The following is a 57,671-nucleotide window of genomic DNA, read 5'->3' on the forward strand; positions in this document are numbered from 1 at the left end:
TACTGGCTGCCGATAAGAACATTGTACGCAATCCTAAAAGCTATAATTCACAAATTGGCGTACCGTTATCGGTATGGCAAATAAACAGCCGGAACGACCTTGGTATTTTTGAGGCCGGTATCTCAACTATTAACGAAATGGACAAGCTGCAGGCCATTATAAAGCCGCAGATAGGTGTATTAACACATATTGGCCCGGCACATGATGAAGGCTTTGCCAACCGCAGGCAAAAAATATTAGAGAAACTGCAGCTGTTTAAAAACGCCAAACAGCTTATTGGTCATTACGATGAGCTCATTGATTACCAAAAAGATATTCCTGTTAAGGAAACATTTACCTGGAGCCGTAAATTTAAAGTGGCCGATCTGTACGTTTTCAGCGAAACGGTTATTTCGAAAAAATACTATCTGCGGGCATATTATCAACAGAAAGAGATTGAATGCCTGATCCCTTTTTCTGACCTGGCCTCTGTTGAGAACGCCATTACCTGCTGGGCCACTATGCTGGCGTTGGGTTATAGCCCGGCTGAAACCGATAAACGTATTGAACGCCTTGCGCAGGTAAGTATGCGGCTCGAGCTGAAGAACGGGGTAAACAACTGCTCAGTTATTGATGATTCTTACAACTCAGATCTGCAATCGCTGGAGATAGCGCTTAACTTCCTGGGGCAACAAAACCAGCATCAGAAAAAAACGCTTATCCTGTCAGATATCCTGCAATCGGGTTTGGAGCAGGATGTTTTATACTGCCAGGTGGCAACCCTCATCGGCACACAAAAAATAGACAGGTTTATTGGGGTTGGTAACGCGCTGATGGGCAATCAGGCATGTTTTAACCTGCCCGAACAGTATTTTTTTAAGGATACGGCGGCTTTACTGCAGCAATTAAAAGCACTCAGTTTTAAAGACGAAACTATTCTTATCAAAGGCTCCCGAAGTTTTGAATTTGAGCGCATTAGCAGGGCGCTGGCGCAAAAGGCGCATGAAACCATCATGGAGATCAACCTCAATTCACTGCTCAATAACCTTAACTTTTACCGGTCAAAATTAAAGCCGGGCGTAAAGGTAATGGCTATGGTAAAGGCTTTTTCATACGGAAGCGGCACTTTTGAGGTGGCCAATATGCTGCAATATAATAAAGTTGATTACCTGGCAGTTGCCTATGTTGACGAAGGCGTTGCCCTGCGCCAAACCGGTATTAATTTACCGATTATGGTGCTTAACCCCGAGGCATCGGCGTTTGATAAACTGACTGAATATAAACTGGAGCCTGTTATTTACAGCTTTAGCCTGTTTGATGATTTTATTGTTTACACGCAGGACAGGAATATATTAAACTATCCCATCCACCTTAAAATTGATACCGGGATGCACCGCCTGGGGTTTGAAAACCTGGATATTGAAAGCCTGTGCGATATGCTGGAGCAAAACCGGTACATACGTGTTCAATCGGTGTTTTCGCACCTGGCGGCAAGCGAAGCGGTACAGCATGACGAGTTTACCAAAAAGCAGATCAAGCGTTTTGAAAAAGCTTTTAAGGAGATTGAAAAGACACTGGGTTACAAGGTGATCAGGCATTTATGCAATACCGCGGGCATTATCCGCTGGCCATCGGCACATTATGATATGGTGCGGCTTGGAATTGGCCTGTACGGCGTTGATTCATCTGTGCCGCAATCTGAAAATGCTTTAAAACCCATTGCCACGTTAAAAACAAGCGTTGCGCAGGTTAAAAAGATAGCCGCCGGCGATACCATAAGTTACGGCCGCAGTGGCAGCTTATTAAAGGACGGTAAAATTGCCACCGTGCGTATTGGTTATGCCGATGGTTACCTGCGCGCCTTTGGCAACGGTGTTGGCAAAATGCTGGTAAAGGGACAACTGGTGCCCACGGTGGGGAATATTACTATGGACATGTGTATGCTTGATGTTACCGGCATTGACGTATCAGAAGGCGATGAGGTGATCATTTTTGATGAGCAGCAGCATATTGAGGAACTGGCCAGGCAAATTGGCACTATCCCGTACGAAATTTTAACTAATGTTTCGCAGCGGGTAAAAAGAGTGTACTTTTATGAATGAATTAGTATCAAGTGGTTAGTATCAGGTTTTAGTAGCGGGCTTGTTATGTTTAAACTTCTTTATCAAAAAATATTGATACTAACTACTTGATACTATAAAGCAAAAGGAGATATGAACAGGTTAGCGGGAGTCTTATTCAGGTATTTTGTAAAAGGACTTTTGGTGGTGGTGCCATTAGGCGCGGCATTTTTTTTGATTTACTGGGCGGTATCGTCTATTGACAAAGCCTTAAACCTGAGCGATATATTGTGGGTTGATAAAAACGGCAAGCCTACTTACATTCCGGGCCTGGGTATTTTAAACGTAGTGGTGGTTATCATGATAGCCGGTATATTGGTAACCAACGTGGTTACTGATCCTATTAAGCGCTGGTTTAACCGCTGGCTTAACCGTTTGCCATTAATCAAATTCCTTTACTCGTCAATAAAAGACCTTACCGAGGCCATTGTAGGGGAGGAGAAGAAATTTAATGAACCTGTGATAGTAGAGGTAAATGAAGTTGGCTTAAAAAAGATAGGCTTTGTTGTTCAAAAAGATCTTGCCACGCTAAACCTGCCCGGCGAGGTTGCCGTATATTTTCCTTATTCCTATTCTTTTGCCGGCCAGGTTGTTATTATCCCAGCCGATAAGGTGAAGCCAATTGACAAAAGCGCTGCTGATATGATGAAATTTGTAATATCAGGAGGGGTAAGCGGGCTGGATCATAAGCAGGTTTAGGCCATAAAAGCCCGGAAAAGCTTTTAAGCTTTCTGCATTTAGCCCTGAGCTTTCTTAAAACTTCTTATCGCCAGTAATATACTGATGAGCATTAATACGGCGCCCATCAGGTATGGCGCACCGGGAAAATAGATTTCTGTTCCTTTTCTGGTAAAGTGATGAAAAAGGTAAGTCATGAGCAATGGGCCTATAATAGTGGTTACACTTACCAGGCTGGTTAATGCGCCCTGAAGCGCGCCCTGTTCATTGCGGGCAACTTTTTCGGTAATAAACCCTTGCAGGGCCGGGCCTGATATGCCACCCAAACAATAAGGGATCATATACACATACATCATCCAGCCAATATTATTGAAAGCGATCAACGCCAGGCCTATGGCATAAAAAGACATGCCCCCTATAACACTTCGCTTAAGGCCAAACCTGGGTATCACCAGGCGTATCAAACCACCCTGTATGCCCACCAGTAAAATACCAATGAATATACCGAGGCCGCTTATGCTGCTCAGCGTCCACTGGTATTTTTCTATCAGGTAAAAGGGCAGGGTGCTTTCTATCGCCTTTTGCCCTACATATACTATGGTAAACGCGGTGATGAGCGTACTTATGGCAATATCATATTTTCTTAAACTGATAAGCGAACCAACGGGATTGGCGCGCTTCCACTCAAACTTGCGCCGGTTTTCAACGGCCAATGATTCTGGCAGTACAAAAAAACCATACAGCGCGTTAAAAAGCGCCAGCCCGGCTGCCACAATAAAAGGCACTTTTACGCTGATGGCGCCTAAAAAGCCCCCCATACCAATGCCCAGGATAAAACCCAGGCCCGATGCCGCGCCAACCAGGCCAAAGTTTGAAGCCCGTTTATCGCCCGTGCTTACGTCGGCAATATAAGCGGTGGCCGTTGTATTGCTGGCGCCGGTTACGCCGGCTATTACCCGGCCAACAAATAACCAGAATATATTGGGGGCAAACGCCATGAACAAGTAATCAATGCCAAAGCCAAGCAATGAGCCCAAAAGTACGGGCCGGCGACCAAAGCGATCGCTCAGGTTGCCCAGTACCGGCGAAAACACAAACTGCATGGAAGCATAGGTAAAGGTTAAATAACCGCTGTAAAGGGTGGCGGTGCTCAGGTCAACATGGGCCAATTGTTCAAGTAATTTGGGTAGTATGGGTATAATGATGCCTAAACCCAGAACATCAATAAACAAAGTAACAAATATGAACCCTAAAGCAGCTTTACCTTTATTATTGGCCGGTTGATCCATAAATTTTTAAATATAAAGCCGTTATGACAGGTTTAAATATTTGAATAACTGTTTACGCTTACAAATTGTTTAATTTCTTTTAAAACTCCTTACCGCCAGCAATGCACTCATGAGCATTAATATGCTACCGATAACAAATGGCGCACCCGGAAACTGCATTGAAGCGCCGGGCCTGGTGAAATGATAAAACGAACAGGTCATTAACAGCGGGCCAAAAATGGAGCTCAGGCTCATTAAGCTGGTGAGGCCGCCCTGCAGTTCGCCCTGCTCATTATCGGGCACAGCAGTGCTCATATACCCCTGCAGCGCGGGGCCGGCAATGCCGCCCAGGCAATAGGGAACCAGGTAAGCGAACATCATCCACCCATGCGATGCAAAAGCAAACAACAACAGCCCCAGGCTATAAATGAGCAACCCTATCCATATGCTTCGCTGCTCGCCCAGTTTAGGTATAATAAACCTGATCAGGCCACCCTGTACCGCGGCAACCATAAGGCCCACAAAACCCAGCGAGTAGCCTACCATGGCTTCGTTCCAGGCAAATTTTTTAATGGTATAAAATGTCCATACGCTTTGTACCGACTGCACTGCAAAATACACCAGGAACAATGATGCCGCCAGCCCTATAACCTCTTTGTATTTGCTTAGTTGCAGGAGTGAACCAACCGGGTTTGCCCTTTTCCAGTCAAAGTCCCTGCGTTTTTCTTTGGGTAATGATTCCGGTAAAATAAAATAGCCATATACTGCATTTAAAAAGGCCAGGGCCGCGGCTGCCATAAAGGGATATTGCACATTGTACTTGCCTAAAATGCCGCCTATAACGGGCCCTATAATAAAACCCAGACCAAATGCCACACCAACAAGGCCAAAGTTTTGGGCGCGCTTTTCGGGCGCGCTTATATCGGCTATATAGGCCGAGGCGGTTGTAAAACTGGCTCCCGTTACCCCGGCAATAATGCGGCCCACAAACAGCCACGCTATGGTTGGTGCAAACGCCAGGAACATGTAATCAATACTAAAACCAAGTAAAGAACATAGCAGTACCGGCCGACGGCCAAACTTATCGCTCAGGTTACCTATCATGGGCGAAAACAGGAACTGCATGCTGGCATAAACCGCCGTAAGCCAGCCCGAGTAACTGGATGCCTCGCTTATGTCGCCATGTATCAGGTGCTCAATTAATTTGGGAATAACCGGAATGATGATGGCCAATCCCATCACGTCAATTAATAAGGTAGCAAAAATAAACCCTAACGCGGCCTGTGGCTTAGGTTTTCCCAATTTACTCATAAGCCGCAAAATAATAAATTAGTATTAAATAGCGCCTGATTAAAAATTGGGTTTCAGCACATATTTGTTATAGAAACGGGTAATATGTTCAACCGCCTCCTGGGCGGTATCAACTACCCGGTACAGGTTAAGGTCATCGGGGTTAATGTTGTGCTGATCGGCAAGCATTTTCTCCTCGATCCAGGTAAATAAACCTTTCCAGTATTCCACACCAACAAATATGATAGGGAAGCGTGCAATTTTGCCGGTTTGTATCAGCGTAATGGCCTCAAATGATTCGTCCATAGTGCCAAAACCGCCGGGCAAAATAATAAAGCCCTGCGAGTATTTCATGAACATAACCTTGCGGATAAAGAAGTAATCAAACTCCATGATCTTATCCCTGTCGATATACTTATTATGGAACTGTTCAAAAGGCAGTTCGATATTCAGGCCTACCGATTTACCGCCGGCCTCATAAGCGCCTTTGTTGGCCGCTTCCATAATACCTGGCCCGCCGCCTGATATTACGCCGTAACCATGTTCTGTTAACAGGCGCGCGGTTTCTTCCGACAGCTTGTAGTACTTGTTATCATTATGTGTGCGGGCCGAACCAAATATGGATACGCAGGGGCCTATTTTTGCCAGTTTTTCAAAACCATCAACAAATTCGGCCATTATTTTAAATATCTGCCAGGAATCGGTCACCTTAATTTCCTGCCAGTTCTTGTTTTCAAAAGCTTGTCTTATTTTATCTTCGCCAGTCATATCTTTTCTGAAGTATAGGTAACTATAGGGTTGCTATTTTTGTTTTTGATGTTGAAGTTAGCCAAAGGCCAACAAAGGTAATTAATCCGTTTACGATGATAAGCTCATTGCTGAAAACATATCCGCCCAAAATTTTTGCCGACTCGTTACTTAAAAAATAACAAACTGCAGGCGATATTAAACAAATAAAGGGCACCAGCTTATCACGTACCTGCCTGTTGCTCATAAACAGTCCAAAGGAGTACAGGCCCAGCAGGGGGCCGTAGGTATAAGAAGCCACCGCGAATATAGCGCTTACCACGGCATCGTTATTAATGGCGTTAAAAATTACGATGGTTAAAAACATTAACCCCGAAAAGGCGATATGTACCGCGTGCCGTGTGCTTACCATTTTTTTGCTGTTGAGATCGCCTTTTTTGTTAAAATTTAAAAAATCAACACAAAATGAGGTGGTAAGCGCGGTAAGGGCCGAGTCGGTAGTGGCAAATGTAGCGGCCGTTAAACCCAGCATAAAAACCATTGCAGGTACTATCCCCAGGTATTTTAAAGCGATGGTAGGATACAGGTAATCGGTTTTATCAACATGGATACCGTATTTGGTTGCATATATCCAAAGCAGCGCGCCCACACTTAAAAAAAATATATTGATCACCACGAACACCCCGGTAAAGCTGAACATGTTTTTTTGTGCTTCCTTTATATTTTTCAGACTCAGGTTTTTCTGCATCAGGTCCTGGTCAAGTCCGGTCATACCTACTGTAATGAACAGTCCGCCCAGGAAAGCTTTGGTGAAATGCAGCTTGCTGCTTACAAAATCGTTAAAAAAGAATATTTTGGAGTAGCTGCTGTTCTTAATGGCATCGGCAGCTTCAAAAATGTTCATGTGCAGGCTCTGGCAAATAAAATATATTGACAGGAATACCGACAGTACCAGGAAAAATGTTTGCAGGCTATCGGTAATAATAATGGTTTTTAAGCCGCCTTTAAAGGTATATGACCATATAAGGAGCAAACAAATGAGCACCGTTACCGCAAACGGGACATGATAGCTATCGAAGATAAACTTTTGTAATACAATAACCACCAGGTAAAGCCGGAACGCCGAGCCTATAACCCTGCTGATAAGAAATATTCCAGCCGCTGTTTTATAGCTCCAGGTGCCCAGGGCTCCCTCAATATAACTGTAAATGGAAGTGAGCTTTAAGCGGTAATAAAGCGGCAGCAGCACCGTGGCTATAATGATAAAGCCCGCGGCATTGCCCAGCACGAACTGGAAATAGGAAAACTCGTCGCCGGAGGGGGCGCCAACCTTGCCCGGCACCGATATAAAGGTGACCCCGCTAAGCGCGGTGCCTATCATCCCGAAGGCAACCAGGTACCATTTGGAGTTGCGGTTGGCAACAAAAAAGGTGTCGTTATCTGATGATTTTTTTGAGGTAAGCCATGATATGATCAATAATACCAAGAAATAGCCGATGATAAATGATAATAGTATTCCGGGCGACATGGGCGTGTTTTATGTTTTCTTAGAAGCTGTTTAAATTTTATTCATACGTTATATGTTCCTGAACACATATCCACGCGTCATTGCTTCGTACCTCGCATGGAGGCCTGTTTTTTATTTTAAACAGCTTCTAAAGTCGGAAACTTTTTTTACAAAAGGTAATTTATTGAGTATGGTTTATTTGTTTTATTATTTGACCAGCAGCAATAATATTTGTTTTATACAGCAAATAGCTTTTAAATGACGGTTAATAAGGGGGTTAATAAGCGGGTTAACGATTTTTTTATCGGGTTTAATTTCAATTAATGTATTTCTTCGCCTTATAATTGTCATACAATAAACCTATAGTTAAACCTTAATGCCTAAATTTATGAGCATACAAAAATTTTTCGTTTTTGTTATTTTGGGGTCGTGCATCGCTTTGCTGAGCTGCAGTAAAGCAAAGTATACGCCGCCAACAACTGCAAATACCGCTGGTAATATACCATTAGCGTTAAAAACTTCCTCTCCATCCAACAATGATCTTGCCGAGCTGGCTTATTCGTCCTTTAACGCGGCATGTTTAAATCCAAATACTAATTTATACTACAGCACTACCAACAAGGATGGTATAGCTGCTATATGGACGCAGGCTATTTACTGGGACATGGCTATGGATGCTTATAACCGCACAAAACAACCGGCGCAGCTTGCTTTTGTAAACGCCATGTACCAGGGTGGCTTTAACCAGTACGATGGTTATAACTGGAACAATACCACCACCTGGTTTATTTATGACGATATGATGTGGTGGATTATGGCGTTGGCCCGTGCCAACCAACTTACCGGCAACGCCGCCTACCTGCAAAAAGCCCAGGCCGGATTTGATCATGTTTGGGCCGGCTCTTACGACCCGGTTGATGGTGGTATGTTTTGGGATTTTAACCATAGCGGTAAAAATTCATGTATAAACTTCCCTACTGTTATAGCGGCTATGCGCTTATATAAAATAACCGGCGATCAAACGTATTTAACTAAAGCACAATCTATTTATGCCTGGTCAAAAGCCAACCTCACCAATACTGCTACAGGGCAGGTTTATGATAATAAAATTGGGAGCAACCCGCCGGGCGGCCAGGCCTACACTTATAACGCCGGTACCGCTATCGGAGCGGCTTATGCACTCTACAAGCAATCAAACAATAGCGCGTATCTGGAAGACGCCAAAAGATATGCTGATTATGTAAAAAATAATTTATGTACCGATGGTATATTGCCTGCAGAGGGCGACTTTAATGAGCAAGGCGTAATGAAAGCCATCTTTGCCGATTATATGATGCAACTGATCAACGAGGGAGGGCAAACACAATATTTAAGCTGGATTAAGGGTAACATTACCACCGGCTGGCTAAACCGCGACAGGGCCCGAAACCTTACTTATCGTAATTATGCCGTAAGCTGCCCAACTGGGTACATCCAATCATACGAGGCCAGCAGCCTGGTAACTTTTATGCAGTTATTTCCTGAAAATGTTCCTTTGTTCCCGCCGGGAGTAACTTTTTATGCCAATACTTTATACGGGGGCGCAAGTACCAAACCCATACCCAAAGGGAGCTACACTTTAGCGCAGTTACAAAAATTTGGCTTTGCTGATGACTGGGCTTCTTCGGCGAGCGTACCCGTAGGATGGAAGGTAACCATGTATAGCGAGGATAAATTTCAGGGTACATCATGGCAGCTAAATGCCGATACTCCGCATTTTCCCAATCTTTCGCCCACAGCCAACGATGTTGTTTCATCCGTTAAGATAGAATGATCTTTCAACAAGCCCCCGCTGCACCGGGGGCTTGTTGGTTAAACCGCCCCGGCATATATCCAAACTTTCCGTACTATTCATTAACTTCGTGCTATGAATTTTTCGTCCAAATTGCTGGAGAATGCTGTGATGGAGTTTGCCAAACTGCCGGGTGTAGGACAAAAAACCGCCCTGCGCCTGGTGCTGCATTTACTGAACCAGGACAAGCAGGAAGTTGACCGCTTTAGCGGCGCCATAAGCAAGCTGCGTAACGAGATCAGGTTTTGTGAAGTTTGCCATAACATAGCCGATCAGCAGGTTTGTGAAATATGCACTTCGCACAAGCGCGACCGCAGTACCATCTGTGTAGTTGAAGACACCCGCGACGTAATGGCCATTGAAAATACTAACCAGTACAACGGCGTATACCATGTGCTGGGCGGCCTCATATCGCCAATGGATGGCATAGGCCCCTCTGATCTGCAGGTGGATACTTTAGTGGAAAGATTGAAGGCCAACGAAACCAAAGAGCTTATTTTTGCCCTCAGTGCCACTATGGAAGGTGACACCACGCTGTTCTATCTTCATAAAAGAGTAAAAAACTTTAACATTACCATATCAACCATTGCTCGTGGCATAGCTTTTGGAGGTGAATTGGAGTACGTAGATGAGATCACCTTAGGACGGTCTATCGCTACACGTGTTCCGTATGAAAACTCACTGACTAAGTAAATATGAAGTTATCGGTCGTTATTATTAATTACAATACTTGTGATATGCTCAGGTTAGCGCTCAACTCTGTTGTAAGGGCCGCCCAGGATATCAATAGCGAGATTTTTGTGGTTGATAACGGGTCGGCCGACAGATCGCTGACTATGCTTAAGGATGAGTTTCCGGATGTGAACGTAATAGCCAATACCCGTAACAATGGCATTGCCAAAGCATATAACCAGGCCATGAGCCATGTTACCGGAGAGTATGTTTTAATGGTCAGTGCGGATACTATTACAGGCAAAAAGACGATTGAGAAGGCCCTGGAGTTTATGGACATGCATACCGATGCCGGTGGGCTGGGCGTACGCATGATAACACCCGAGGGACGGTTTTTGAAAGAGTCAAAACACGGTTTTACAAGGCCCTGGGCAATATTCTTTAAGCTGACTGGTATGGCGAAGTACTTTTCAAAGTCGCGGTTAACCGATATGCAGCGTAAAGACTGGGTAGAGGAGTTTCAAACCTCTGAAACCGATGTGCTGAATGGCGCCTTTATGCTGTTCAGAAAAGAAGCCCTTAACCGTACCGGCGCGCTTGATGAGCGTTTCCATGTTTATGGGTATGATATTGATCTTTCTTATCGCATCAGGCTGTCCGGGTTTAAAAACTACTATTTCCCCAAAACTTATATCATCAACTTTAATACAAAGGGCAGGGCTAAATTTAGCTTTACTTATATCAGGGAATTTTATGGCGCTATGATTATCTTCGCCACTAAATACTTATTTAAGATGCCCGAAATAAAAATGGAGGGCATACCGCAGCTATACCCTTCATCGTATGAAGTTAAATAACAAGATCATTATTATTACGGGCGCGTCATCAGGCATTGGCAGGTCACTTGCCATTGAATGTGCCAAACGCGGGGCCCATGTTGTTTTGGCTGCCCGCCAGTATGTTACTCTTTGCGAGTTGGCGCGGGATCTTGAAAAACACTATAACATCAGGGCGCTGGCTGTGCAATGCGATGTTGCCGTTGAAGCAGATTGTGAGCACCTGATTAAACAAACACTTACCACTTTTGGCAAAATTCACGTGCTGATCAACAACGCGGGTCTGTCTATGCGGGCGCTGTTCAATGATGTTGATTTAAAAGTGCTGAAAAACCTGATGGATGTTAACTTTTGGGGCACCGTATACTGTACCAAATACGCCCTGCCCGAAATTATAAAAACCAAAGGCAGCATTGTGGGGGTCTCGTCCATAGCCGGATATAAAGGCTTGCCCGGTCGCACGGGCTATTCAGCGTCAAAATTCGCGATGAATGGTTTTTTGGATTCATTACGGGTTGAAAACTTGAAAACCGGCGTGCATGTATTAACAGCCTGCCCGGGTTTTACGGCGTCAAACATACGCAACACCGCATTGGCAAAGGACGGCAGCCAGCAAGGCGAAAGCTCAATGGACGAAGCTAAAATGATGACCAGCGATGAAGTAGCTCAAATTATAGCCGATGGCATTGAAAACCGTTCACGCACCCTCATTATGACAGGACAGGGCAAACTCACCGTAGCCCTTAGTAAGTTTTTACCTGCGTTTCTGGATAAAATGGTTTATAAGGTTTTTGCAAAGGAAAAAGATCCTTTGCTGAAATAGTTTTATTAGCTGTTAGGAGGGATGGGTAGTTGAAGAAGATGCTTCACTCCGTTCAGCATGACAAAGCGTGCGTTGTAAAATATAAAAGCTTGTCATCCTGAGCGATAGCGAAGGATCTTCTTCGCCCTGCTGGGCTCAGCTTTTGAAATAAAAAAGCCTGCCCGGTAACCGGAGCAGGCTCAACCAATTATAATTATGAACAAAAAAGATTATTTCGCTGTTGGTACTACTACTTTTAAAGGAACAAGGCTGTTTAAATAAACCTCAATATTGCTGTACCCGCCGCTATTGGCGGCAATTTTAGGCGAATCAGCAGCACTATGCGGATCAAGTCCATGCCTGGTTTCATAAGCATCAGGGATGCCGTCGTTGTCGCTGTCTTTATAAGGGGTGCCGCTGTATTCAGGATAACCGCCTACCTGGCTAATATCGCTGATGATGCCCTGTTTGTATGAATCGGGAAGCCGTTCCTTAACGTATTGAGCGCCCAGGTGTAATTTCCCACCTTCGGTATATTTGATCTTGCCGGTGCGCACATCTTCTACAATACGCTCATCAACCGGGTCGCGTTTGGGTAATGAACAACCTACATTGGCTAATACATAATTATAAGCTTCTTTTGTGGGTATAATGGTTACCTTGTTTTTGATAGGGAAGGGTTTATCTGACCTTATGCTGTCGGTATAGCGGCCGGCATCGGGCATATCTCCAATCTGTACGCCGCCATCCCAATTGTTTTTAGTTACCTTTTCGTTGCCCTCCATAATGTTGCCACTTACATACACTTTGCCATAATAGCCTTTGTGGGCAGGGTCGCGGCCGGCTTCCGGTTTCAGGAAACGGTGACCGATAGGCTGGTTCATTGGCGTAATAGGACCTGGTTTGTAATAGTTATTAATAAAGTTGAAAAACGAGGTGTTGTCGCCGCCGTCGGCACTGCGGTTCCACCAGTTAAATACAACGTTGTTAAAGAAACCAAAGTCCTCGTTCATTCCCACTGATGGGTTACGGGCAATATTATTTGCCCACAGGTTACGCATAAAAGTACTGTTATGCCCGCCAATGGTGCTGCCAAAAGCATGGTTATAGGTGTCAAGCGCTTCAGAGAAAATAGAATTCTGAATGGTGATGTTCACGGTAGCCATTTTTTCCTGTTTTGCGCCTTTACGGTCATACACGTGCCGGTATATAGACATGTTTTCATCTAATCCCCAGCTTGCCGAAACATGATCAATAATGATATTGCCAACAGGGTTGCCGCCCAGGGCATCGTCACGACGGGCCACATCGGTAGCGCCGCGGCGGAAGCGCACAAAACGGATCACCACGTCGTGTGTATCAATCCAAACCGATTCGCCGGCTACGCAAATGCCATTGCCCGGCGCCGATTGCCCTTCAATAGTAATATAAGGGGCACGGATGCTGATAGGTTCGGTCAACTTTATAATACCCGATACATTGAATACGATAATACGCGCGCCGCCCTGTTCGCAGGCCTCGCGCAGGGTACCCGGGCCATGATCGGCCAGGCTGGTCACTACAAACACCCTGCCCCCGCGACCGCCCGAAGTGTACATACCGCCGCCTTCGGCACCGGGAAACGCGGGAATTTTGGCCTGTGGCAGATCTGAAGGTTTATTTGCCCAGGGCACATAGGGTTTGCCGTTCTTTTCGTCGCGTTCAATAATGGGCAGGGCTTTTTGCCAGGCTATATCAGAACGTTTCTTGGCCTCGTCAAGCGCCGAATCGGATTTGGCCTGTACCGCGGGAGGGATGCGCGGGTATTGTGCCCGGGCTACGTTAACCGCGGTGAGCGATAAGGCTATTACAGCGGCGCTTGCTAAATACTTATTCATTGGGTTATAATGGTATGATAAAAAAATATAAAAACTGTACATAGCATAAATCAACTGAATACATCAGCAATACTCATAAAAATAGCTTGGAGGCCATTTTTGTATCATTTTTAATGGAATATTCCAGTTGTCAGGCTTATATAAAGTCAAATATCCATGCTAATTCGGTTGGTTTCATATAATATTTTCTCCACGTATTATACAATGTTAGCATGGTACGTATCAATTATGCTACAGAAGGGAAGGAGCACGAAGGAGAACCAATATTATAAGAGATTACCGGCCTACGGCTGGTTAATGGCCCCCGTACCGAGCTGTAAAATATGTTTTGAAACACCGGCCTCCTGCGCTTTTGATCCGGAGCGAAATAGGAAAAGAAAAACTGAAAAAGTGATAATTAAAAGTGGAGGTTTTTATCAGTGACAGGTTTATGTTATATTTTTTTATATAACGATGATTTGCAATTTAAAAGCAAAAATCGAGGCGTTTTTGAAACTATTTTATGAAAATTTAACTTTTTTTGAGCCCTAAAGTGTTAAATTTTGCGTGTTTTCCTCTAAAAACTCCTGTAGCTTTTGCTGCAGCACCCGAAATTGTCCGATTATTTTTAAACCATGTTCGGTTACTATAGCATTGCCACCTCCCTTACCCCCGCGCTGGGAAATTACCAAGGGCTGGCCAAAATGATCATTCATATGGTTTACAAGGTCCCATGCCTGTTTATATGACATTTTCATTTGCAAAGCAGCCTGCCTGATGGAGCCTGACGCCTGTATACGTTCAAGCAGTTCAACCCGCCCATGGCCAAGTATTTTTTGGCCACCGGTTTCTATCCAAACCCTGCCGTTTAATTTAAATATAGAATTGCTCATTAATAGTAATGAAAGTAATGCTATTTTAATTAAAAGCAAACTACTTTGCAAAAACTGAACCCTGGTTATGACATTACAGGGCTGCCGCTTTGAGGTTCAGCTATATCATTATTATCGCTTTTTAAAGATGTGCCGTTTTGCTGCAATTCTTCAAAATATTTCTTTTTTACTACGGTGGTCATCTTATGGTCGCCGGTATGGCTCCATCCCGGAGGCATTACTAAATACAGGAATTTATTTTTTAAACCGGGTGCTTTGTATACATCCTTCGCCAGGGCTACTATCTCACCAAAATAAGCGTCCACAAAACTATTTTTTATCATAGGGCGGCTAATGCCATATTCAATTGGAATAGTTCGGTCTTCGGGCTGATAGGTGCCAAATACTTTGTCCCAGATATTAAGCAGGTTACAAAAATTAGTATCCATATAAAGCGGATTTTTGGCATGGTGCACCCTGTGGTGCGATGGCGTAAGTATAATATTGTTTAAAAAGCCAAGCCTGCCGTCATGAACCAGGTTTTCGCCAATATGGATCATGCCGCCCCAAAAGCCGTCAATAAACATAATTACAAATAACATGGCCGGAGGGACGCCTAACAGGATACAAACCGTAGTGCGGATGAAATCGGCATAGGGGCCTTCTAAAAAGAAATGCGCGTAGCTTACCGAAAGGTTCATACTTTCCGGCGCGTGATGGGTAGAGTGCAGGCACCAGAATAGCCTTACCTTATGACCCAGATAGTGATATATAAAGTGGCCAAACTCCCAAACAATATAACCATAAATAAACCAGTACCAGGTAAAGGAAAGTTTAAAAATGGCATATTTTTCAAATAAACCAATACAAATGCCAACCATGGCGATGGCAATTACCCGGCCTATAAAAGCATTTAAAACATAGGAAAAGAAAGGTAGCTTATAGTGGATAACCTTAAACCGTTTATAAAACGCGGCACGAATAATTTCAATCACTAATAAAAAAGGCATGATTGGAATAAGCACAGCAGTAAAGCCCTGATAAGTAAGCAGCTTATCATAGTCGCCTGATTTAATGATCTCCATTAAATGACCAAAGCCAAAAAAGCCTGTAAACTGTTTAAATATGGCATCTAAAAAATCCATTCGTGTTAAATTTTACTTGGTTTATACTTGTTTTATTGATCTAACGAATTTACTATGTATTTATGTATGTACATAGTAATATTTTATAAATGTCGGGAAAAGTAATTAAACAATCAAGTTAAATTGATTTAGGACCGGCTTCTAGGTTAAAGCCAGTCCTAAATCTCATTGTGGCATGGTGATTATACCAACTACAGGCTGAGTAAATATTTTTATTTGCTTTTAGCGTTTTGAGAATCACTGAGAGCTCCTGCTGCACCTACAACGGTAGCTGCACCTACAATAGCCATCGTTTTTCCGTAGCCAGTTGTTTTAGAGTTTATAAAATAATCGCCACGGTGCTGATTAAATTCTTTTAGATGCTTAGGGTTATTACCGGTATTTAGCGTACGCGAAACAAAAAATTTATGTTCATATGCGGCCGGTGTCATTTTATTATCTGTCAGTGTATAAGTAGTAATATAGCTTTTGAAAGCGAGTGGTGAATTCTCTGCTGTAAAAATTGCTGTTTTAACTTTGGTCAACGCCACTGTATCCCGGGAATACACTATCATGTGTGTTTTATGGAAAGTACTATCAGGCACGTTTAAGAACCCGTTGGTAAGGTGCACACTGTTATTGGTGCTTTGGGTATGCGGCGGTAAAAATGTAGTGGTCTTTGGTAAATTAGCGGTCGCGTTAATATTGCCATTGGTATACGTGGGATTGATTATACTATTGGTGTTATTATTGCCTGAGTAAGTATAGGAATCCGCAGAAATATTTCCATTCAGTTTTATATTGTCAGGTACATAACTAACAGCTCTGTCACCTATCACCAGGGCTGATTTTTGCCAGTCGATATATAATGGCTCATTGAGTTTATTGAATATTTGTACCGTAACGGGCGCATCTGGACCATAAAAAGAATAGGAGAACCGAACAGAATCGTTCTCAAATTCATAATTGCCCGTTTCCTGGTTTGGGGCCTTACCAGTTGTACTGCTGATAACATTAAGCTGGTACTTGCTGCAAGAATTTAAAATTAAGCAACAAGCCGCTGTGATGATTAGTGGTAGTCTCATGATAGTTTGGGTTGTAGTTAGGCAATTATGACTTAAATTTTTATCACAGGTTTAATAATATGTAAAAATTAAGCCTGTGGTCGGCGTTATTACCACACCGGCTAACCCAAAGCCCACGAATTCTAAAATAGCTTCGTTAAATAATTTTTTACCTCTCAGTAATGACGCATTGTATGGGTCACTTCTATTGCCGGCTTTCCCTGGCTGTCAGGGTTTCCAGATATTATTACTCTTATCCACATCCGGATCATAAGTGGTGCCCAGTATCATTTGTTTTACCGGTTTAGTGGCGTTAAAACCAATGGTAGTGGTTTTGTTGCCTTTTGCCCAGCAGGAAATGCTTTGATGAACCAGTTGTTTGCTGCCGTCATGATAGTATACTGTTAAATTTAAAGGAACCGGCTTGGTGCCAATGCTGGTAATTGTAACCGTATATTTTTGCTGTTGATTGACCACTTTGCTGATAGCCAGATCGGGCACGCCATCATCAAAAAACCATTTTTTCCAAAACCAGTTGAGGTTAATGCCCGAACCGGTATTTATGCAGTTAAAAAAATCATACGGCATGGGGTGTTTGCCATGCCATTGGCCAATGTAATAGTGTAATGCTTTGGTAAACAATTCATCGCCCAGCATATCTTTTATATATAGATAGGCCAGGGCCGGTTTGGGGTAACTATCGGTAAATTTGGCTACGCCGGTGAGTTGCGGAGTAAGCGTCATGATAGGGGCATCCTGTTCAATGCCCGCGCTGTTTTCTGTAGGGCCCACACCGTAAGTGTCAATAATTTTTGAGTCGATAACCGGGCTGATAAGCCATTCGCCAATAGTGGCCCAGCCTTCGTCCATCCAGCCATATTTGGTTTCATTAGTGCCCATATAAAAAGGGAACATGGTATGGAATATTTCATGATCGGTAAGTTCAATGGCTTCTGCGGTATTTTCAAGCGGATTGTCATTTACCATCATGGGGTATTCCATTTGGTCAAGACCATCAAACACGGTTTCATGCGGGTAGGGGTACGGCCATTTCGGGAACCGGTAACTCATGGTTTCTACCGTTTTTCGTGCATAATTTACCACTTCAAAGTAGTCTTTATGTATTGGATTAAAAACCGCGTCAACACGGGTACGCCGGTGGGTTTTAGGATCTACCACTAAACTTGATGCCTTCCAGATGTAGTGGTTACTGAGAGCAAAAGCAAGATCGGTAACGCTGTCGGCTTCAAACTTCCAAGTATTTGCCGAGCTGTTACGAGTGATGTTGCCTGTCTTTAAATCGGCTTCGGTAATAATGTCGGTCACTTTATCATTAATACCGGCCTGATCTATCAGTTTAGTGTATTTGGGTTGATACACCTCATCAATATTTTTGAGGTTTCCGGTTGCCCAAACCTGGTAATTGCCAGGAACGGTGATCTCGGCATTAAAATGACAAAAGTCATTGTAAAACTCCTGCGAGCCCAAATAAGGATATTCATTCCAGCCATCAATATCATCATAAACAGCTATCCGCGGAAAAAAGTAAGCAATAAAGAATGCGCCCGAATCAATTTGCCCGGTGCGTATATGCGATGTTTTATTAAGCGTGTACGCATAAGTAATATCAAAATGAATTTTTTGTTTTGGCAATACAGGTTGCACATACACCGTCATATTTGTGCCGTCAATTTTGCGTTTGGAACTGTCCTGTAACTGGTTATTAATACTCATTGATTGAATGAGTACGCCATCCGTAAGGTCTTTTGCTGATACCGGCATATCGCGGATCACGCCTTTTTTATATAAGTTGGGGTATAGTTTAAACTGTATCCTGTTAAGTGTATCAGGACTATTGTTGGTATAATCAATAGATACCGTTCCGGTAAGGTTCAGGGTTTGGGGGTTAAAATCTACTTTAATATGGTAATCAGCAGTGTTTTGCCAGTAATTTTTGCCGGGAGCCCCGCCTGGGGTCCTGGTTTTTTTTAAATAAGTATTTTGCAGATTAACAGCAATGGGCAAACTAACCTGGCAATATGATTTGCCACCAGCAAATAATAATGTTATTGCAAGTAATTTTTTAAGGTTAAGCATTAATATGAGTTATATTTGAGGTAAATATAATAAACAAGACAGGCAGGAGAGCAAACTGGCTAAATAAGTGAGTTTAACATATAAAGTTAAACCGCCTGCCCTAAAAACCTTGCACGATTATTTACTAACGAAATTAAACCAATGACTGCAGAAAGAATGATCATGATAACAGGCAAACAATACCTGGAATTAAAACAGCGCCTGGAAAGTGATAGTGGCCTGATTTATAACATAGGTACTGATAAACACCCTGAGCCTGTTAAGATAATTAATATGTATATGGATACCGATGCTGATTTTACGCGTAACCCCAGGCAGTTTGCTAAAATGAACGAGGACCTGCATATACAGGTAAAACTGGAATATGTAGTTGAGTAAGATCTTAAGAATAAGATTGCTCAACTACCAACCGCCTCTAAAGCCTTCGGTTAAGGCATTCTGGTAATTTTCCAGATCAAAGGAATATAAGTAAGGGGCTTTATGAGCGCCGCCTTTGCGTGGTTGTTCTGCCCGGTTCAATATGCCAAAACCCAATATACGGCGTTGAAAGTTACGCCGGTCGAGTTTTTTACCTAATATGGCTTCGTACAGCTTTTGCAGCTCAGGCATAGTAAACTCCCGCGGCATCAGGTTATAACCAATTGGCTGATGGTTTAACTGCAACCTGAGGGCATCCAACGCGGTTTTAAATATCTGTTCATGATCAAGCAGTAGTTCGGGCATATCATCCAGATCGCGCCAGGTGCACGTTTCAGAGAACTGATCAGGTTGTGGAACAACCCCGAAAAAATCAACCAGCGCATAATAGCCTATTGATAAAAAACGGTTTGAAAACCAGTTTTCATGATCGGGCAACGTATCTTTATACAAATCGCTGTGAAATTTGGCACGGTCGGGATCGCCAAAAACATAAAATTGCTGTAAAAATATTTTATCAAGCCCGGTACGTTCTTTTAATATGCGGTTGGCCGCTTGTTCAATGGGTTCGCGTTTCATTACAAAACCACCCGGGAGTAACCATTTTTTTTCGTCGTGAGGTTGTAACAGCAACACCTTCATCTGGCCCTCATGAAACCCAAAAACCACACAATCAATAGAAATATGATCGAGATAGTTTTTGCGGGCCTCATCACTAAATTCAATAAGTTGTTTTTTTGTTAACATTTGTGCTATTGTACAAAAATACTTTGATTATTTAATTATAATAATTACAATTGTGTACTTTATACACAAAGATTTGTTGTTTATTTTAGCCAATTACAAGCAGTGAATTTTCATAAAATAAGTGGGTAACGTACAGTTGCTTAGCTTTTATTATGTCCATAGTTGTTTATCCATTTCCAATATATCTAAATTAAAAAAATGAAAAAGTATTTTTCGCGCCGGATTATTAACAAGGTTATCCCGCTGTGTTTTGTTGCGTTGCTGCCTTTTAATAAGATAGCGGCCCAAACCAAAACTGAGGATACCAAAATGAACGCTTTTGTTAATGGCCTGATGAGTAAGATGACCATTGACGAAAAAATAGGACAGCTTAACCTGGTAACTATAGGCGCGGCAACAACAGGGTCGGTGGTAAATAAGGGGGTTGAAGATAAAATTAAAAAAGGCGCTATAGGCGGCGTGTTTGGTATTTGGGGGGCCGATCATGTAAAAGAGGTACAGGACCTGGCTGTAAAAAGTACAAGACTGCATATACCGCTTATTTTTGGGCTTGATGTAATACACGGGCACCGTACCATTTTCCCTATTCCGTTGGGATTATCCGCCTCCTGGGATATGGGGCTGATCAGGCGTTCAGCACAAATTGCGGCAAAAGAGGCAACTGCCGAGGGGCTTAACTGGGTATACTCGCCAATGGTTGATATTGCGCGTGATGCCCGCTGGGGACGCATATCAGAAGGATCGGGCGAGGATCCCTGGTATGGCGGTCAGGTGGCCAGGGCAATGATTGAGGGCTACCAGGGCAGCAGCATGAAAAACGCCGATGCGGTAATGGCCTGCGTAAAGCACTTTGCCTTATATGGTGGTGCCGAAGCCGGCAGGGAATACAATACCGTTGATATGAGCCGCATTAAAATGTACCAGGATTATCTGCCGCCTTATAAAGCTGCTGTTGACGCCGGTGCAGGCAGTTTCATGAGCTCCTTTAATACTATTGATGGAGTACCAGCTACGGGCAATCAATGGTTACTAACCGACGTATTGCGTAAACAATGGGGCTTTAAAGGCTTCGTGGTGTCTGATTATACTGCAGTTAACGAAATGGAGGCTCATGGACTTGGCGATCTGCAAACGGTATCGGCACTGGCCTTAAAAGCCGGACTGGATATGGATATGGTGGGCGAAGGCTTTTTAACCACGCTAAAAAAATCCCTTGCAGAAGGCAAGGTAACCAAACAGGAAATTGATCAGGCTTGTCGTCGCGTACTGGAGGCTAAATACAAGCTGGGCCTTTTTGCGAATCCTTATAAATCAATAGATGCAACGCGTGAATCAAAGGATGTGCTAACGCCGGAAAATCGCAGCGAAGCAAGAAATATCAGTAAACATTCTTTTGTGCTGTTGAAAAATAGCGCGCAAACATTGCCGCTTAAAAAAACCGGTTCTATAGCGTTGGTTGGGCCGCTGGCCAACAATCAGCGCGATATGCTTGGCACATGGGTGGTAGCCGGTGAATGGGAAAAATCAATCAGTGTAATGCAGGGTATTAAAAACGTGGCCGGCAGTGGTGTTACAATTAACTATGCCAAAGGCGCCAACATTACCGAAGATAGCTCGTTTATAAACAGACTAAACTTTTTTGGCCAGCAAATGGTAACTGTTGATCCCAAACCTGCTGACGAGTTATTGAAAGAAGCGGTTGATGCCGCAAAAAAATCAGATGTGATCGTAGCTGTGGTGGGCGAATCGCAAAGCATGTCTGGCGAGTCATCAAGCCGGTCGGATATTGACATTCCTGAAAGTCAGAAAAATATGTTGAAAGAGCTGGCCAAATTGGGTAAACCGCTGGTTATTGTGCTGTTCAATGGCAGGCCGTTGACATTAACCTGGGAAGATGAGCACGCGAATGCTATATTAGACGTTTGGGCACCCGGTACTGAAGCAGGTAACGCCATAGCCGACGTTCTGTTTGGCGATTATAATCCTGCCGGGAAAATTACCGCTACCTTTCCGCGCAGCGTAGGGCAAATACCAATTTATTATAACCATAAAAACACCGGCAGGCCATATGATGGTAAAGGGCCGTCAAAATTTAAATCAAATTATCTTGATATTTCAAATGATCCGCTTTATCCGTTTGGCTATGGGTTGAGTTATACCACTTTTAGTTACAGCGATGTTAAGCTTAACAAGACAAAGCTAAAAGGTAATGAAACCCTCACTGCTACGGTTACCGTATCAAACACGGGTAAATACGCAGGCGAAGAGGTGGTACAGCTGTACATCAGCGATCCGGTAGCCAGCATTAGCCGGTCGGTTAAGGAACTAAAAAGCTTTAAAAAAATAAGCCTGCAGCCCGGCGAACAAAAGGAGGTATCGTTTAACATTACCCCGGATCAATTGAAGTTTTATAACAGCCAGCTTAAATATGATTGGGAGCCCGGGAAATTCATTATACAGATAGGAACAAACTCAAATGACACACACAGCGCTTCGGTGGAGTGGGGTAAATAAATGGTCCAAAAAGTTATTAAAGTCAAAAAAAAGAGCGCCGGTATTAAATACCGGCGCTCTTTTTTTACCAGCCTTTGTTCAAGAAGTGAATAATTTCTGCGGCGATAATAATTGTATGGTTAACGCTTATTATTTAAAAGTATTATTTATAAATGTTTGTATTACAGTTATTAATGATAAAAATAATAAATGTTATGATGACATTACTGACTAATTGTAATGATATTTTAACACTAAAAATGAATCATCCGGCAAGAAAAATTAGCGCTTATCTTGGTTTAAAAAAAATGTTTTCCAATCGATATCGCCAATTATTATTGTTTGTGGTCGAATTTTCAGGATACATTATCTGTAGTATCAATATTTTTACATTGCTATATTTTTATAAAAAAAGGCCTTTTGTTAACAATTTATTAATAAAAATTGAACAATTTATAATGTTTGCCTGCTATAATGATTTACTAATAATTAATTTGCAAATCTGTACTTTTCCTTGTGTAAACAATACACTCTGTTTACATTAGTTCCAAAGCCATTATAAATTTCTGGAACGTCAGAAACTATACATAATCTAATATTATTATAACATTTAAGGATTTAATGTTTCTTTTTCGAAAGCACGTTAAAATCCGGCGAGACGAAGAATAAGTTTAAAATTTGTTACAGGAAGATCATATGATTAAACTTTTACATTCATTCATTTTCAAGTCTTCAAATTACAAAGGTCTGTGTGATAAAAGCAACAGTTCCGGCTTCTTTGCGCTCTGCAACCAACTCATTCCGAAATACTTTATAGTCCGTTTACAAACTTAAAATATCAATTATCGACTTACAATCTTAAATCAAATATATTAATCAACTAAATCTCAATCTCATGTTTAAAAGTTTACTCCTAAAAGGAAGGTTTCTGGGCGTGCTATTATGCTGCCTGATCTCTTCGTTGGTAGTTACAGCCCAAACAAAGTACAAGGGTAAAGTTATCGGAAGCGATGACAAGTTACCCGTTGTTGGTGCGTCGGTACGCATCAAAGGTACAACCACCGGTGCTATAACAGATGTTAACGGCGATTTTACATTAAGCCTTAGCCCGGGTAATACATTGGTAGTTTCCTATATTGGTTACCAAACGACCGAGGTAACCGTAGGCAATGACGTAAACCTCAGGATCACCCTGCGCGCGGGCAACAATTCACTGAACGAAGTGGTTGTTACCGGTTACGGTTCTCAACGTAAAAAGGACATTACCGGTTCAGTAGCTATTGTTAACGTTACCACCATGAAAACTGTTCCGGCTGGTAACACTTCATCATTGCTGCAAGGGCAAGCATCAGGTGTTACAGTTACTAACTCCGGTCAGCCAGGTGCTGCAACTTCAGTTAATATCCGTGGTGTGGGTTCCATTTTCAGTACACAACCGCTTGTTATTATTGATGGTACTCCCGGTAAACTGGATGATATCAACGTAAACGACATTGAATCTGTTCAGGTGTTAAAGGACGCCGGTTCAGCATCTATTTACGGTGTGCGTGGTTCAAATGGTGTAGTTGTGGTTACAACTAAAAAAGGTAAATCAGGTAAGGCAACTATTACCTATGATGGTTTTTATGGTACTACCCGGCCATTAAAGGATGGTTTTAAACTGGCTGACACTAAAACATACATGCAAGCCGAATTTGAATCATACAAAAATGATGGTAAAATAGGCGGAGGTATTAACGGTAACCCTCATAAGCAATTTGACCCTCAAGGAACCGGAACATGGACAATTCCTGATTTCATTTCTCCTGCAGGTGCACATGTTGGTGACCCGGGTACGACACTTGCTGACTATACTTTAAATCCACTTACTGGAGTGGGTAATCAAGTAACCATGGCTAATAAACAAGGTACAGATTGGTTTCATGAGATATTTAAACCCGCTCCCACAACTATACATAATATTACGGCCAGTGGAGGTAACGATAAGTCAACCTACCTGATGTCTGTCGGATATCTTAATCAACAAGGTACTTTGATTAGCACATATGAGAAACGCTATTCAACAAGGATCAATACCAACTTTAATTTGGGTGACCACGTACGTGTTGGTGAGAATGCATATTTATTTAACAAGAACAACCCACAGTTGACTAACCAGAATGAAGGTAACCTGGTTTCATATATTTACCGTGAGCCTCCAATAATTCCGATTTATGATATTAAAGGTAATTATGCAGGTTCAAGATCAACCAGCTTAAGTAATTCTTCAAATCCTTATGCAATAGCACAGCGTAGCCTGGCCAATACAAAGCTAAGAGGTAATAACCAGAACTGGCAAATTCAGGGTAATGTTTTCGGAGAAGTTGACTTTCTGAAACATTTTACTGCACGCACTCAATTTGGTGGTACTGTCGATAATTATTACAACCGTTATTTCAATCCCACGCCTTATGAAAACGCGGAAGGAAATACCGGTGCCAATTCTTATCAGGAAATTTCAGGATATAGAAGTAATTACACCTGGACCAATACTGTAAACTATAATCAACAATTTGGGAAACATAGCATCAAAGTATTATTAGGTGAGGAGTCAATTAACAACTACGGACGGCAGGTACAAGCTGGCAGAGGGAATTATAATATAACAGACCCCACTTATATACAATTGAATACCGGTTCTCCTTCTGGTCAAACAAATACCAATAATTTTCTTGACTATAACGTATTCTTCTCAAATACTATCCAATCTTATTTTGCACGTTTAGATTACGCTTTTGATGATAAATACTTATTTAGCAGTACTATTCGTCGTGATGGTTCTTCTTACTTTGCTCCAGGTCGTCGTTATGGAACATTTCCGTCAGTAACCTTAGGTTGGAGATTATCGAAAGAGGACTTTTTGAAGGGTGTTAGTTGGATCAATGACTTGAAATTGCGTGGTGGTTACGGTTCATTAGGTTCTTTGAGCGGTGTAGCAACTCAGCCGTACAATGCTTATGATTTATATACAGCGGGACCGGGAACTCAATATTATGACATTAATGGTAGTGGTGCATCTGCTGGTTTGGGATATTCCCTTACTCAAAAAGGTAATAAAGAAACTACCTGGGAAACTGATAAAGAATTAAATATTGGTATTGATGGAACAATATTTAATAATGCAATAGACTTTTCGTTTGAATATTATAAAAAAACAACATCAGGATTATTGTTTAAATCGCAATTGCCAACTCCAGCAGGTATTCCAAATCCGCCTTATGTAAATGCAGGTAATCTACAGAATAAGGGTTTTGATGCGAGTGTAAATTATAATGGTCGCATTAATCAGTTTAAATTTACAGTTGGCCTTAATTTTAGTCACTACTCAAATTTAGTTAAGTCATTAAACAAGGGGCAGCCATATTTAGATGTTAATAGCGGTGGTTCAACCCGTTTACAAAACTTTGTAAGGTTACAACCTGGTCAACCTGTAGGTGAATTTTATGGCTATCAAACATTAGGATTATACCAAAGCCAGGCTGATGTTGACGGTTCTCCAGGCTATAGTGGTGCCATGCCAGGCTTGCTCAAATTAAAGGACGTTAACGGTGACGGTAAAATTACCGCCGATGATCGTACCTTTATTGGTAACCCTAACCCTAAATTTACAGGCGGCCTAAATTTGGGCGGTTCTTATAAAGGCTTTGATTTTAGTGCATTCCTGTATGGTGTTTATGGAAACAAAGTTGCCAACTATGTAAAATATTGGACTAACTTCCCTGCTGTATTTGATGGTAACGTAAGTGCAAATATCATAACAGATTCATGGCACCCTGGAGCTGATAACAGTCATGCAACCATTCCAATTTTAACCAGAAAAGCCAACATTGGTAATACAGGTGCCTTTAACTCTTACTACATTGAAAACGGGTCATTCTTGAGGCTGAAATCTTTGCAAATAGGTTATACACTACCTGCTTCTACATTAAGCAAAATTGGTTTGTCAAAGGTTAGGATATTTGTAGTAGGAAATAACTTGTTTACAATTACCAAATACACAGGTTTAGATCCCGAGTTGCAAAATTCAACATTGAATAATGATTCAGATGGCGATAATACCAGCTTTGGTATCGACTTCGGTAACTATCCTGCCAACGAAAAGAGATATAACATAGGTTTACAGGCAACATTTTAATTTTAGTGTTTTAACAAAAAAATTATGAAAAAAGTACATTTAAAAGTCATAGTACCGCTTGTTTTAGTGGCGCTGTGCTTAGCATATAGTTGTAAAAAGAACCTTTTGGATCAAACCCCTCCAGGTCAATTAACACCATCACAGGTTTCAAATGCGGCCGGTGTAAATGGCATTCTCATCGGAGCTTATTCACTGCTTGATGGAGTGGGTGGTATTGGTGGAGGCTCAAACGCATCAGGCTCTAACTGGATGTTTGGTAGTATAGCAGCGGGTGACGCTTATAAAGGTTCACAACCATCAGATGGTGGGCAGGATGCATTGCCAGTAGGTAATTTCACTGCAAATACATCTAATAGTTATGTAAGAGATAGGTACACTTTGTTATTTGATGGTGTCGCCCGTGCAAACGACGTATTGCGTACAATCCCTTTAGCCAAAGATCTGGTTGCTGCTGATGCTAAAATAATAACAGCGGAAGCAAAATTTCTACGTGGCTTTTACTATCTTGAACTAAGGAAAATGTATGGTCAGGTGCCTTATGCAGATGAAACAACAACTGATTATAACCTACCAAATACTGCAGAAATTTTCCCTAAGATTGAGGCGGATTTTAAAGCTGCTATGGCAGATTTGCCAGCTACGCAACCTCAAGCTGGTCGTGCAAACAGCTGGGCAGCCATGGCATACTTAGCTAAGACCTACATGTTTGAGCATAAATATAATGATGCCTTGGATCTGTTTCACCAGTTAATTTCAAGTGGTGTTACAGCACGTGGGCAAAAATATGCTCTTACGCCTATATTTCAGCAAAACTTTAGTCCCGAAGCATCACAGAAAAACAGCGCCGAGTCTGTATTTGCAGCTCAAAATTCGGTAAATGACGGTTCTAATGGTCAAAATGGTAATGCTGGTGACGATCTGAATTTTCCTTATGGTGGTCCAGGCGGTTGCTGTGGTTGGTTTAACCCATCACAATCAATAGGTAACTCATTTAAAACTGATGATAATGGCTTACCCTTATTTGATAGTTTTGATGTAGTTGGTAAAGATGTAAGCAATGGCGCCACTCCATGGACAGGCAATGTAGACCCTCGGTTGGATATTACAGTTGGCCGTCCTAATGTTCCTTATCTTGACTGGGGCAACCCTGCACCGGGTTGGATTCGTGATCCTACAAATGGTGTTTTCAGTCCGCGTAAAAACGTTTATTCACAATCAGAGAAAGGATCTAATTCGGATAATACCCCAGGCGTATGGAACAATGTTCAGTTAACCTCAAATAACATTAACCTAATGCGTTATGCCGATATTCTGTTGATGGCTGCTGAAGCTGAAATTGAAGCCACAGTAGGAGGAAGTCCTGCAGCTGCATTAGCTGATGTTAACCTGGTTAGGGCACGGGCGGCTAATCCGGCTGGTTGGGTTTACAAAAACTCCACTTATGCACCTGGCTCCTCAACCTATGCTGTGAACGGGACACCAGCTGATAAATATAAGGTTAGTCCTTATCCTGCTGGCGCATTTGCTGATAAAACTTATGCTCGCAAGGCAATCCGTTTTGAAAGAAAACTGGAATTGGCTATGGAAGGTATGCGTTTCTTTGACCTGCAACGTTGGGACGGCGCTTCAACTGGATTACCTAATGGTTCGGCAACAGGTGATGGTAGCATGGCAGCTGAGATCAATGCGTTCTTCGCTTACGATGTAAGGATCAATTCTCAGTTAAGTGGTGCTAAATTTACCAAAGGCGTAAATGAATATTACTTTATACCTCAATCGCAAATTGATTTGTCAAAATCATTAGCTGGTAAAGCTATTTTAGTACAAAATAAAGGCTACTAATTTAAACCTGTTATAATTTATAAAAATGTAATTTTAGGTGGAGATATTTATCTCCACCTTTTTTATAGCCCACAGTTCAAATTCATGAAGTTTAAAATAGCTTGTTTTTGTTTGTTTGCCGTTGCTTTAGCTGCCTGCAAAAAGCCTGTCCTTTTTGAAAGAATACCTTCTTCGCACTCAGGGATCACTTTTAGCAATACCATAGTTGAAAACGAGAAGATAAACCCGCTTACCATGCTCAATATTTACAATGGCGGCGGTGTAGGCATTGGTGATTTTAATAATGACGGATTACAGGATATTTATTTTATTGGCAACGCCGTGTCAAACAGGTTATACCTGAACAAGGGCGATATGAAATTTGAAGACGTAACAACCCAGGCGGGCGTGGGTGGCAAAGGGGGATGGGGGCGCGGAGTGGCCATTGTGGATATCAACAATGATGGCTTACCCGATATTTATGTATGCTATACTTTACTGGAAGATTCTGTTAAAAGAACCAACTTACTTTATGTTAACCAGGGAAAAGGCAGTGATGGGATACCCCGTTTTAAAGAAATGGGCAAGGAGTATGGCCTGGATATTAATGTGCACTCCACTATGGCTTCGTTTTTTGATTATGACAATGACGGCGATTTGGATATGTACCTGACAGTTAATGAGGCTATCTCAACTGATAATCAAAGTACTTTCCGGCCAATAATAACTGATGGCAGCCATCGTAGTACGGGCAGGCTCTATCGCAATACCTGGGATCCTGTACTAAAGCATCCTGTGTTTACTAATGTATCAAAACAAGCCGGCATCACTATTGAAGGATATGGCCATGCCACCAGTATCGTTGATATTAACAAAGACGGCTGGAAGGATATATACGTTACCAATGATTTTTTACCGAACAATATTTTATACATAAACAATCATGACGGCACTTTTACCGACAGGGCACAAGAGTACTTTAAGCATACCGCTTTTAGCTCAATGGGTCAGGATATTGAAGACGTGAATAACGATGGCCTGGCCGATGTATTTGAAGTTGACATGAACCCGGAGGATAATTACCGGAAAAAGATGTTCATGCCCCCTAATAACTACCAGATATTTCAAAACTTTGATCGTTATAAGTATCAGTATCAATATACCCGCAATACTTTACAAATTAACCAGGGACCGCGTTTGGGGCAGAACGATTCTATTGGTGCACCTACTTTTAGCGAAACGGCTTTTTTAAGCGGTGTTGGACAAACGGACTGGAGCTGGGGGCCTATGCTTACCGATTTTGATAACGACGGATTTCGTGACCTGGTGATAACCAACGGTTATCCGCGTGATGTAACCGACCATGATTTCATCACTTTTAGGCAACAGGCTTATTCCGTAGCATCAACCAAACAGGTGCTTGATCAAATTCCTATTGTTAAAATACCCAATTACGCGTTTAAAAATACCAACGGACTGCAGTTTGAGGATGTGACCAAAAGCTGGGGGCTTAACCTCCCTACGTTTTCAAATGGCGCCGCTTATGCTGATCTTGACAATGATGGCGCCATGGATATGATCATCAACAATATTGATGATGAAGCGCTCATCTATAAAAACACCATAAGGGAAAAGGATAAGAACAATAATAATTATTTGCATGTACAATTTCACGGCAATAACCAGAATATTGACGGAATTGGCGCTTGGGTCAACATCTATTATGATCATGGCAAGCAGCAGGTATACGAAAATATACCGTACCGGGGCTATTTGTCAACCATACAAAATATAGCTCACTTCGGGCTGGGTAAAGTTAACCGGCTTGATTCGGTTGTTATCAGGTGGGATAATAATAAAAAGCAAACCTTGCGCAATGTAAAGGCTAATCAAACGCTGAAGGTAAATATTGCGGATGCTAAGGAAAATTATAATTTTTCCCAGCCGGCAATTAATAAATCTTCATTGTTCAGGGAAATCACCAGGTCGGCAGGTATAACTTACAAACATCAGGATAAGGACTATGTCGATTTTAACATTCAAAAGCTCATACCTCATAAACTATCAGAGTATACTCCGGCCGTAGCCGTAGGCGATGTAGACGGTAACGGTTTTGATGATATGGTAATTGGCGGCACCACACAAAATCCTGCACAGGTATTATTACAACAGGCTGATGGCAAGTTTATACAACGTAACCTGTTGCCACAAGTATATGAAGCACCATTAACCGTTAACACACCCTCGGCCCATAATGATTATATGGCATCAAAAGTGCGGGTTAAAGATGAAGGTATATTGTTATTTGATGCCGATGGCGATGGTCATCCAGATCTGTATATTGCCAGCGGTGGGTTTGAAAGTGAGCCAGGATCGTCAAATTATCAGGATAGAATATACCTAAACGATGGCAAAGGTAATTTTAAACTTCAGCCGGATGCCCTGCCAAAAAATTTCACCAGTAAACTGTGTGTCAAAGCAGCAGATTTTAACCGTGATGGTAAGCTTGATCTTTTTGTTTCGGGGCGTGTTGATCCATGGAATTACCCTAAACCTGTTTCAAGTTTTGTTTTACGTAACGACAGTAAAAACGGGGCGATCAAATTTACAGACGTATCGCCAACGGCAGCAAAAGGATTAAAAGATATTGGCCTGGTATGCGATGCAAGCTTTACCGATTTTAATAATGACGGATGGCCTGATCTGATACTCACCGGCGAATGGATGCCCATCACTTTTTTTGAAAATGATAAAGGTATTTTTAAGAACGTAACCAACAATACGGGCGTTGAAAATAAACTGGGCTGGTGGAATACCATTGCAGCAGGCGATTTTGACCATGACGGCGATACTGATTACATAGTTGGGAATACTGGGCTCAATACTTTTTACAAGGCCACGGAGCAATATCCTATATACATTACTGCTAAAGATTTCGATAATAACGGAAGTTATGACGCTTTTCCGTCTGTTTTTCTCAAAGATCAGGGTGGCGTAATGCGCGAATTTCCGGTAAACGGGCGCGATGATATTATAAAACAAATGATAAGTATGCGTGTCAGGTACCAGAACTATAGATCATTGGCTACAGCCACAATGGACTCGCTGATAACGCCCGAAATGCGTAAGGGAGCGCTACGATTAAAGGCTAATTACCTGCAGTCATGTTACCTGCGTAATGATGGTAAAGGCAGGTTCACTATCACGCCGCTGCCTCTTGAAGCACAGTTGTCTGAATTGTGTGGTATTACTGTTGATGATTTTGATGGTGACGGTAACCTGGATGTAGCCCTGAACGGAAATGATTATGGCACCGAAGTTACAACGGGCCGCTACGACGCGTTTAACGGATTGGTGCTTAAAGGCGATGGCAAAGGGGATTTTAAACCTTTGAGCCTGCTACAGGGCGGACTTTATATCCCCGGCGATGGCAAGGCTTTGGTTAAGTTAAAAGGAGCCAGGGGCAATTACTTGCTGGCTGCTACTCAAAACCGCGGGGCAATGAAATTATTTGAATTAAAAAGACCGGTAAAAACTATTAACCTGCAGCCTTTGGATGTATTTGCTACTATAAAATATAAAAATGGGAAAACAAGCAAGCTGGAATTTTATAATGGCAGTTCTTTCTTGTCACAGTCGGGCAGATTTTTTAATATTGAAAACAGTATGGCATCAGTTACCGTAACTGACAGCTATGGACATCAAAGAAATATACAGCTTAATTAACTATACAATATATGAAGTGCTTTAAACTATTTTTAGCCGTTGCAGGTGTTTTTTTGATTTTTAGCTGTAGCCACGAAAAGAAGGCGGCCCTAATAAAAGATACGGATGTAATACATCAAAATGTTGACCAATTAACACAGGTAATCATATATGATGTTTTTACACCACCTGTAGCTGCCCGTATTTATGGTTATTCCACGTTAGCCGCTTATGAAGCCATACGTTACGCCAATCCCGACTATAATTCAATAACAACACAGCTGCGGGGTTTTGGAGAGCCGCCAAAGCCTCAGCCAAATAAATCTTATAATTATACATTGGCAGCAACCAAAGCCTTTTTTACGGTAGCCCACAAGGTTACTTTTTCTGTTGATACACTTAAAAAATATGAAGACAAGGTATTTGCCAGTTATCAGGATAATCTTGACGATTCTACCTATGCGCGGTCGGTTGCCTTTGGCGAACAAATTGGTAAATATATATTAAAACGCAGCGCTACTGATAATTATCCGCAAACCCGTGGCAAACCGAGATTTTTAGGGAATGATAATCCCGGGCAGTGGCATCCAACCCCTCCCGACTACCTTGATGGCGTAGAGTTTTGCTGGGGCACTATGCACACCTTTGCAGTTGACACTTCAACCAATTTCCCGCTGCCTGCTCCTCCGCCATTCAGTGAAGATAAGAACAGCGCTTATTTTAAACAAAACATGGAGGTTTATCAGCAAAGTAAAAGCCTTACCCAGGAACAAAAGGATATAGCAAAATTTTGGGATGATAACCCTTTTGTTATCCAGCATAGCGGGCACGTTATGTTTGCCAATAAAAAGATCACCCCGGGAGGGCATTGGATTGGTATTGCTGCCATTGCTTGTAAGCAAACCCATGCCGATGTAGTAAAAACCGCGCAGGTTTACGCGCTTACCTCAATAGCTCTTTTTGATGCATTTATTTGCGGCTGGCAAGTGAAATACGATTTGAATTACATAAGGCCGGTAACGGTTATTAATGATAAAATAGATGCAAACTGGCTACCTATGCTGCAAACACCTCCTTTCCCCGAGTTTCCGAGCGGGCACAGCGATATAAGTGGGGCCTCGGCTGTTATATTGACCCATATATTTGGTGATAACTTTGCTTATCAGGACACCAGCGACCTGAGATATATAGGCATGCAACGCCATTTTGATTCCTTTTTAAAAGCATCTGATGAAACCTCTATCAGTCGCTTTTATGGTGGTATCCATTACCGCAACAGTGTTGATCAGGGAGCCGTGCAGGGCAGGCAGGTAGGCGAATACATTTGGAAAAAGCTTAAACTAAAAAAATAACTGTCGGGCTATTTTTATGGATCTTAAAAAAAGTTATCTAATTATATCTTATCTGTTATTGTTCATGGCTGTGTTATCAGGCATAACGTTCATGAACGGTTGTAAAGGGAAAACCAACCAGCCCTATAAATTAACGGGAAATGTTATGGTTGATGGCCCGGCCCTGGCACAAGTAAAATGTACACGCTGCCATGCCCTTGTACCGGTTAATGCTTTGAGTAAAAATGTATGGGAAAAACATGTACTGCCATACATGGCCAGTTTTATGCATGTATCAATTTATGGATCAACTTATTATAAACGGAATCCGGCCGATACTACCGGTGTAACATTGCAGGAATGGCTTACCCTTGTTGAATATTACAAAAAAGCTGCTCCGGATACCTTACTTGCAGCCAAAAAACCAGTCCCCTTAATAAATGACTGGGCCGGGTTTACTTTAAAAAAACCTGCGCCGGTAAATTATACCAGCTTTACCACTATGGTTGCGGTTAACCCGTATACGCACAAGCTGTACAGTGCCGATTTTACAAACTCGAAACTGCTTGGTTGGGACAGTAATTTAAAACCCGATTCATTAGGAACCCTGCCTTCGCCGGCGGTAAACGTAGGTTTTGCAAAAGACACTGCCGGGAATAACGCGGGATTTTTTTCATGTGTAGGGCGTTTGGAACCTGCCGATTTCCCCAATGGCAAGGTGGTAAAAGTTAACCTCGATGCCAAAGAGTTAAACAACGATCAAACTTTTATAGCATCTGATTTGCCCAGGCCACAGCAAACAGTATTTGCTGATTTTAATAAAGACGGCCTTCAGGATATGGTGATTTGCGGACAGGGCAAACTCAAAGGCGGCGTTTTCCTTTTAAAACAAAACCGCGACCATACCTATAACCAGGAAACTATTTTTGACAAACCAGGCGCAGTGCAGGCCATAACCGGCGACTTTAATAAAGACGGCTGGCCCGATGTAATGGTGCTTACCGGTAGTGGCGACGAAGGCCTTTGGCAATTTTTAAACAATCAAAAAGGCGGCTTTACCACAAAAAATCTGTTGCATTTTCCGCCGGTATATGGGTCGACCAGTTTTCAACTGGCTGATTTTGACCATGACGGTAACCTGGATCTGATATATACCTGCGGTTACAATTACCGCGACTCGCGCAGGATAAAACCCTATCACGGTTTATATATTTATACCAATACCGGCGACTGGAACTTTAAGCAACGCTGGTTTTATCCTATCAACGGTTGTACAAAAGCCATTGCAGTTGACTTTGATGGCGATGGCGACCTGGATATAGCGACCATAGCTTTTTTTGCGGATATGAAAAACTCTCCGGCCGAAGAATTTATTTATTTTGAACAAAATAAGCCATTTGACTTTAAACCACATGCTATTCCGGTAAGCCAGTACGGTCGCTGGATGTGTATGGAGGTGGCTGATCAGAACAATGACGGTAAACCTGATATTATATTAGGTAATTATTCGAGCGGCTTTATGTTCATTGATAGTTTTAAGCCAAACTGGGATAAGAAATTACCTTTAATAGTGCTTGAAAATCACATTAAGAAATAAAGTATAAAAGCTGCGCCCTGCTTGTGCCCGCCAAATTGAAAAGTGTAAATGATTAATAACTACAGGTTGTCGGTATATAAATTGTGTTTGCTGACGGTTTGGGTAGTTATTGTTTTGTTGTTATCAAATGGATGCGACAGTAAAAACAGCAACAACGCCATAAACAGGGAGAAATATTTAACCGAAGGAAAAAAACTGGCTGCAACACGCTGTTCAAGTTGCCATGAGCTGCCCAACCCGGCATTGCTTGACAGTTATACCTGGGAAACAGGTGTTATGCCCGCTATGGCGCCAAAATTCGGATTTAAGAGTTTTATGGGTAGCTACCTTGTTTCCTCAGGCATAAGCATTTCTAAAGACGATTGGTATAAAATTATAGCTTACTATAAAGCTGCATCACCTAAAAAGCTACTTATACCCAAACCGGCCGCGGTGAAAGATTGGGCCATATTCAGTTTAAAGCAACCCCCGCGCATTGATCATAAGGGACTGCAGGCCATGACAAGCATTATTGCATACAACCCGAACGATGGCCATATTTATACAGGGGATGTTGGCAGTAAGCTTTACAAATGGAGCCGCGACCTGGAGCCCGTATTGGTCAACAAATTTTATTCGCCGGTTACTGATATTGATTTTTTTAAAACAGCGGCAGAACCAAATAGCGCGATGATAACCTGTATAGGCATATTGCCTCCTAATGATGCGCGAAAAGGTAAACTGATAACTATTGACCTCAATAATGCATCGGCTAAAAAGAATACCAAATTAATTGCCGACAGCCTGCCGCGACCGGTAAAAAGCGCCTATGCAGATTTTAATAGGGATGGACTGATGGATTATATATCCTGTGGATTTGGACATAACCAGGGTGGGCTTTACCTGATGCAACAGCAGGCCGATCATCAGTTTAAAAAGAAAATTATAAGAGGGGTACCTGGTTCTACCCAGGTATTTGTTGAAGATTTTAACCATGACGGCTGGCCCGATATAGCCTGCTTATTTGCCCAGGCTGATGAAGGTATCTGGTTGTTTTTAAATGATAAAAAAGGAGGGTTCGCCAGTCAGAACCTGCTGCATTTTCCATCGGTGTATGGGTCGAGCAGTTTTCAGCTAATTGATTTTAACCATGACGGGCAACTGGATATCCTGTATACCTGTGGTGATAATAATGACTTTTCGCAGGTGTTAAAGCCTTATCATGGAGTGTATGTTTTTACTAACCAGGGCAACTGGAAATTCAAGCAAACCTACTTTTATCATATCAATGGATGCTCAAAAGCCGTGGCTGCTGATTTTGATCATGATGGTGACCTTGATATTGCGGTAATAGCTTTCTTTCCCGATTTTAAACATTATCCTGAAGAGGGTTTTACCTATCATGAACAAACCACCGCCGGAAAGTTTAAAGTGCATGCAATACCTGTTAATCAATATGGCCGCTGGATAACGATGGATGTAAATGATATTGACCATGATGGTTATCCGGATGTTTTGCTGGGCAATTTTTCAGCAGGTGCAAAGGACCTCATGATCCAAAAAGACGTTGAGCCTAATTGGGATTTATATGAGCCTTTTATAGTGCTGCATAATAATGCAAAAAATGGTACGCAATTAAAAGCTGATAACCCTAAATAAGCCATGATCTTCGTGAGCTGCACAAAGCCTAACTTTGCTTATAAAATAATTTAATGAACACTGCTGATATAGTAATAATAGGAGCTGGCGCTGCGGGGTTAATGGCAGCGCGCGAACTGGCCTCTGCCGGTAAAAAAGTAATCGTGCTGGAGGCGCAGGACCGCATAGGAGGCCGTATACATACTCATTACAAAGACTCATCTTTAAAACATGTAGAGTTGGGCGCCGAATTTGTGCATGGCGATTTGCCGGTTACGCTTGGTTTGTTGAATAAAGCCGGTATTAAATACAGCCAGGCATCGGCAGCTATGTATCGTTATAACGAAGGCACGTTTACCACCAACGAGAATTTTATTGAAAATTGGGACCTGCTGATAGATAAACTGAACAAATTAAAACAGGATACCGATATTAACCGGTTTATGTTAAAGGAATTTCCGGGCGATAAATATGGGGGGATGAGGGAGTCTGTAAGGCAATTTGTATCAGGTTATGATACCGCCGATCCTGAAAAAGCCAGTTGCTTTGCTTTGCGGAGAGAGTGGCAAAACGAGGATGAGCAGGCCCAGTATCGTATTGATGGTGGCTATGGCCAATTGATGGACTATATGGCTAATGAATGTAAAGCCAATGCCGGCCAAATATATTTGAACGCCATTGTAAAAGACATTTATTGGGAACCAGGCAAGGTGCGTATTATTACCACTGAAGGCACAACTTACCACGCTGAAAAAGTGATACTGGCTATTCCGCCTGGTGTTTTACAGGCTGGGGATGGCGAAAAGGGGGCAGTGGCATTTTATCCGCCTGTTAAAGCGCAGCAGGAAGCAATGCAACAAATAGGCTTTGGCGCGGTTATAAAAATAGTGCTGGAATTTGACGAGGCATTCTGGGAAAGCAAGCAAACGGAAGAAATGGCGGGCAAAAGCCTGGAAAATATGGGCTACCTGTTCTCCGCGGAAGAAATACCTACCTGGTGGACGCAATTTCCCGCTCACTCAACAATATTTACCGGCTGGATAGGTGGCCCGGATGCCGATGATAAAAAGAGCTTTTCTGACGACATGATATTAAAGGAAGGATTGCAATCGGTGGCTAATATTTTTAAGCTAAGTGTGGATGAGCTAAATAAGAAGCTTAAAAGCTGGTATGTTATAAACTGGACGGCACGGCCTTTTACAAGAGGTTCCTATGCTTATGATATGGTTAATACACCCCTGGCCCGTAAAACACTTAATACCCCGGTTAGTGATACCTTATTTTTTACCGGAGAGTACCTTTACGAAGGACCGGCAATGGGTACGGTAGAAGCCGCTTTAACCAGCGGAAGGGATGTGGCCGAAGTGGTAAACTATGGTCGCCAGTAGTTGCCCGATACTATGATCATATCCAGCATTTTAATGCTGTTATCATAGTAATCATAATCCTTAAGTTTAAAGGCAACAAGATAATCCCACAGTTTATTGAGCCATTGCTGGTTGCTTTTATCAATCATGGCCGATACTGCAAATGGCGCTATAAAGCTCAATGCCTCAAAATAACGGCCTTTAATATCATTACCCGCCAGTGTATATCCTGCCGAAATATTATCAGGGTTGCCGCTGGTGGTTTCGCGTATCCAATGGTTTATTTTATCAGCCATAATCTTTGCGCGTTTATCACCATATAATAAATAATCACTTGCTATGCGCCAGGGCACACGGCACGCGTTGTAATTGTAATAACCATCGTAAGGAGATTCGAGATAATTGGGTGGTGCCGGCCGTGGATTTTTGCTAATACCACGGATAAAGTCAGGTAATATGCCGGCATCCGGACTGTATTTATGTTGCATAAGGCTAAAAAGCCGGTAGTTATTGTCAGTGGCTTTTTTCCATTTGCCGCTCCGTAAAATGTTTTCGAAGGCTTTGAAATGAGCGGGCATAAAATCGGAGGCGCGCATGTCGTCATAATCGTCGCTATCATATTCTATAGCATCGCTTAGCAAAATGGCATAGGTTTTAGGGTTTATTTCATGTCGCATTATGGCAGTTATCATATTCCTGGCTTCCAGCAGGTAATTGATCTTGCCGTGGGTGCCCCATTGTTTGGCGGCAAGCAATAACGAATAAGCTATATCCATATCGCCATCGGTAGCTGTACTGCGGTCAAGGTCCTTACAGTTTTTGCCTTGTGCCCATGCCATTAAATACGGTGATGTTTTAGCCGGATGAGCTTTATAATAATGGTATAAACCGTTAAAAGTGTTTTGGGCGCCATTATCATAACCAGCCATTAATACGGTGATGAGCATACCATAACCCTGGCCTTCTGATACACATTCTTTGCCTTTTTTTTCAAACCAAACATAATACTGCTCCTTACCGCAGCCTGCCTTTACGTAACGTTTTTTCCATTGCTCGTAAAAGGCACAAACCTGTTTATCCAGCTGCCGCTGAGGTAAATGATTGGGCTTAATAGCGCCGGAGGCATAAGGATTATGCTGCGGAAATGGCTTTGATACAGTTTGCGCATTAACTCCGGCAGTTATAAAAAATAAAAGCAGGAAATAATTAAACCACCTGTAGTTGCAGTAATTCTTCAAAATTTGCTGATTCCATGCACATTTGATTTTGCGCAAAGTACGTTTTAAGGCATGATAAAAAATTCTGTATTACCGGGCTCTCTTTGCAGGTGGCTGCATACCACGTTCTTTTCGCAACGCTATGGTGCAGGGGCCGGGCCACAATGTTTTTATTGGCTAGGTATGGTTTTACAATCCAGTCGGCCATTACGCTTATGCCAAGTCCCGCGTTCACCATTTCAATGGTAGCATCAGTATAGTGTATGCGGTTTAGCGTTTTAGGCTTTACATGCTGCTCCTGTATCAGGGTTTCAATAAGCGGGGTATCCTGATAAGTAGGATCATAAAGTGCCAGTATCAGGTCCTGATCCCTGAAATCGCATATATCAATTACATCTTTTTGGGCAAGCGGATGATCGGCTGGTAAAATGGCGTTCAGCCGGTCTTCAAAAATAGGTTCATAATTTATTTTGGTATTCACCATTTGGGTGCGCACAATGCCCAGGTCAAGATCCCCGCGCATCAGGTACTCCAGCGGACGGCGGGTAGCGTCTGACACGATATTGATGTTAATATCGGGCCATTGGCTTTTAAAATTCTTGATCACTCCAGGCAACCAGTGGTAGGCGGTGTAACACTGCATACTTACATTCAATTTGCCCGTTTTGCCATTCTTATAATTTTGTATGTCTTCCTCCATCGACTTGATCTCGGCAAGTATTTTTTCAGCACTGCGCAAAAAGCGGTAACCAATTTCAGATAAATGTAATTTTTTGCCCTGACGGTGAAAAACTTCAATATCAAGTTCCTTTTCCAGCTCTTTTAACTGGTGACTAAGCGCTGACTGGGTAAGGTGCAGAGCAGCAGCAGCTTTAGTCAAAGTTCCTTCTTTTGATATGGTATCAACCAGGCGGAAGTGATGTAATGCTATATTCATTATGAATTTTGCTAATGATTTTGACAAAATTAATTCATTTTTTTCATATATGATATAGGTATACCTTTGTTGTGTACAAAATACACAATATGTTTAATCTACCTTCAAAACAATTATTTCTGTTTTTAGGTGTTTTTTCTGTCTTCCAGGCTCAGGCTCAGCAAAAAGTTTTAAATATTAAAGATGCTGAACAAATGGCACTCGCAAATTATGGTACCATTAAATCCAAAGCAAATCAGTTAAACGCTGCCAGGGCATACTTAAAAGAAACACGTACAGAATATCTGCCTGATGTAAGCATCTCGGCCCAGCAGGATTATGGAACGGCAAATGGCCAAAACGGGCCATTATACGGCTATCGTGGTTTATCCGTAGCTTCATCTGGCCCGGCGCTGCCTAAACAAAACTGGAACGCAGCATTTGGCTCCTTGTATTTAAGCAATGTAAGCTGGGATTTTTTCAGTTTTGGTAAATCTTCTGAAAAAATTAAAGTACAACGCAATGTAGTGAACCGTGAAGAAACCGACCTGGCGCAGGAACAGTTTCAACACGAAGTAAGGGTTGCAAGCACCTATCTGAATTTATTGGCCGCGCAGCAACTGGCAAAAGCCCAGCAGGATAACCTAAACAGGGCTGTTGAATTACAAAAAGTAGTTGCAGCCCGCGTAAAAAACGGGTTAAATGCCGGCGTTGATTCGGCACTTGCTAACGCCGAAGTATCAAATGCTAAAATTGCATTGACCAATACGCAGCAAACTGTACAGGACCAAAGCAACCAGCTTTCCATATATCTTGGCATCCCGCCGCAGGAGTTTGAGCTTGACAGCGCATTTATTACTAAAACCCCTGCAACCTTAGGTGCTCAAAGCGCTGTTAAAATAGCCGACCACCCTCAACTGCGGTATTTGCAAAACCGCATAGGCGTAAGTGATGAGCAGGCTAAATATTTAAAAACTTTCAGCTACCCTACGTTTACCTTATTTGGTGTATACCAGGGCAGGGGATCAGGCTTTAATGCCGACTATATCAGTAATCAGGACAGTTACAGCAGCAGCTATGGCGCGGGCGCAAACCCTACCCGTTATAACTACCTGTTTGGGGTAGCCATGGTATGGAATATTACCAATCCATTCCGGGTACATTACCAGGTGAAGTCGCAAAAATATACATCGCAGCAATTTAAAAATGACTATGACCTGGTTGAGCAGCAATTAACTGCACAACAGGCACTGGCAGAAACCCGCATCAGCAACGCGTTAAAAAATTATCGTGAAGTACCGGTTGAGGTTTCGGCCGCGAGCGATGCCTATAAGCAAAAATACACCTTGTACAAAAACGGACTGGCAAACATAGTTGATTTTACCCAGGCCCTTTATACATTGAACCGTGCCGAAATTGACCGCTATATCGCCTTGAACAATGTGTGGCAGGCATTGCTGTACAAATCTGCGGCAACCGGCGATTTTGGCATATTCATTAATAATTTTTAATAACAGTAATACACATTATATAATGGGAATGATAAAAGGGGCGCTTCAAAAACCAATTACCATATTGGTTATAGTAGCCGGACTGTTTTTTTTCGGGATAAACGCGGTACGTACTATCAAGATAGATATCTTTCCTGATCTTAACTTACCGGTTATCTATGTATCCCATCCATACGGAGGTTTTACCCCAAACCAGATGGAGGCTTATTTTGGCAAGCAGTATGTGAATTTGCTGCTGTTTGTTTCGGGCGTAAAAAGCATCGAAACCAAAAATATACAGGGCTTAACGTTAATAAAGGTTACTTTTTACGAGGGAACCAACATGGCCCAGGCCGCGGCCGAGGTCACGAGTTATACCAACCGTGCCCAGTCGGCTTTTCCGCAGGGCTCGCAGCCGCCATTTATTTTAAGGTTTGATGCCTCCACGCTGCCGGTTGGTCAGCTGGTATTAAGCAGCCCAACACGTTCCAATAATGAGTTGCTTGATTACGCGCTGGTATATGTGCGGTCGTCATTTACGTCCGTTCCGGGCTTAGTGGCCCCGGCCCCTTTCGGGGGTAACCAGCGTACAGTGGTAATTAAGGTTGATCCCGGTTTGCTGCGTTCCCACAACTTAACGCCCGATCAAATTGTGGCCGCGTTACGTGAAAATAACCAGAACACACCGGCAGGTAATGTGCGTATAGGCGATTATAACTATTTGGCCCCGTCAAATACAACCATAAAGCAAATTAAAGATTTCGGCAATATCCCCTTATTTAAAAATGGAGTTCAAACCGTGTTTTTGCATGATGTAGCCACGGTTGAAGATGGTGCGGATATAACCAATGGTTATGCTTTAATAAACGGCAAGCGATCTGTTTACCTGCCTATTACCAAATCGGCCACGGCATCAACCTGGGATGTGGTACAAAACCTGAAAAAAGCATTGCCCCGGTTTCAGGCGCTGTTACCGGCCGACGTGAAACTATCGTTCGTATTTGATCAATCCATCTATGTGATCAACGCGGTTAAAAGTTTGGCCGAGGAGGGCGCTATTGGCGCTGTACTTACCGGTTTAATGGTATTGTTGTTTTTGGGCGATAGGCGCGGAGCATTAATTGTGATATTAACTATACCAACCTGTATCATATCGGCTATATTTTTCCTGTCGCTTTTTCATCAAACCATAAATATCATGACGCTGAGCGGTTTGTCGCTGGCCATAGGTATCCTGGTAGATGAATCAACAGTAACCATTGAGAATATTCACCAGCACTTTGATATGGGCAAGCCTAAAGCATTGGCCATATGGGATGCCTGTAAAGAGATAGCATTTCCTAAACTGCTTATCCTGTTCTGTATCCTGGCTGTATTTGCCCCGGCGTTTACCATGACAGGCATTCCGGGAGCGTTGTTCCTGCCGCTGGCATTGGCCATTGGGTTCTCCATGATCATATCATACTTCCTGGCTCAAACTTTTGTGCCCATCATGGCCAATTGGATCATGGTGAACAAGCATGAAGATCATAGCCATGCAGATGGCTTTGCTTTGGAAGACGAGGGCGAGCCGTGGGAGCAAAAAGAAAAGGCCATGCGAAAAGCCCTTGAACACACAGGCGGCGAAGTAACCCGGTTTGACAAGTTCAGAGACAGATTTATGGCATTAATTGACAGGATGCTGCCGAGGCGGAAGTTTTGGGTATCGGTTTACATCGTGGTGGCATTTGGGTTGGCTTTTTTACTGTTCAACATTATAGGTCGCGATGTATTGCCTAAGGTAAATTCAGGCACCTTCCAGGTGCGTTTGCGCGCCCCTGACGGTACCCGTTTGGAACGGACTGAAGTAATAGCGGTAAAAGCACAGCATATACTGGGCGACATTGTGGGCAAAAACCATATTGCTATAACCTCAACAATGGTTGGCACACACCCTGCTTCATTTTCAACCAACCCTATTTACCTGTTTATGGCCGGGCCGCAGGAAGCGGTTATGCAGATCAGTTTGACCGAAGATTATAAAGTGAACCTTGATGATCTGAAAGAGAAAATCAGGCATGCCGTAGCTAAACAACTCCCGGACGTAAAACTTTCATTTGAACCTATTGAACTAACGGATAAAATTTTGAGCCAGGGATCGCCCACACCTATTGAAATAGCCCTATCCGGAAAAAATAAAAAGCAAAATGAAGAATACGCCTATAAGGTATTGAACAAATTAAAAAGCATAGACTATCTGCGCGATGCACAAATAGGCCAATCGTTTAACTATCCATCAATTGACATTAATATCGACAGGCAAAGGGCAGCACAGCTGGGCGTTGGCTTAAATGACATTTCACGCTCACTGATTGCGTCTACCTCATCATCAAGGTTCACCGAAAAAAATAACTGGATTGATGAAAAAGCCGGCTTAAGCTACCTGGTACAGGTGCAGGTACCTGAATATCAAATGGCCAGTATTAACGATGTTAAAGAAATTCCGGTGCTTAATAACCAGTCGCGCCCGGTTTTGGGTGATGTTGCCGATGTTAAAACCGGGGTAACCAATGGCGAAAATGATAACATTGGCGCTATACCTACGTTATCTGTTACGGCAAACATCAATAAAAAGGATCTGGGTACCGCTACTAACGATGTGCAAAAGGCAATTAAATCATTAGGCCCCCTGCCAAGGGGTTTAACTATTGAGCTCAGGGGACTAAGCCAAACATTAACAGAAACGCTGGATAGTTTACAATCGGGCTTGATTGTTGCTATACTGGTGATCTTTTTGATGCTTGCCGCCAATTTTCAGTCGTTCAAAATGTCGTTGGTGGTATTGTCAACTGTTCCGGCAGTATTATTTGGCTCGCTGTTTCTGGTTAAACTGACAGGGTCTACGCTCAACCTGCAATCGTACATGGGTATGATCATGTCTGTTGGGGTGTCCATATCTAACGCGGTGTTACTGATAACCAATGCCGAGGAATTGCGCAGGCATAACGGCGATGCGCTAAAATCAGCCCGCGAGGCGGTGGCATTGCGTTTGCGCCCCATTTTAATGACCAGTTTGGCCATGATAGTAGGTATGATCCCTATGGCATCGGGCCTGGGCGAAGGCGGTGACCAAACATCGCCGCTTGGCCGGGCCGTTATTGGCGGGCTTATTGCTTCAACCTTTGCTGCTCTGTTAATATTACCATTGGTTTTTGCCTGGGTACAGGGCAACGCCAGTACCCAATCTGTTTCGTTAGACCCAGAAGATAAAGAAAGTAAATTTTATGTCCCTTTGCATCACCATGAACAAGCTTAAAAATAAATCAACCCTTATGCTTGCCGTAATAGCGGTAGCCATCAGTAGCTTACTGAGTGCCTGTCATTCAGAAGAAAAAGAGAAAGAAAGTGCCGAAGAACAACAGGAACAAGCTGTTGAAACCCCTGCGGTTGAACTTACCCCGGTTAAAAAAGGGAAGCTGAGCAGCAATATTACTATTCCCGGCGAACTGATCCCTTATCAGCAGGTAGACCTGTATGCCAAGATCAATAGTTATGTGAAAAAATTACTGGTTGATATTGGTTCAGAAGTGCACCAGGGGCAACTGTTGGTAGTGTTAGAAGCACCGGAGATCAACTCGCAACTGGCGGGGGCGCAATCAAGAATAAAACAGCAGGAGGCTATTTATTATGCCAGCAAAGCTACTTATGACCGGTTGGTAAATACCAGTAAAACTCCCGGCACTGTATCATTGAACGACCTGGAGCAGGCCGAGGCTAAGAAAAACTCCGACCTTGCTAATGTTGAGGCTGCAAAATCGGCCTACAAGGAAGTTTCAGCCAATCTGGCTTACCTGGAGATCAGGGCGCCATTTGATGGCGTGATCACCAGCCGTAATGTAAACTTGGGCGCTTATGTAGGGCCGGGTGGTAAAGGATCTGACCCGCTGTTTACGCTGCAGGATCAAAAGAGATTACGCCTGGTGGTATCCGTACCCGAAAGTTCAACCGGGGCTTTGAGTAATAAAACCGAAGTTAATTTTACCGTTAAGGCCTTGCCGAGCGAAAAATTTACCGCCCAGGTGAAACGCCTTGCCGGCGCGCTTGACGAAAAGCTGCGGTCTGAGCGTTTGGAAATGGATGTTTATAATAAGGATAAAAAACTGCTGCCGCACATGTTTGCCGAAGTAAATGTACCGCTGCCCGGCGGCGACAGTACTTTTGTAGTGCCTAAAACCGCTGTTGTTACTTCAACCGAAAAAGTGTTTGTAATTAAGGTGGTAAACCATAAAGCACAATGGGTTGATGCAAAAAAGGGCCTTACATCGGGCGATATGATGGAGGTTTATGGCGACCTGAAACCTGATGACAAGCTGGTAAAAGTTGCTACTGACGAAATAAGGGACGGATCAACTGTGAAAGATAAATAATTAGTTGATAGGGTTTGATTGAGTAATTTGTTGACTGATTAATTTACGTTATACATCCTGCTTTGCCACAGCAAAGCGGGATGTAACGTTTTATAGGGTGCGTGTCTTATATTGTTTTATCCGTAGTACCGCGCCTTTACTGCAGCGCTTTCAAAATCCCTGTACCAATGGCATCGGTACTTTCGGCGGCGTTTGACAGTATTACTACAGCCAGGTTCTTTTGAGTATTGAAAGCCAAAAAGCTGCTGCTGCCGTAGGTGCCCCCATTATGAAAATAATATTCAATACCGTCAACAAGTATGATATGCCAGGCAAGGCCAAGCTTAGCGTCTTTGCTGAAAGTTATCTGATGAGTGAGTTCAAGGGCTTTTCCGAGCTTGTCGGCAGGCGGACTCATATTAACCTTAACGTAGGTCAATAAATCATTTACAGAGGAGTGGAGGGCACCACATGGGGCTAATACGTCAAAATCCCATGCTGGCGTAACGTTTCCTGTAGTGTTATATACAGTTGCAAAGTTTGTTTGCCTGGCCGGGCTTAAATGCTGAACGGTGCTTTGCATCATTAAAGGCTTGCATATTATATCGGTCACCATTTGTTCAAATGTTTTACCGCTTACCTGCGACAGGATGGCGCCCAGCAGCCCTACACCCAGATTGGAGTAATCATACCTTTCGCCGGGCAAGCTGTTAAGCTTGCAGGTTTTAAGATAAGCGAACAACTGCTGTTTATTATAGTTTTTATAAGGATTAAGAGCTGCACCGGCAGTACTAAAATCAAGATTGTCAGGTACGCGCGAAAAGCCTGAGGTGTGGTTACTTAATGATTGCAGCGTAACCGGCTTTAATGCAGGGTTTTTGGCGACCGAATCGGGCAGGTATTTAATAATGGGGTCGGTAAGTTTTACCTTGCCTTCATTTACATAATAGGCCAGCAGGGTGGCGGTGAAAGTTTTGGTGATGGAACCGATCTCGAAAATTGTATTTGGCGTGGGTAACTGGTTATTCCCTTTTGTGGTTTCACCATAGCTGTAGGTACTGATCTTGCCATCTTTTAAAACACCCACACTTAAGCCAACTGTATTGGCCTTTTGAATATAAGGGCGCACTACCAATTCAATCTGCTTATCCATAGGGCTCAGTAATTTGTTGGTAGTAGCGGCGGTAGTAAGCTTATCGGCAGTTATCTGTGTAAAGGGTTGAAATAGAAATAATTCCAGTTTGTTGTTTTGATCAAGGCTCATTTGCAGCTGCAGGGTAACAGCGTCAAATATGAGTTTATAAGTGCTTACCTTATTGTTAACAAAGCTGATGAGCGATGCTCCTTTGATACCATTAAGCGGGAAAAGCTGCTGATCAACAACCGATTTGAACGCACCCGGACTTAACGTTCTCTGAAAATGCTCGCCTCCCAGTGCATAAAGTGAATCTGCTTGTTTGGCGTTAAAGAATTTTTGAACCAGCGCGAATACCGAATCTGTTTTTAACTGCTGGCGACTTTGGGCAAAGGTGGCAGACGATAAAGCAAAATAGGTGAAAGCGATAAACAAGGATCTCATGATAAACGGCATAAGTAAATAACGGATGGATAAGCTATTTAATGCGGCTCCTATAAAATTCTGGAATTTACGGCGTTTGTCCGGCCAATAAATATAACACCGCCATACGTACGGCCACACCATTCTCTACCTGGTCAAGGATGATGGATTGTTTGCTGTCGGCCACATCGCTGGTTATTTCCACGCCCCGATTGATAGGGCCGGGGTGCATTACGGTGATCTCTTTATCCAGGGAATCTAAAATGGTCTTGTTCAGGCCAAAAAGCATGGTGTATTCCCGCAGAGAAGGGAAGTATTTGATATCCTGTCTTTCCAGCTGTATGCGCAGCATGTTAGCTACATCACACCAGTTAAGGGCTTTTATCAAATTATGTTCAACCTTAACACCTAATGATCCTATATATTTGGGGATCAGCGTGGTTGGGCCGCAAACCATAACCTCGGCGCCTAATTGTTTAAGGCATAGTATGTTTGATAATGCTACCCGCGAGTGTAATATGTCGCCTACTATCACTACCTTTTTACCGGCTACATCACCGTATTTTTCGCGAATGGAAAAGGCATCCAGCAGGGCTTGTGTAGGGTGTTCATGAGCGCCATCGCCGGCGTTCACTATCTGGGCTTTTACATGTTTAGAGAGGAAGATACCGGCACCGGCGTAAGGGTGGCGCATTACCACCATATCTACCTTCATGGCCAGGATGTTATTTACGGTATCAATCAGTGTTTCGCCTTTGCTTACTGATGATGACGATGCCGCGAAGTTAACAACATCGGCCGACAGGCGCTTTTCGGCCAGTTCAAACGACAGGCGGGTGCGGGTTGAGTTTTCAAAAAATATATTGGCAATAGTTACATCGCGCAGCGAAGGCACTTTCTTTATCGGCCGGTTTAAAACGGATTTAAAAGTATCGGCAGTTTCAAATATCAATTCGATATCTGCCCGGTTCAAATCTTTTATGCCTAATAAGTGCCTTGTGCTTAGTCCTGCCATATTTTTTAAATTTCGGATTTCGGATGTTCGATTTTGGATTTTTAATTTATCGAACGACCGATTTTTATTTTTGATTTGCTTATTCGTTGCTTTTCTTTGGCTGTTTTGCCTATAGCCGTGAATATTGCTGTAAATTCGTTCGCTTCTCTTTTTAGTTGCGTTAGGTTTGCTGAAACCACAAGTCCTGATTCTTCCATTAATTCTAACCAATAAACAGATTCATCAGCTTCTTCTTCAACTATTATGATTTTGTTTATAAAATCGGCAGTTGATTTTCCCCGGCATGCCGACCGGTAATTTGCGCCTATTGATGTAGAGCTTCTTAATAGTTGACGTGATAATATGTCAAGTGAGTGCTTATGCGGAAGCTCCTCAATAAACCTGATAATGTCTATCGCGAATTTTTTTGTTCTCTGTTTCAGTTCTGCTTTATCCATTTGTTAAATCATCACTTTCAAATCGAAAATTCTAAACTAAAATAAATCCGAAATTGAACATCCAAATTCCGACATTACTCCGACACCAATACTATCTTATCTTCGCCATCTGTATCTTTCCAGCTTACCACTACTTTTTGCGATGCGATGGAATCAACTTCGATGCCTACGTAATCGGCAGATACCGGTATGTGGCGTGAATAGCGGCGGTCGACCAGCGCAAGCAGCTCTATCTTTTCCGGACGACCAAAAGCCTGCATAGCATCCATGGCCGCACGTATGGTACGCCCTGTCCAGAACACATCGTCCATCATGATCACTTTTTTGCCTTCAATAATAAAATCTATTTTAGTTTGGTTGGGCACCAGCTGTGATTCGCGCCTGCGGAAATCGTCGCGGTAAAAGGTGATATCCAGATCGCCCTGCAAAATAGTTTTACCGGGTAATATCTTTCTGAGTTCTTCGGCTACACGCCTGGCCAGGTAAATGCCCCGGGGCTGGATGCCGATTAATACCGAACCTGAAAAATCATTATGATTTTCAATCAACTGGCGACATAAACGTTGTATGGTGATCTGAAATTTTTGTCCGTCGAGCAGTGTAAGATTTTGCATCGTATGGGTGGATTTGGGCAAAAATAGCAAATAGTTTTGAAAAAAGCCCCCTCTAAATCTCCCCTGATAGGTGAGACTTTAAAAATATGGGTTTAAATACTATATACTTAAAGGGATATTTATTGGTTTGATAAGTTTTTTAGCGCTTCCATAGCCCTTTCAACATCTTTCTTCGCCACAAAAACATGATCGTGATAATAGGCTGCAACAACATTACAGCTTATATTTTCCTTTGCCAATGTGGTTGCAAAGGCAGCGGTAAGTCCGGTTGCTGCTAACGATGAGTGTATGGCGAGGGTTATCCAGGCGGCTATATAAGTGTATTCCAGATGAAACTGATCGGCTACTTCCTTTTTGAGGATAACGGTAAAACCTTCCTTTTCTTTGAAAAGACCTATGATATTGGCAGTGTCAACCGAATTAGCAGCAGGTACGGTACAGTAAACATAGTCACCTTCATTGAGTACGGGTGTCATGTTTTTTAGTAAAGTACTAAGGTTAGTTTCTCCAGTCATAAGTGTAAATATAAAAATAAAGAATTCTTTACTTTGGAAGAGAGCAGGGTGAGGTTACAAAAAAAGCCCTTCCGAATATACCGGAAGGGCTTTGTGAGAATATGGGTTCAGTTTTAAAGCTTATGCTTCTTCTTCTTCAGATTCTGATTTTTTAGCAGCTGGTGCAGCCTTGCGGGCTTTGTTTTCAGCACCTTCCATTTGCTCTTTTAATTGAGCTAATACGCTAAGATCACCTAAAGTTGATTTTTCAACTGATTCTTTCACTTTTTTAACCGCGTTGCTTGCAGATTTTGCTTCTTTTTTGCGGTTTTCAAATTCCTGTACGCGGGCATCAGCACGGGCTTCTTCCCATATACGTGAGTGTGAAATAACAATACGTTTGTTCTCTTTGTTAAATTCAATGATCTTGAATTCGGCAGTTTCCTCAGCTTTAACGCTTTTTCCGTCTTCTTTAACCAGGTGTTTGGTTGGCGCAAAGCCTTCAACACCGTAAGGTAAAGCTACGATAGCACCTTTGTCTGTTACTTTAATAACGGTACCTTCATGTATTGAATCAATAGTGAAGATGGTTTCAAAAGTATCCCAAGGGTTTTCTTCAAGCTGTTTGTGGCCTAAGCTTAATTTGCGGTTCTCAACATCAAGTTCTAAAACAATCACGTCTAATTTTTCACCAACTTTAGTGAATTCGTTAGGGTGATTTACTTTTTTAGACCAAGAAAGGTCAGAGATGTGAATTAAGCCGTCGATGCCGTCTTCCAGTTCAACAAACACACCAAAGTTGGTCATGTTTTTAACTGTAGCTACGTGCTGAGTGCCTATAGCATATTTCTCAGCAGCATTTTGCCATGGATCTGGAGTTAACTGTTTAACACCCAATGACATTTTGCGCTCTTCGCGGTCAAGTGTTAATACTTGTGCTTCTATCTCGTCACCAACTTTCAGGAATTCCTGAGGGTTACGCAGATTTTGTGACCATGACATTTCTGATACGTGGATCAAACCTTCAACACCAGGGATGATCTCAAGGAATGCACCGTAATCAGCAACGGTAACAATTTTACCTTTAACTTTTGAACCAACCTGAATATCTTCAGAAAGGCTTTGCCAAGGATGTGGTGTTAATTGTTTTAAGCCCAGAGCAATACGTTTTTTCTCGTCATCAAAGTCAAGCACAACAACGTTGATCTTTTGATCCAATGCCAGAATTTCGCGTGGATGCTCAATGCGGCCCCATGAAATATCAGTAATGTGTAATAAACCGTCAACGCCGCCAAGGTCAATAAATACACCAAAGTCGGTAATGTTTTTAACGGTTCCTTCCAGTACCTGACCTTTTTCAAGACGGGCAACAATTTCTGTTTTTTGGTTTTCCAAATCGTCTTCGATCAGCACTTTGTGCGATACCACTACGTTTTTAAACTCGTGGTTGATCTTAACAACTTTGAATTCCATTGTTTTACCTACATACACATCGTAATCCCTGATAGGTTTAATATCGATCTGTGATCCAGGTAAGAAGGCTTCAACGCCCATTATATCAACAATTAAACCACCTTTTGTTCTGCTCTTCACAAAACCGGTGATGATTTCATCATTATCAAGGGCTGAATTAATGCGCTCCCATGATTTTTGAGTTTTTGCACGTTTACGTGAAAGCACTAACTGACCGTTAGCATCTTCCTGTGATTCAACAAAAACATCAACTTTGTCACCGATCTTCAGATCAGGTGTATCACGGAATTCTGATACTGAAACTAAACCGTCTGATTTAAATCCTACGTTCAGTACCACATCTTTGTTGTTAACATTAACAACTGTACCGGTGATGATTTCGCCTTTAGTGATAGAGCTGAAAGTTCCATCATACATTTTCTCGAATTTCTCACGGTCGCTATCGCTGTAGTTACCAAATTTTTTGTCATCTGCATCCCAGTCGAAATCCGCACTTGGTGTAGCTGCAATTTTTGATTTGATCTCTTCGATAGAAATTGAATCAGCTTCTGATTCAATAGTTTCTTTTTCGTCAGATGCGGTAACTGTGTCCAGTTCAGCTTCTTTCGCTTTTAATTCTTTTTCTGCTTCTTGTTTTTTTGCCATTAAATAATTTTTCTCCTTTTCCCAATTTGTTAATTGGGACTGCAAAGGTAGGTATATTAATTTATTTGAAAAAGAATATTTTAATGTTAATTGCTGATATTTAAGCCTTTTTGGGCCGGATATGCCAATTTTTTCCGGTTTTTATCCTTCCTGAAACGAAAAATAGATGCATCTGACGATTGTTTTACTCTTGTAATGGCGCGCTCAGTGCATTAAATATCAATCAGTTTGTTTTCTATCTCTTCAAAAATCGACATAAAATCCGGCAGCAGCAGCGTGCGGTAATTGCCCAGTACCTGGTTCATTTGACTTTCATGCTGCGGGGTGAAAGGGTTTTGCCATATACGCATACAAATACGCTTTAAGGCATAGGCTATCTGGTGGGTTTCGGCATAGGTATGCAGGTATTGGCTGCGCTTAAAGTCGTCAAAGAACCTAAAGAACCGGCTGCTGTCCTTTAATCCTGAAAAGGTTAAAAACTCATTGATAACCGCGGTTTTGCAGCCTGCAAGGTGTGCGTAAAAACCATCAACCTGTATTTTGCCGGTGGTAAGCAGCAGGTTGTCAATAATAAGTTCCAACGCTACATGTCCCAAAAAAAAAGGTTTTACAGGCGAACCTTCAATGGCGGGAAGCAAAGTTTTTTTTAAGGAATGTGAATGTTCAATAAAAAAATCGGAGGAGTGAAAATAACGGTCAACAGCCAGGTGTTTGTTCCAGCCTGCTATGATAGAATTAATGTCAGGATCGGTATGATGCAGCTTTTCAGGGTGCAGGATAATGTTTTTATCGGCATTTTTTAAAAGATCGGGCAGTACAATACCCAATATATGATAACAGTTATCAGTATGCAGGTCAAAGTAATAATGTGATAAAAAATTCATAAGCGATGTTCTGCAAAATACCCTGTTTTGATCAAGATACAAAGAATAAGTAATTATTTGAAATAGATTTTACCTTTGGTTAATAAATAAACGCTTTCATTTAGCTACCCAATTCAGCCAATTATTCTTTTATCTTTGCAGCTTTTGAAAAAGAATTTAATATGAACTTTGTTGAAGAATTAACCTGGCGGGGCATGTTGCACACCATTATGCCCGGTACCGAAGAGATGCTGGCTAAGGGGATGGCGTCGGGATATATTGGGTTTGACCCAACTGCCGATTCATTGCATGTGGGACATTTAACCCAGATCATGACGCTGATACACTTTCAGCGCGCTGGTCATAAACCCTATGCCCTTGTAGGGGGTGCAACCGGCATGGTTGGTGATCCGTCGGGCAAATCACAGGAGCGTAATTTACTGTCCGAAGATGTATTACAGCATAACCTCGAGGCGGTAAAAAAGCAGCTTACCCGTTTTCTTGATTTCAACAGCGGTGCCAACAGCGCCGAAATGGTAAACAATTACGACTGGTTCAAAAGTTTCACCTTTTTAGATTTTATCCGCGATGTGGGCAAACACATCACGGTAAATTATATGATGGCCAAAGATTCGGTAAAGAAACGGTTGGAGGGCGATACCGGCATGTCATTCACCGAGTTTACTTACCAGTTGGTACAGGGCTATGATTTTTATTATTTGTGGAAACATCATAACTGCGCCCTGCAAATGGGTGGCAGCGATCAATGGGGCAATATAGTTACCGGTACCGAGCTTATCCGCCGCAAGGATGCAGGCGAGGCTTTTGCCCTGACAACCCAACTGATAAAAAAAGCCGACGGCACTAAATTTGGGAAAACAGAAAGTGGCGCCGTTTGGCTTGATGCCGAACGCACATCGCCATACCAATTTTACCAGTTTTGGTTAAATACCACTGATGTTGATGCCAAAGCCTATATACGCATATTCACCTTGTTTGAGCGCCCGGTGATTGAGGCGTTGGAGGCCGAGCATGATGCCGCGCCGCATACACGCGCGTTGCAAAAAGCTTTGGCAAAAGACATAACCATTCGGGTACATGGGAAAGAGGCCATGAGGCTTATTGAAATTACCACGGAATTTACTTTTAATAGCTCTTTTCAATGGGAAGACTTATTCGATTTTTCAGAAAAGGATTTTTTAAAAGTTTTTAGCAGTACTAATACATTTTTTATATCGGGGAAAACATTTATTGATTTTGTTATAGGAGATGATGTATTGAATTTACTGGTTGAAGTGAAAAATTACGATTCTGATCTTAATTATAAGCACATGTTTGAATCAAAAACAGAAGCTAGAAAATTAATCATGAACGGGGGAGTTTATATCAACAAAATCAAGATCTCATTAGATCAAAAATTATCTGATTTTAAGTTATTTAAGGATAAGTATTTATTTATCCAACGGGGGAAAAAGAACTCTGCGTTGGTCGTTTTTTGCGATGATGTGCCATATGAAATGGAAAGGATGAAAGACCTTTTAAAAGATTAGAACACTTTTTTAGTAAATAGCAAAAGAAAGAACGATAGCTAATGGTTCAATAAATCTTACAAAATATTGGTAACAAAGAGCGGCATTTAATGTGCCGCTTTTTTTGTGGAATATATTTTGAAATACGACAAATGGTAATTATATTTGTATATATGTCGTATAAATCAAAACCGGATGTTAAAAATGAATTGAATGAGCCCATGATGGCTTATTCGGTACAAGGTGCTACGCCTTCATTTTATAATTTGTTGGGCAGCTCTAAGTCGGCCAAGCTTTCAAATGATTTTGATATAATAAGGCTTGCCCGCAATGGTTTCCCAAAAAGCGTTTTGCTTTCACTGGCAAAAAAAATATCCTTAAACATACAGGAGCTTGCCCATATACTGCATATTTCTGAGCGTACGCTGCAGCGTTACGATAATGATACCATTATTAAAACAGAATACGCCGAAAAGGCCGTTGAACTTGCGCGTCTTTACACCCGTGGCCAGGAAGTTTTTGGCTCTATGGATAAGTTTAAAATATGGATAAAAACACCCAGCCATATTTTTAAGGGCGAAGCCCCTGTTACCATCCTTGATACTTCTGCCGGTTTTGATATGGTTTTTAAGGAGCTGGGCCGTATTGAATATGGTATTTTTGCCTGATAATGATACTGTACCGTATTGCTAAGTGCCATTATGCTGCTGACCTGAGCGGAACCGGAGCGCGTTTATATGGCGGGCGCTGGAACACTGAGGGCAGACCGATGCTTTACATGGCATCTTCCAGGTCATTAGCTGTGCTTGAAGTACTTGTACATTTAAATCCATTGATCATCCCTGATAATTTTTGCCTTGCCGAAATTGAAGTTCCGGATCATAGCGTAACTCACCTGGATGCTGATTTGCTGCCTCATAACTGGCAGGATATATCTGCCCCGGCTATATTAAAAGAGCTGGGCGATGAGTTTTTGAGAAAGCAGGAATATTTAGTAATGCAGGTACCATCGGCTGTGGTACCTGCCGAGTTTAATTATGTGCTCAATCCGCTGCACCCAGGAATTAAAGATGTTCGCATAATCAATAAGGAGCTCTTCAATTTTGATGAGCGGCTGTTACAATAGTTCAGCTTATAAAAAAAGGCGATGAATTTCATATTCATCGCCTTTTTATAAATGTTTAATGGTTGGGGCTATAAGTCGCTTAACAGGTCGAGTTTTTTGTGGTTATATTCTTCCTGTGATATAAGCCCGTTATCAAACAACGTTTTTAGCTTTTTAAGTTTTTCGGTAAGCTCATCTGGCTTTGGTGCTTCCTGTACCACCGGAGCGGGTGGTGCAACAGGTGCTGGCGCCGGTTGTTGAGTAGCTGCAGGAGCAGCAAAGGTTTGCTGCGTCGCGGCAGCATGTGCAGCGGCAGGGTTATCAAACTGAATAGATCCCGACTCGGCACGTTTTTGCTCCAGGTCGCGCTGGCGGCGGGCCTCGCGTTCTAATTCTTTACGTTCCTGCGCGTACTGATAAAGTTTACGGCCCTGAATTTTGGGCAGATAATCAACAGCCATCTCGGCCCCGTTGGTGGTTTTTACGCTAAACACGGCGCCAATAATTTCTTCCTTGGTATGTACGTCAACAATATCTTTCCAAACAAAATCAACAAACTTAATAGATAGCCCCAGGTTGGCCGGGGTAAAAAACAATACCCGTTTGTTGGTTATGGCTATGCAATCAGGAAACAAATTTACCAATGGCTTTTTCTGAACGGCTATATAGATGATCTCTTCACCGGCAGAAAGCAGGTCTACCAAACGGGAATAAACTTTTTCAACTGCTTTAGGATCCTGATCCTCTTTTAAAAATTTCTCAATCATGTTTTCAGCATTTATGGCGCGTGCAAAAATAATAATAATACTGGTTAAAAGACAAGATTTTAGTATTGAGTATCAGGTATCAGGATTTTTGAAAGTTGATATGACCATGTAGAAAAGTCACGGTACCTGATACTAAAATGCATTAAGCAATCAGTAAATTACACCCTCTGATGTCCGACTGGTCAAACCTGCCCAACACCTCAAACGAGTCATTTGCGTAGGTTTTCCCAAGATCCTGGGTGGCAATGAACGAGCAGGAGTTGATATTAGCCAAATCGATCACATTAATGCCGCCGGTTTTGTCATTGGGTAACGTGCTGATAGGATCATTAGTGTCACGGATAATAATTTTCATCCAGGGCGGACATATAAAGATCCCTTCGCCTTTTGAATAGGCTTGCGATAACAACTCAGTCATCCCATATTCGGAATGAATAGCGCTCACACCGAAGCCTTTACATAAAACCTCGTGCAGCTCTTCGCGGATCATTTCTTTGCGGCGGCCTTTCATACCGCCAGTTTCCATTACAATAAGCTCCGGAAAATTTATCTGGTAGTTCTCTATAAAGTCAAGCAGGCCAAAGGTAACGCCAATTAAAAGTACGGGTTTTTTTGCCTCCTGCTGCTTTTTAAGCTGATGATAAAGCTCATCATGATTGTAAAGAAAGAAACCGCTATCTGGGTTTTCGGACCGTTTAATAAGATCATTAACCATATAGATCAATGATGACCCTTCGCGTTCCAGGTAAGAAGGCAGTAGCGCCAGCACGGTATAATCCTTAATATTGCCATAAAATAACAGGAAAGCCTGCCTAAAACTTTCTTCATACCAGGTTTTATCACTTATATAGTGACTGCTGGTTGTTAGGCCTGTAGTGCCCGAACTGGTAAAAACAACATCAGCAGGATGGCTGGAGCTTAACACTCGGTGCGATTTAAAAAACTCGACAGGTAAAAAAGGTATTTGTTCAACCGAACCAATGCTGGCGGCATCAACTTTTAAGCCTTCAATAAATTGCCGGTAAACAGCGCAGTTTTTTGCCTGATATTTGAAAATTTGCAGGGCTGTATCATTAAACTCTGTTGTGCTGCTGATAGAAAATACCTGTTGTTTATCCGGAGTGCTCATTGTTTGCAAAGATAGGTATTTC

General features: G+C 42.4%; 42 protein-coding genes (1 of these 42 cut by a window edge). 21 read left to right on the plus strand and 21 right to left on the minus strand.

Features of this window, described 5'->3' with window-relative positions; translation table 11 throughout:
• Positions 1-2,081: the 3' portion of a bifunctional UDP-N-acetylmuramoyl-tripeptide:D-alanyl-D-alanine ligase/alanine racemase gene (locus J2W55_RS02725; protein WP_310091639.1), read on the plus strand. Its footprint begins 382 nt before the window's first position; the window shows 2,081 of its 2,463 coding nt (coding positions 383-2,463); its start codon lies beyond the left edge, outside the window; the stop codon is at positions 2,079-2,081.
• 111 nt (positions 2,082-2,192) lie between these two features.
• Positions 2,193-2,798 carry a DUF502 domain-containing protein gene (locus tag J2W55_RS02730; protein WP_310091641.1) on the plus strand — a complete coding sequence of 202 codons (606 nt, stop codon included), beginning with the start codon at positions 2,193-2,195 and terminating at the stop codon, positions 2,796-2,798.
• Positions 2,799-2,836: 38 nt separating this feature from the next.
• Here J2W55_RS02730 and J2W55_RS02735 read toward each other — a convergent pair whose 3' ends face one another.
• The 4 genes from J2W55_RS02735 to J2W55_RS02750 all read right to left on the minus strand — a co-directional run bounded on the left by J2W55_RS02735 (position 2,837) and on the right by J2W55_RS02750 (position 7,610).
• Entirely contained in the window at positions 2,837-4,066 is a 1,230-nt protein-coding gene (locus J2W55_RS02735; protein ID WP_310091643.1) for a TCR/Tet family MFS transporter, read from the minus strand.
• Positions 4,067-4,135: 69 nt separating this feature from the next.
• Positions 4,136-5,356 carry a TCR/Tet family MFS transporter gene (locus J2W55_RS02740; RefSeq protein WP_310091646.1) on the minus strand — a complete coding sequence of 407 codons (1,221 nt, stop codon included), beginning with the start codon at positions 5,354-5,356 and terminating at the stop codon, positions 4,136-4,138.
• Positions 5,357-5,395: 39 nt separating this feature from the next.
• The gene (locus J2W55_RS02745; protein WP_310091647.1) at positions 5,396-6,103 is read right to left on the minus strand and encodes an LOG family protein; all 708 of its coding nucleotides are present in this window, start codon (positions 6,101-6,103) and stop codon (positions 5,396-5,398) included.
• Between the two features lie 22 nt (positions 6,104-6,125).
• The gene (locus tag J2W55_RS02750) at positions 6,126-7,610 is read right to left on the minus strand and encodes a sodium:solute symporter (protein ID WP_310091650.1); all 1,485 of its coding nucleotides are present in this window, start codon (positions 7,608-7,610) and stop codon (positions 6,126-6,128) included.
• 367 nt (positions 7,611-7,977) lie between these two features.
• Between J2W55_RS02750 and J2W55_RS02755 the strand changes: the two genes are divergently transcribed.
• From J2W55_RS02755 to J2W55_RS02770, 4 genes are all read left to right on the plus strand, one after another.
• The gene (locus tag J2W55_RS02755; protein WP_310091652.1) at positions 7,978-9,402 is read left to right on the plus strand and encodes a glycoside hydrolase family 76 protein; all 1,425 of its coding nucleotides are present in this window, start codon (positions 7,978-7,980) and stop codon (positions 9,400-9,402) included.
• 93 nt (positions 9,403-9,495) lie between these two features.
• The gene (gene recR, locus J2W55_RS02760; RefSeq protein ID WP_310091654.1) at positions 9,496-10,113 is read left to right on the plus strand and encodes a recombination mediator RecR; all 618 of its coding nucleotides are present in this window, start codon (positions 9,496-9,498) and stop codon (positions 10,111-10,113) included.
• Positions 10,114-10,115: 2 nt separating this feature from the next.
• Positions 10,116-10,949, plus strand: a complete 834-nt coding sequence (locus tag J2W55_RS02765; protein ID WP_310091656.1) for a glycosyltransferase family 2 protein — start codon at positions 10,116-10,118, stop codon at positions 10,947-10,949.
• Positions 10,936-11,751, plus strand: a complete 816-nt coding sequence (locus J2W55_RS02770) for an SDR family oxidoreductase (protein ID WP_310091658.1) — start codon at positions 10,936-10,938, stop codon at positions 11,749-11,751. Before J2W55_RS02765 ends, J2W55_RS02770 begins: the two co-directional genes overlap by 14 nt.
• A gap of 209 nt (positions 11,752-11,960) precedes the next feature.
• Here the strand turns inward: J2W55_RS02770 and J2W55_RS02775 are convergent, their stop codons facing one another.
• From J2W55_RS02775 to J2W55_RS02795, 5 genes are all read right to left on the minus strand, one after another.
• A complete protein-coding gene (locus J2W55_RS02775; protein WP_310091661.1) occupies positions 11,961-13,607 on the minus strand; it encodes a pectate lyase family protein in 1,647 nt (548 codons plus the stop codon).
• Between the two features lie 527 nt (positions 13,608-14,134).
• The gene (locus J2W55_RS02780) at positions 14,135-14,479 is read right to left on the minus strand and encodes a winged helix-turn-helix domain-containing protein (RefSeq protein ID WP_310091664.1); all 345 of its coding nucleotides are present in this window, start codon (positions 14,477-14,479) and stop codon (positions 14,135-14,137) included.
• A gap of 65 nt (positions 14,480-14,544) precedes the next feature.
• Positions 14,545-15,603 (minus strand): sterol desaturase family protein, encoded by a 1,059-nt coding sequence (locus J2W55_RS02785; RefSeq protein WP_310091667.1) that lies wholly within the window; start codon positions 15,601-15,603, stop codon positions 14,545-14,547.
• A gap of 212 nt (positions 15,604-15,815) precedes the next feature.
• Complete coding sequence (locus J2W55_RS02790; RefSeq protein WP_310091669.1) at positions 15,816-16,667, minus strand: hypothetical protein; 852 nt, start codon at positions 16,665-16,667, stop codon at positions 15,816-15,818.
• Positions 16,668-16,874: 207 nt separating this feature from the next.
• Complete coding sequence (locus tag J2W55_RS02795) at positions 16,875-18,743, minus strand: M1 family metallopeptidase (protein ID WP_310091673.1); 1,869 nt, start codon at positions 18,741-18,743, stop codon at positions 16,875-16,877.
• 141 nt (positions 18,744-18,884) lie between these two features.
• Here J2W55_RS02795 and J2W55_RS02800 point away from each other — a divergent pair, with 141 nt between their 5' ends.
• Positions 18,885-19,121 carry a hypothetical protein gene (locus tag J2W55_RS02800; protein WP_310091676.1) on the plus strand — a complete coding sequence of 79 codons (237 nt, stop codon included), beginning with the start codon at positions 18,885-18,887 and terminating at the stop codon, positions 19,119-19,121.
• Positions 19,122-19,145: 24 nt separating this feature from the next.
• Here the strand turns inward: J2W55_RS02800 and J2W55_RS02805 are convergent, their stop codons facing one another.
• The gene (locus J2W55_RS02805; protein WP_310091678.1) at positions 19,146-19,907 is read right to left on the minus strand and encodes an NUDIX hydrolase; all 762 of its coding nucleotides are present in this window, start codon (positions 19,905-19,907) and stop codon (positions 19,146-19,148) included.
• A 198-nt stretch (positions 19,908-20,105) separates the two neighbouring features.
• Here J2W55_RS02805 and bglX point away from each other — a divergent pair, with 198 nt between their 5' ends.
• The 8 genes from bglX (at position 20,106) to J2W55_RS02845 (ending at position 38,033) form a co-directional block, all read left to right on the plus strand.
• Positions 20,106-22,421 carry a beta-glucosidase BglX gene (gene bglX / locus J2W55_RS02810; protein ID WP_310091681.1) on the plus strand — a complete coding sequence of 772 codons (2,316 nt, stop codon included), beginning with the start codon at positions 20,106-20,108 and terminating at the stop codon, positions 22,419-22,421.
• 874 nt (positions 22,422-23,295) lie between these two features.
• Positions 23,296-26,574, plus strand: coding sequence for a SusC/RagA family TonB-linked outer membrane protein (locus tag J2W55_RS02815; RefSeq protein WP_310091684.1), 3,279 nt, complete (start codon positions 23,296-23,298; stop codon positions 26,572-26,574).
• A gap of 24 nt (positions 26,575-26,598) precedes the next feature.
• Positions 26,599-28,416 (plus strand): RagB/SusD family nutrient uptake outer membrane protein, encoded by a 1,818-nt coding sequence (locus tag J2W55_RS02820; protein ID WP_310091687.1) that lies wholly within the window; start codon positions 26,599-26,601, stop codon positions 28,414-28,416.
• Between the two features lie 84 nt (positions 28,417-28,500).
• Positions 28,501-32,121 carry a VCBS repeat-containing protein gene (locus tag J2W55_RS02825; RefSeq protein WP_310091689.1) on the plus strand — a complete coding sequence of 1,207 codons (3,621 nt, stop codon included), beginning with the start codon at positions 28,501-28,503 and terminating at the stop codon, positions 32,119-32,121.
• An 11-nt stretch (positions 32,122-32,132) separates the two neighbouring features.
• A complete protein-coding gene (locus J2W55_RS02830; RefSeq protein WP_310091692.1) occupies positions 32,133-33,452 on the plus strand; it encodes a vanadium-dependent haloperoxidase in 1,320 nt (439 codons plus the stop codon).
• Positions 33,453-33,516: 64 nt separating this feature from the next.
• Complete coding sequence (locus tag J2W55_RS02835) at positions 33,517-35,028, plus strand: FG-GAP repeat domain-containing protein (protein ID WP_310091695.1); 1,512 nt, start codon at positions 33,517-33,519, stop codon at positions 35,026-35,028.
• Between the two features lie 48 nt (positions 35,029-35,076).
• Positions 35,077-36,666 (plus strand): FG-GAP repeat domain-containing protein, encoded by a 1,590-nt coding sequence (locus J2W55_RS02840; RefSeq protein WP_310091699.1) that lies wholly within the window; start codon positions 35,077-35,079, stop codon positions 36,664-36,666.
• Between the two features lie 53 nt (positions 36,667-36,719).
• Complete coding sequence (locus J2W55_RS02845) at positions 36,720-38,033, plus strand: flavin monoamine oxidase family protein (protein WP_310091702.1); 1,314 nt, start codon at positions 36,720-36,722, stop codon at positions 38,031-38,033.
• On the opposite strand, the gene J2W55_RS02850 is transcribed toward J2W55_RS02845, so the two are convergent.
• Both J2W55_RS02850 and J2W55_RS02855 read right to left on the minus strand, forming a co-directional pair.
• Positions 38,018-39,250 (minus strand): family 8 glycosyl hydrolase, encoded by a 1,233-nt coding sequence (locus J2W55_RS02850; RefSeq protein ID WP_310091705.1) that lies wholly within the window; start codon positions 39,248-39,250, stop codon positions 38,018-38,020. The genes J2W55_RS02845 and J2W55_RS02850 overlap by 16 nt on opposite strands.
• Positions 39,219-40,166, minus strand: a complete 948-nt coding sequence (locus J2W55_RS02855; RefSeq protein ID WP_310091707.1) for a LysR family transcriptional regulator — start codon at positions 40,164-40,166, stop codon at positions 39,219-39,221. The genes J2W55_RS02850 and J2W55_RS02855 overlap by 32 nt, the downstream gene beginning before the upstream one ends.
• Before the next feature lie 89 nt (positions 40,167-40,255).
• Between J2W55_RS02855 and J2W55_RS02860 the strand changes: the two genes are divergently transcribed.
• Genes J2W55_RS02860 through J2W55_RS02870 form a run of 3 tightly spaced genes read left to right on the plus strand, consistent with a single transcriptional unit; the run spans position 40,256 to position 46,041 of the window.
• On the plus strand, positions 40,256-41,656 hold the full coding sequence (locus J2W55_RS02860; RefSeq protein WP_310091710.1) for a TolC family protein: 1,401 nt from the start codon (positions 40,256-40,258) through the stop codon (positions 41,654-41,656).
• Between the two features lie 22 nt (positions 41,657-41,678).
• Positions 41,679-44,930: an efflux RND transporter permease subunit gene (locus J2W55_RS02865; RefSeq protein ID WP_310091712.1), complete on the plus strand. Its 3,252-nt coding sequence runs from the start codon at positions 41,679-41,681 to the stop codon at positions 44,928-44,930.
• Complete coding sequence (locus tag J2W55_RS02870; RefSeq protein ID WP_310091714.1) at positions 44,917-46,041, plus strand: efflux RND transporter periplasmic adaptor subunit; 1,125 nt, start codon at positions 44,917-44,919, stop codon at positions 46,039-46,041. Before J2W55_RS02865 ends, J2W55_RS02870 begins: the two co-directional genes overlap by 14 nt.
• 136 nt (positions 46,042-46,177) lie before the next feature.
• On the opposite strand, the gene J2W55_RS02875 is transcribed toward J2W55_RS02870, so the two are convergent.
• The 7 genes from J2W55_RS02875 to J2W55_RS02905 form a co-directional block, all read right to left on the minus strand.
• Positions 46,178-47,599, minus strand: a complete 1,422-nt coding sequence (locus tag J2W55_RS02875) for a serine hydrolase domain-containing protein (protein ID WP_310091717.1) — start codon at positions 47,597-47,599, stop codon at positions 46,178-46,180.
• Positions 47,600-47,666: 67 nt separating this feature from the next.
• Positions 47,667-48,593 (minus strand): aspartate carbamoyltransferase catalytic subunit, encoded by a 927-nt coding sequence (locus J2W55_RS02880; protein ID WP_090467170.1) that lies wholly within the window; start codon positions 48,591-48,593, stop codon positions 47,667-47,669.
• 41 nt (positions 48,594-48,634) lie between these two features.
• Positions 48,635-49,030, minus strand: a complete 396-nt coding sequence (locus tag J2W55_RS02885; protein ID WP_310091727.1) for a four helix bundle protein — start codon at positions 49,028-49,030, stop codon at positions 48,635-48,637.
• A gap of 74 nt (positions 49,031-49,104) precedes the next feature.
• Positions 49,105-49,644: a bifunctional pyr operon transcriptional regulator/uracil phosphoribosyltransferase PyrR gene (gene pyrR / locus J2W55_RS02890; RefSeq protein ID WP_310091730.1), complete on the minus strand. Its 540-nt coding sequence runs from the start codon at positions 49,642-49,644 to the stop codon at positions 49,105-49,107.
• A 119-nt stretch (positions 49,645-49,763) separates the two neighbouring features.
• A complete protein-coding gene (locus J2W55_RS02895; protein WP_310091732.1) occupies positions 49,764-50,159 on the minus strand; it encodes an ACT domain-containing protein in 396 nt (131 codons plus the stop codon).
• A gap of 120 nt (positions 50,160-50,279) precedes the next feature.
• Entirely contained in the window at positions 50,280-52,256 is a 1,977-nt protein-coding gene (gene rpsA, locus J2W55_RS02900) for a 30S ribosomal protein S1 (RefSeq protein ID WP_310091735.1), read from the minus strand.
• 212 nt (positions 52,257-52,468) lie between these two features.
• Positions 52,469-53,140 (minus strand): hypothetical protein, encoded by a 672-nt coding sequence (locus J2W55_RS02905; protein WP_310091738.1) that lies wholly within the window; start codon positions 53,138-53,140, stop codon positions 52,469-52,471.
• 161 nt (positions 53,141-53,301) lie between these two features.
• Between J2W55_RS02905 and tyrS the strand changes: the two genes are divergently transcribed.
• The 3 genes from tyrS to J2W55_RS02920 all read left to right on the plus strand — a co-directional run bounded on the left by tyrS (position 53,302) and on the right by J2W55_RS02920 (position 55,774).
• Positions 53,302-54,669 carry a tyrosine--tRNA ligase gene (gene tyrS / locus J2W55_RS02910; protein ID WP_310091741.1) on the plus strand — a complete coding sequence of 456 codons (1,368 nt, stop codon included), beginning with the start codon at positions 53,302-53,304 and terminating at the stop codon, positions 54,667-54,669.
• A gap of 152 nt (positions 54,670-54,821) precedes the next feature.
• Positions 54,822-55,316 (plus strand): Xre family toxin-antitoxin system antitoxin, encoded by a 495-nt coding sequence (locus J2W55_RS02915; RefSeq protein WP_310091744.1) that lies wholly within the window; start codon positions 54,822-54,824, stop codon positions 55,314-55,316.
• Between the two features lie 2 nt (positions 55,317-55,318).
• Complete coding sequence (locus J2W55_RS02920) at positions 55,319-55,774, plus strand: RES family NAD+ phosphorylase (RefSeq protein WP_310091747.1); 456 nt, start codon at positions 55,319-55,321, stop codon at positions 55,772-55,774.
• 68 nt (positions 55,775-55,842) lie between these two features.
• Here the strand turns inward: J2W55_RS02920 and J2W55_RS02925 are convergent, their stop codons facing one another.
• Positions 55,843-56,520 (minus strand): PH domain-containing protein, encoded by a 678-nt coding sequence (locus J2W55_RS02925; RefSeq protein ID WP_310091750.1) that lies wholly within the window; start codon positions 56,518-56,520, stop codon positions 55,843-55,845.
• Positions 56,521-56,662: 142 nt separating this feature from the next.
• A complete protein-coding gene (locus tag J2W55_RS02930; protein WP_310091753.1) occupies positions 56,663-57,649 on the minus strand; it encodes a LuxE/PaaK family acyltransferase in 987 nt (328 codons plus the stop codon).
• Positions 57,650-57,671: the final 22 nt, after the last annotated feature.

It is taken from the genome of Mucilaginibacter pocheonensis, assembly GCF_031456535.1.
GTDB lineage: Bacteria > Bacteroidota > Bacteroidia > Sphingobacteriales > Sphingobacteriaceae > Mucilaginibacter > Mucilaginibacter pocheonensis.

What these genes read in the sequence shown, in the direction of transcription:
- J2W55_RS02730 (WP_310091641.1), top strand. Translation starts at nt 2,193, where the DNA reads ATGAACAGGTTAGCGGGAGTCTTATTCAGGTATTTTGTAAAAGGACTT.
- J2W55_RS02735 (WP_310091643.1), bottom strand. Translation starts at nt 4,066, where the DNA reads ATGGATCAACCGGCCAATAATAAAGGTAAAGCTGCTTTAGGGTTCATA.
- J2W55_RS02740 (WP_310091646.1), bottom strand. Translation starts at nt 5,356, where the DNA reads ATGAGTAAATTGGGAAAACCTAAGCCACAGGCCGCGTTAGGGTTTATT.
- J2W55_RS02745 (WP_310091647.1), bottom strand. Translation starts at nt 6,103, where the DNA reads ATGACTGGCGAAGATAAAATAAGACAAGCTTTTGAAAACAAGAACTGG.
- J2W55_RS02750 (WP_310091650.1), bottom strand. Translation starts at nt 7,610, where the DNA reads ATGTCGCCCGGAATACTATTATCATTTATCATCGGCTATTTCTTGGTA.
- J2W55_RS02755 (WP_310091652.1), top strand. Translation starts at nt 7,978, where the DNA reads ATGAGCATACAAAAATTTTTCGTTTTTGTTATTTTGGGGTCGTGCATC.
- recR (WP_310091654.1), top strand. Translation starts at nt 9,496, where the DNA reads ATGAATTTTTCGTCCAAATTGCTGGAGAATGCTGTGATGGAGTTTGCC.
- J2W55_RS02765 (WP_310091656.1), top strand. Translation starts at nt 10,116, where the DNA reads ATGAAGTTATCGGTCGTTATTATTAATTACAATACTTGTGATATGCTC.
- J2W55_RS02770 (WP_310091658.1), top strand. Translation starts at nt 10,936, where the DNA reads ATGAAGTTAAATAACAAGATCATTATTATTACGGGCGCGTCATCAGGC.
- J2W55_RS02775 (WP_310091661.1), bottom strand. Translation starts at nt 13,607, where the DNA reads ATGAATAAGTATTTAGCAAGCGCCGCTGTAATAGCCTTATCGCTCACC.
- J2W55_RS02780 (WP_310091664.1), bottom strand. Translation starts at nt 14,479, where the DNA reads ATGAGCAATTCTATATTTAAATTAAACGGCAGGGTTTGGATAGAAACC.
- J2W55_RS02785 (WP_310091667.1), bottom strand. Translation starts at nt 15,603, where the DNA reads ATGGATTTTTTAGATGCCATATTTAAACAGTTTACAGGCTTTTTTGGC.
- J2W55_RS02790 (WP_310091669.1), bottom strand. Translation starts at nt 16,667, where the DNA reads ATGAGACTACCACTAATCATCACAGCGGCTTGTTGCTTAATTTTAAAT.
- J2W55_RS02795 (WP_310091673.1), bottom strand. Translation starts at nt 18,743, where the DNA reads ATGCTTAACCTTAAAAAATTACTTGCAATAACATTATTATTTGCTGGT.
- J2W55_RS02800 (WP_310091676.1), top strand. Translation starts at nt 18,885, where the DNA reads ATGACTGCAGAAAGAATGATCATGATAACAGGCAAACAATACCTGGAA.
- J2W55_RS02805 (WP_310091678.1), bottom strand. Translation starts at nt 19,907, where the DNA reads ATGTTAACAAAAAAACAACTTATTGAATTTAGTGATGAGGCCCGCAAA.
- bglX (WP_310091681.1), top strand. Translation starts at nt 20,106, where the DNA reads ATGAAAAAGTATTTTTCGCGCCGGATTATTAACAAGGTTATCCCGCTG.
- J2W55_RS02815 (WP_310091684.1), top strand. Translation starts at nt 23,296, where the DNA reads ATGTTTAAAAGTTTACTCCTAAAAGGAAGGTTTCTGGGCGTGCTATTA.
- J2W55_RS02820 (WP_310091687.1), top strand. Translation starts at nt 26,599, where the DNA reads ATGAAAAAAGTACATTTAAAAGTCATAGTACCGCTTGTTTTAGTGGCG.
- J2W55_RS02825 (WP_310091689.1), top strand. Translation starts at nt 28,501, where the DNA reads ATGAAGTTTAAAATAGCTTGTTTTTGTTTGTTTGCCGTTGCTTTAGCT.
- J2W55_RS02830 (WP_310091692.1), top strand. Translation starts at nt 32,133, where the DNA reads ATGAAGTGCTTTAAACTATTTTTAGCCGTTGCAGGTGTTTTTTTGATT.
- J2W55_RS02835 (WP_310091695.1), top strand. Translation starts at nt 33,517, where the DNA reads ATGGCTGTGTTATCAGGCATAACGTTCATGAACGGTTGTAAAGGGAAA.
- J2W55_RS02840 (WP_310091699.1), top strand. Translation starts at nt 35,077, where the DNA reads ATGATTAATAACTACAGGTTGTCGGTATATAAATTGTGTTTGCTGACG.
- J2W55_RS02845 (WP_310091702.1), top strand. Translation starts at nt 36,720, where the DNA reads ATGAACACTGCTGATATAGTAATAATAGGAGCTGGCGCTGCGGGGTTA.
- J2W55_RS02855 (WP_310091707.1), bottom strand. Translation starts at nt 40,166, where the DNA reads ATGAATATAGCATTACATCACTTCCGCCTGGTTGATACCATATCAAAA.
- J2W55_RS02860 (WP_310091710.1), top strand. Translation starts at nt 40,256, where the DNA reads ATGTTTAATCTACCTTCAAAACAATTATTTCTGTTTTTAGGTGTTTTT.
- J2W55_RS02865 (WP_310091712.1), top strand. Translation starts at nt 41,679, where the DNA reads ATGGGAATGATAAAAGGGGCGCTTCAAAAACCAATTACCATATTGGTT.
- J2W55_RS02870 (WP_310091714.1), top strand. Translation starts at nt 44,917, where the DNA reads ATGAACAAGCTTAAAAATAAATCAACCCTTATGCTTGCCGTAATAGCG.
- J2W55_RS02875 (WP_310091717.1), bottom strand. Translation starts at nt 47,599, where the DNA reads ATGAGATCCTTGTTTATCGCTTTCACCTATTTTGCTTTATCGTCTGCC.
- J2W55_RS02880 (WP_090467170.1), bottom strand. Translation starts at nt 48,593, where the DNA reads ATGGCAGGACTAAGCACAAGGCACTTATTAGGCATAAAAGATTTGAAC.
- J2W55_RS02885 (WP_310091727.1), bottom strand. Translation starts at nt 49,030, where the DNA reads ATGGATAAAGCAGAACTGAAACAGAGAACAAAAAAATTCGCGATAGAC.
- pyrR (WP_310091730.1), bottom strand. Translation starts at nt 49,644, where the DNA reads ATGCAAAATCTTACACTGCTCGACGGACAAAAATTTCAGATCACCATA.
- J2W55_RS02895 (WP_310091732.1), bottom strand. Translation starts at nt 50,159, where the DNA reads ATGACTGGAGAAACTAACCTTAGTACTTTACTAAAAAACATGACACCC.
- rpsA (WP_310091735.1), bottom strand. Translation starts at nt 52,256, where the DNA reads ATGGCAAAAAAACAAGAAGCAGAAAAAGAATTAAAAGCGAAAGAAGCT.
- J2W55_RS02905 (WP_310091738.1), bottom strand. Translation starts at nt 53,140, where the DNA reads ATGAATTTTTTATCACATTATTACTTTGACCTGCATACTGATAACTGT.
- tyrS (WP_310091741.1), top strand. Translation starts at nt 53,302, where the DNA reads ATGAACTTTGTTGAAGAATTAACCTGGCGGGGCATGTTGCACACCATT.
- J2W55_RS02915 (WP_310091744.1), top strand. Translation starts at nt 54,822, where the DNA reads ATGTCGTATAAATCAAAACCGGATGTTAAAAATGAATTGAATGAGCCC.
- J2W55_RS02920 (WP_310091747.1), top strand. Translation starts at nt 55,319, where the DNA reads ATGATACTGTACCGTATTGCTAAGTGCCATTATGCTGCTGACCTGAGC.
- J2W55_RS02925 (WP_310091750.1), bottom strand. Translation starts at nt 56,520, where the DNA reads ATGATTGAGAAATTTTTAAAAGAGGATCAGGATCCTAAAGCAGTTGAA.
- J2W55_RS02930 (WP_310091753.1), bottom strand. Translation starts at nt 57,649, where the DNA reads ATGAGCACTCCGGATAAACAACAGGTATTTTCTATCAGCAGCACAACA.